The 57,671-nt window shown below is 45.3% G+C and carries 56 protein-coding genes, 6 tRNA genes, 1 other RNA gene, 2 pseudogenes and 1 riboswitch (1 of these 66 running past the window's edge); of the genes and pseudogenes, 60 read left to right on the top strand and 5 right to left on the bottom strand.

The genetic code is table 11. The annotated features are described in order from the left end of the window. The 20 genes and pseudogenes from tadA to recR form a co-directional block, all read left to right on the top strand. Positions 1-274: the 3' portion of a tRNA adenosine(34) deaminase TadA gene (tadA, locus tag BUB66_RS08700; RefSeq protein ID WP_073257624.1), read on the top strand. Its footprint begins 182 nt before the window's first position; only the last 274 of its 456 coding nucleotides appear in the window; its start codon lies off the left edge, out of view; it ends in the stop codon at positions 272-274. Positions 275-281: 7 nt separating this feature from the next. Beyond that, a tRNA-Ser gene (locus BUB66_RS08695) sits at positions 282-372 on the top strand. Between the two features lie 36 nt (positions 373-408). After that, positions 409-503, top strand: a tRNA-Ser gene (locus tag BUB66_RS08690). A 288-nt stretch (positions 504-791) separates the two neighbouring features. Further along, positions 792-1,379, top strand: coding sequence for a thioredoxin-dependent peroxiredoxin (gene prxU / locus BUB66_RS08685; protein WP_084098940.1), 588 nt, complete (start codon positions 792-794; stop codon positions 1,377-1,379). Positions 1,380-1,444: 65 nt separating this feature from the next. Next, positions 1,445-1,582 (top strand): annotated as a pseudogene (locus tag BUB66_RS12155) (site-specific DNA-methyltransferase); the annotation flags it as partial. A gap of 305 nt (positions 1,583-1,887) precedes the next feature. Further along, positions 1,888-2,316 (top strand): hypothetical protein, encoded by a 429-nt coding sequence (locus BUB66_RS08675; protein WP_073257620.1) that lies wholly within the window; start codon positions 1,888-1,890, stop codon positions 2,314-2,316. A 36-nt stretch (positions 2,317-2,352) separates the two neighbouring features. Next, on the top strand, positions 2,353-2,646 hold the full coding sequence (locus tag BUB66_RS08670; protein ID WP_073257618.1) for a hypothetical protein: 294 nt from the start codon (positions 2,353-2,355) through the stop codon (positions 2,644-2,646). Next, the gene (locus BUB66_RS08665) at positions 2,646-3,995 is read left to right on the top strand and encodes an AAA family ATPase (protein ID WP_073257616.1); all 1,350 of its coding nucleotides are present in this window, start codon (positions 2,646-2,648) and stop codon (positions 3,993-3,995) included. The genes BUB66_RS08670 and BUB66_RS08665 overlap by 1 nt, the downstream gene beginning before the upstream one ends. A gap of 33 nt (positions 3,996-4,028) precedes the next feature. After that, on the top strand, positions 4,029-4,403 hold the full coding sequence (locus BUB66_RS08660; protein ID WP_073257614.1) for a hypothetical protein: 375 nt from the start codon (positions 4,029-4,031) through the stop codon (positions 4,401-4,403). Between the two features lie 59 nt (positions 4,404-4,462). After that, positions 4,463-5,065 (top strand): DedA family protein, encoded by a 603-nt coding sequence (locus BUB66_RS08655; RefSeq protein WP_073257612.1) that lies wholly within the window; start codon positions 4,463-4,465, stop codon positions 5,063-5,065. A gap of 167 nt (positions 5,066-5,232) precedes the next feature. Continuing rightward, on the top strand, positions 5,233-7,938 hold the full coding sequence (locus BUB66_RS08650; RefSeq protein WP_073257610.1) for a sigma-54-dependent transcriptional regulator: 2,706 nt from the start codon (positions 5,233-5,235) through the stop codon (positions 7,936-7,938). Positions 7,939-8,099: 161 nt separating this feature from the next. Beyond that, complete coding sequence (locus BUB66_RS08645) at positions 8,100-8,408, top strand: PTS sugar transporter subunit IIB (RefSeq protein ID WP_073257608.1); 309 nt, start codon at positions 8,100-8,102, stop codon at positions 8,406-8,408. A 32-nt stretch (positions 8,409-8,440) separates the two neighbouring features. Next, a complete protein-coding gene (locus BUB66_RS08640) occupies positions 8,441-9,733 on the top strand; it encodes a PTS sugar transporter subunit IIC (protein WP_073257604.1) in 1,293 nt (430 codons plus the stop codon). 15 nt (positions 9,734-9,748) lie between these two features. Further along, positions 9,749-11,149 carry a glycoside hydrolase family 1 protein gene (locus BUB66_RS08635; RefSeq protein WP_073257602.1) on the top strand — a complete coding sequence of 467 codons (1,401 nt, stop codon included), beginning with the start codon at positions 9,749-9,751 and terminating at the stop codon, positions 11,147-11,149. An 82-nt stretch (positions 11,150-11,231) separates the two neighbouring features. Further along, on the top strand, positions 11,232-11,558 hold the full coding sequence (locus BUB66_RS08630; protein ID WP_073257600.1) for a PTS lactose/cellobiose transporter subunit IIA: 327 nt from the start codon (positions 11,232-11,234) through the stop codon (positions 11,556-11,558). A gap of 236 nt (positions 11,559-11,794) precedes the next feature. Continuing rightward, complete coding sequence (locus BUB66_RS08625) at positions 11,795-12,205, top strand: arsenate reductase ArsC (protein WP_073257598.1); 411 nt, start codon at positions 11,795-11,797, stop codon at positions 12,203-12,205. Between the two features lie 72 nt (positions 12,206-12,277). After that, positions 12,278-12,542, top strand: an RNA gene (gene ffs / locus BUB66_RS08620) — signal recognition particle sRNA large type. Between the two features lie 55 nt (positions 12,543-12,597). After that, entirely contained in the window at positions 12,598-14,397 is a 1,800-nt protein-coding gene (gene dnaX, locus BUB66_RS08615) for a DNA polymerase III subunit gamma/tau (protein WP_244269809.1), read from the top strand. Between the two features lie 25 nt (positions 14,398-14,422). Next, complete coding sequence (locus BUB66_RS08610) at positions 14,423-14,752, top strand: YbaB/EbfC family nucleoid-associated protein (protein WP_073257594.1); 330 nt, start codon at positions 14,423-14,425, stop codon at positions 14,750-14,752. Positions 14,753-14,764: 12 nt separating this feature from the next. Beyond that, positions 14,765-15,361: a recombination mediator RecR gene (gene recR / locus BUB66_RS08605; protein ID WP_073257592.1), complete on the top strand. Its 597-nt coding sequence runs from the start codon at positions 14,765-14,767 to the stop codon at positions 15,359-15,361. An 85-nt stretch (positions 15,362-15,446) separates the two neighbouring features. Here recR and BUB66_RS08600 read toward each other — a convergent pair whose 3' ends face one another. Further along, entirely contained in the window at positions 15,447-16,154 is a 708-nt protein-coding gene (locus BUB66_RS08600; protein WP_244269808.1) for a LysE family transporter, read from the bottom strand. Between the two features lie 54 nt (positions 16,155-16,208). Here BUB66_RS08600 and BUB66_RS08595 point away from each other — a divergent pair, with 54 nt between their 5' ends. The 12 genes from BUB66_RS08595 to BUB66_RS08540 all read left to right on the top strand — a co-directional run bounded on the left by BUB66_RS08595 (position 16,209) and on the right by BUB66_RS08540 (position 30,058). Beyond that, positions 16,209-16,481, top strand: coding sequence for a DUF2508 family protein (locus tag BUB66_RS08595; RefSeq protein ID WP_143156257.1), 273 nt, complete (start codon positions 16,209-16,211; stop codon positions 16,479-16,481). A gap of 36 nt (positions 16,482-16,517) precedes the next feature. Continuing rightward, positions 16,518-16,787, top strand: coding sequence for a pro-sigmaK processing inhibitor BofA family protein (locus BUB66_RS08590; RefSeq protein ID WP_073257590.1), 270 nt, complete (start codon positions 16,518-16,520; stop codon positions 16,785-16,787). Positions 16,788-16,954: 167 nt separating this feature from the next. Next, positions 16,955-18,787 (top strand): acetyl-CoA carboxylase biotin carboxyl carrier protein, encoded by a 1,833-nt coding sequence (gene accB / locus BUB66_RS08585; RefSeq protein WP_084098938.1) that lies wholly within the window; start codon positions 16,955-16,957, stop codon positions 18,785-18,787. Positions 18,788-18,793: 6 nt separating this feature from the next. Beyond that, positions 18,794-20,137, top strand: a complete 1,344-nt coding sequence (gene accC, locus BUB66_RS08580) for an acetyl-CoA carboxylase biotin carboxylase subunit (RefSeq protein WP_073257586.1) — start codon at positions 18,794-18,796, stop codon at positions 20,135-20,137. Positions 20,138-20,503: 366 nt separating this feature from the next. Then, positions 20,504-21,082 (top strand): 2-oxoacid:acceptor oxidoreductase subunit gamma family protein, encoded by a 579-nt coding sequence (locus tag BUB66_RS08575; protein WP_073257584.1) that lies wholly within the window; start codon positions 20,504-20,506, stop codon positions 21,080-21,082. Beyond that, entirely contained in the window at positions 21,079-21,456 is a 378-nt protein-coding gene (locus BUB66_RS08570; protein WP_084098936.1) for a 4Fe-4S binding protein, read from the top strand. Before BUB66_RS08575 ends, BUB66_RS08570 begins: the two co-directional genes overlap by 4 nt. Next, positions 21,446-22,627 (top strand): pyruvate ferredoxin oxidoreductase, encoded by a 1,182-nt coding sequence (porA, locus tag BUB66_RS08565; RefSeq protein ID WP_073257582.1) that lies wholly within the window; start codon positions 21,446-21,448, stop codon positions 22,625-22,627. Before BUB66_RS08570 ends, porA begins: the two co-directional genes overlap by 11 nt. Before the next feature lie 8 nt (positions 22,628-22,635). Beyond that, the gene (locus BUB66_RS08560; RefSeq protein WP_143156256.1) at positions 22,636-23,583 is read left to right on the top strand and encodes a thiamine pyrophosphate-dependent enzyme; all 948 of its coding nucleotides are present in this window, start codon (positions 22,636-22,638) and stop codon (positions 23,581-23,583) included. A 135-nt stretch (positions 23,584-23,718) separates the two neighbouring features. Continuing rightward, positions 23,719-24,618 carry a patatin-like phospholipase family protein gene (locus tag BUB66_RS08555; RefSeq protein ID WP_073257574.1) on the top strand — a complete coding sequence of 300 codons (900 nt, stop codon included), beginning with the start codon at positions 23,719-23,721 and terminating at the stop codon, positions 24,616-24,618. Between the two features lie 314 nt (positions 24,619-24,932). Continuing rightward, positions 24,933-25,058: an RCKP-type rubredoxin-like domain-containing protein gene (locus tag BUB66_RS08550; protein WP_073257572.1), complete on the top strand. Its 126-nt coding sequence runs from the start codon at positions 24,933-24,935 to the stop codon at positions 25,056-25,058. A 6-nt stretch (positions 25,059-25,064) separates the two neighbouring features. Next, positions 25,065-25,478: a Fur family transcriptional regulator gene (locus BUB66_RS08545; protein ID WP_073257570.1), complete on the top strand. Its 414-nt coding sequence runs from the start codon at positions 25,065-25,067 to the stop codon at positions 25,476-25,478. 209 nt (positions 25,479-25,687) lie between these two features. Further along, on the top strand, positions 25,688-30,058 hold the full coding sequence (locus BUB66_RS08540; protein ID WP_084098948.1) for an LAGLIDADG family homing endonuclease: 4,371 nt from the start codon (positions 25,688-25,690) through the stop codon (positions 30,056-30,058). Positions 30,059-30,097: 39 nt separating this feature from the next. Here the strand turns inward: BUB66_RS08540 and BUB66_RS08535 are convergent, their stop codons facing one another. Continuing rightward, positions 30,098-30,400, bottom strand: coding sequence for a TMEM165/GDT1 family protein (locus tag BUB66_RS08535; protein WP_073257568.1), 303 nt, complete (start codon positions 30,398-30,400; stop codon positions 30,098-30,100). Positions 30,401-30,664: 264 nt separating this feature from the next. Here BUB66_RS08535 and BUB66_RS08530 point away from each other — a divergent pair, with 264 nt between their 5' ends. The 9 genes from BUB66_RS08530 to radA all read left to right on the top strand — a co-directional run bounded on the left by BUB66_RS08530 (position 30,665) and on the right by radA (position 41,273). After that, entirely contained in the window at positions 30,665-30,952 is a 288-nt protein-coding gene (locus tag BUB66_RS08530) for a DUF503 domain-containing protein (RefSeq protein ID WP_073257566.1), read from the top strand. 76 nt (positions 30,953-31,028) lie between these two features. Next, the gene (gene guaB, locus BUB66_RS08525; protein ID WP_073257564.1) at positions 31,029-32,489 is read left to right on the top strand and encodes an IMP dehydrogenase; all 1,461 of its coding nucleotides are present in this window, start codon (positions 31,029-31,031) and stop codon (positions 32,487-32,489) included. Between the two features lie 170 nt (positions 32,490-32,659). Then, positions 32,660-34,741 carry an elongation factor G gene (fusA, locus tag BUB66_RS08520; RefSeq protein WP_073257562.1) on the top strand — a complete coding sequence of 694 codons (2,082 nt, stop codon included), beginning with the start codon at positions 32,660-32,662 and terminating at the stop codon, positions 34,739-34,741. A gap of 87 nt (positions 34,742-34,828) precedes the next feature. Beyond that, positions 34,829-35,059: a hypothetical protein gene (locus BUB66_RS08515; RefSeq protein WP_073257560.1), complete on the top strand. Its 231-nt coding sequence runs from the start codon at positions 34,829-34,831 to the stop codon at positions 35,057-35,059. Positions 35,060-35,197: 138 nt separating this feature from the next. After that, a complete protein-coding gene (locus BUB66_RS08510) occupies positions 35,198-35,671 on the top strand; it encodes a CtsR family transcriptional regulator (protein WP_073257558.1) in 474 nt (157 codons plus the stop codon). A 5-nt stretch (positions 35,672-35,676) separates the two neighbouring features. Continuing rightward, positions 35,677-36,195: a UvrB/UvrC motif-containing protein gene (locus BUB66_RS08505; RefSeq protein ID WP_073257556.1), complete on the top strand. Its 519-nt coding sequence runs from the start codon at positions 35,677-35,679 to the stop codon at positions 36,193-36,195. Between the two features lie 14 nt (positions 36,196-36,209). Next, on the top strand, positions 36,210-37,262 hold the full coding sequence (locus tag BUB66_RS08500; protein WP_084098934.1) for a protein arginine kinase: 1,053 nt from the start codon (positions 36,210-36,212) through the stop codon (positions 37,260-37,262). A 14-nt stretch (positions 37,263-37,276) separates the two neighbouring features. Further along, entirely contained in the window at positions 37,277-39,724 is a 2,448-nt protein-coding gene (locus tag BUB66_RS08495; protein WP_073257552.1) for an ATP-dependent Clp protease ATP-binding subunit, read from the top strand. 202 nt (positions 39,725-39,926) lie between these two features. Continuing rightward, the gene (gene radA / locus BUB66_RS08490) at positions 39,927-41,273 is read left to right on the top strand and encodes a DNA repair protein RadA (RefSeq protein ID WP_198409415.1); all 1,347 of its coding nucleotides are present in this window, start codon (positions 39,927-39,929) and stop codon (positions 41,271-41,273) included. A gap of 5 nt (positions 41,274-41,278) precedes the next feature. Here the strand turns inward: radA and BUB66_RS08485 are convergent, their stop codons facing one another. Further along, on the bottom strand, positions 41,279-41,674 hold the full coding sequence (locus BUB66_RS08485) for a nucleoside triphosphate pyrophosphohydrolase family protein (RefSeq protein ID WP_073257548.1): 396 nt from the start codon (positions 41,672-41,674) through the stop codon (positions 41,279-41,281). A gap of 246 nt (positions 41,675-41,920) precedes the next feature. Between BUB66_RS08485 and BUB66_RS08480 the strand changes: the two genes are divergently transcribed. The 10 genes from BUB66_RS08480 to BUB66_RS08430 all read left to right on the top strand — a co-directional run bounded on the left by BUB66_RS08480 (position 41,921) and on the right by BUB66_RS08430 (position 52,791). Beyond that, complete coding sequence (locus BUB66_RS08480) at positions 41,921-42,397, top strand: CarD family transcriptional regulator (protein WP_073257543.1); 477 nt, start codon at positions 41,921-41,923, stop codon at positions 42,395-42,397. Positions 42,398-42,531: 134 nt separating this feature from the next. Further along, positions 42,532-43,629, top strand: a complete 1,098-nt coding sequence (locus BUB66_RS08475) for a PIN/TRAM domain-containing protein (RefSeq protein ID WP_073257541.1) — start codon at positions 42,532-42,534, stop codon at positions 43,627-43,629. Positions 43,630-43,643: 14 nt separating this feature from the next. Continuing rightward, a complete protein-coding gene (gene ispD, locus BUB66_RS08470; protein ID WP_073257539.1) occupies positions 43,644-44,342 on the top strand; it encodes a 2-C-methyl-D-erythritol 4-phosphate cytidylyltransferase in 699 nt (232 codons plus the stop codon). 4 nt (positions 44,343-44,346) lie between these two features. Beyond that, on the top strand, positions 44,347-44,820 hold the full coding sequence (gene ispF / locus BUB66_RS08465; protein WP_073257537.1) for a 2-C-methyl-D-erythritol 2,4-cyclodiphosphate synthase: 474 nt from the start codon (positions 44,347-44,349) through the stop codon (positions 44,818-44,820). 285 nt (positions 44,821-45,105) lie between these two features. Continuing rightward, positions 45,106-46,746 carry a glutamate synthase-related protein gene (locus tag BUB66_RS08460; protein WP_073257535.1) on the top strand — a complete coding sequence of 547 codons (1,641 nt, stop codon included), beginning with the start codon at positions 45,106-45,108 and terminating at the stop codon, positions 46,744-46,746. Positions 46,747-46,810: 64 nt separating this feature from the next. Continuing rightward, positions 46,811-46,896, top strand: a riboswitch (ZMP/ZTP riboswitch). A gap of 54 nt (positions 46,897-46,950) precedes the next feature. Further along, positions 46,951-49,182 (top strand): formate C-acetyltransferase, encoded by a 2,232-nt coding sequence (gene pflB / locus BUB66_RS08455; RefSeq protein WP_073257532.1) that lies wholly within the window; start codon positions 46,951-46,953, stop codon positions 49,180-49,182. A 4-nt stretch (positions 49,183-49,186) separates the two neighbouring features. Next, the gene (gene pflA, locus BUB66_RS08450) at positions 49,187-49,918 is read left to right on the top strand and encodes a pyruvate formate-lyase-activating protein (RefSeq protein ID WP_206744210.1); all 732 of its coding nucleotides are present in this window, start codon (positions 49,187-49,189) and stop codon (positions 49,916-49,918) included. 380 nt (positions 49,919-50,298) lie between these two features. Next, positions 50,299-51,018 (top strand): serine O-acetyltransferase EpsC, encoded by a 720-nt coding sequence (gene epsC, locus BUB66_RS08440; protein ID WP_073257528.1) that lies wholly within the window; start codon positions 50,299-50,301, stop codon positions 51,016-51,018. After that, the gene (gene cysS / locus BUB66_RS08435; RefSeq protein ID WP_073257526.1) at positions 50,966-52,363 is read left to right on the top strand and encodes a cysteine--tRNA ligase; all 1,398 of its coding nucleotides are present in this window, start codon (positions 50,966-50,968) and stop codon (positions 52,361-52,363) included. Before epsC ends, cysS begins: the two co-directional genes overlap by 53 nt. Before the next feature lie 14 nt (positions 52,364-52,377). Next, a complete protein-coding gene (locus tag BUB66_RS08430) occupies positions 52,378-52,791 on the top strand; it encodes a Mini-ribonuclease 3 (protein ID WP_073257525.1) in 414 nt (137 codons plus the stop codon). Here the strand turns inward: BUB66_RS08430 and thyX (BUB66_RS08425) are convergent. Beyond that, on the bottom strand, positions 52,760-53,527 hold the full coding sequence (thyX, locus tag BUB66_RS08425; protein ID WP_425291877.1) for an FAD-dependent thymidylate synthase: 768 nt from the start codon (positions 53,525-53,527) through the stop codon (positions 52,760-52,762). The genes BUB66_RS08430 and thyX (BUB66_RS08425) overlap by 32 nt on opposite strands. Positions 53,528-53,635: 108 nt before the next feature. Beyond that, a pseudogene (thyX, locus tag BUB66_RS12735) lies at positions 53,636-53,911 on the bottom strand (FAD-dependent thymidylate synthase); the annotation flags it as partial. A gap of 40 nt (positions 53,912-53,951) precedes the next feature. Here thyX (BUB66_RS12735) and BUB66_RS12525 point away from each other — a divergent pair. The 9 genes from BUB66_RS12525 to tuf all read left to right on the top strand — a co-directional run. Next, positions 53,952-54,116 carry a hypothetical protein gene (locus BUB66_RS12525; RefSeq protein ID WP_244269807.1) on the top strand — a complete coding sequence of 55 codons (165 nt, stop codon included), beginning with the start codon at positions 53,952-53,954 and terminating at the stop codon, positions 54,114-54,116. Continuing rightward, entirely contained in the window at positions 54,079-54,789 is a 711-nt protein-coding gene (gene rlmB / locus BUB66_RS08420; protein ID WP_425291876.1) for a 23S rRNA (guanosine(2251)-2'-O)-methyltransferase RlmB, read from the top strand. Before BUB66_RS12525 ends, rlmB begins: the two co-directional genes overlap by 38 nt. Further along, on the top strand, positions 54,782-55,312 hold the full coding sequence (locus BUB66_RS08415; protein ID WP_073257520.1) for an NYN domain-containing protein: 531 nt from the start codon (positions 54,782-54,784) through the stop codon (positions 55,310-55,312). Before rlmB ends, BUB66_RS08415 begins: the two co-directional genes overlap by 8 nt. Before the next feature lie 58 nt (positions 55,313-55,370). Then, positions 55,371-56,015: an RNA polymerase sporulation sigma factor SigH gene (gene sigH, locus BUB66_RS08410; protein WP_073257518.1), complete on the top strand. Its 645-nt coding sequence runs from the start codon at positions 55,371-55,373 to the stop codon at positions 56,013-56,015. Positions 56,016-56,078: 63 nt separating this feature from the next. Then, positions 56,079-56,165 (top strand) — tRNA-Tyr (locus BUB66_RS08405). A 4-nt stretch (positions 56,166-56,169) separates the two neighbouring features. Next, positions 56,170-56,245 (top strand) — tRNA-Gly (locus BUB66_RS08400). Between the two features lie 11 nt (positions 56,246-56,256). Continuing rightward, positions 56,257-56,333: transfer RNA gene (locus tag BUB66_RS08395), tRNA-Met, on the top strand. Between the two features lie 7 nt (positions 56,334-56,340). Next, a tRNA-Thr gene (locus BUB66_RS08390) sits at positions 56,341-56,416 on the top strand. Positions 56,417-56,527: 111 nt separating this feature from the next. Continuing rightward, the coding region (gene tuf, locus BUB66_RS08385) for an elongation factor Tu (RefSeq protein WP_073254191.1) at positions 56,528-57,671 on the top strand (1,144 nt) is incomplete at its 3' end.

Here is a 57,671-nt window from a genome sequence, read left to right as displayed (position 1 = left end):
AAAAAAGGCCTGCGAGGCGATGGGTTCGTGGAGGCTCATTGGGTGTACCTTGTATGTAACTTTAGAACCATGCCCTATGTGTGCAGGGGCAATAATACTAGCAAGGCTCGACAGGGTGGTCTTTGGCGCTTGGGACCCGAAAGCTGGTGCTGCAGGGAGTGTGGTAAACCTTTTCGAAGTGGAAAGGTTCAACCACCACCCTGAAGTGATATCGGGGGTCCTGGCGGAGGAATGTGGAGCTTTGCTGAAGGAATTTTTCAGGCAAAAAAGATAATCTTGGTGGAGAGATGGCCGAGAGGTCGAAGGCGCTCGCCTCGAAAGCGAGTAGGCGGCAACCCCGCCTCGTGAGTTCGAATCTCACTCTCTCCGCCATTTAAAATAGAATATTTAACTTTAGGTAGACCGTGCGGAGAGATGGCTGAGTGGTCGAAGGCGCTCGACTGGAAATCGAGTAGACGGGTGTTAAGCCCGTCTCGCGGGTTCGAATCCCGCTCTCTCCGCCATTTTTATTGGGTTTGCAAGGATTAAGGGACAAGGAGTAAGGGATATAGTTTTTAGCATATTTTTAAGAGAATCATATATACAAAAGAATATTGGTTTTTAGTCCACATGACCGCATTCCATGTTCACTGCTGCGTAAGAGATGGAGTGTGGTCTTTTTATTTTATAGTTTTTAAGGGTGTACATAAATAAAGAAAAATGTATGAAGAATTTTAAATTTAAGGCAGGATTTTGGTTTTTTTTTTGTCGAATTTGTAATCTAATTTATATTTAGGAAAGGAGATGCAGATATGCTGGTAGGGAAAAAGGCCCCGAATTTCAAAGCTAAAGCCTTCCACCAGGGGAAGATAAAGGAAGTTTCCCTAGAAGATTACATAGGCAAATGGGTGGTGCTCTGTTTTTATCCGGGAGATTTTACCTTCGTTTGACCTACCGAGCTTTCGCACATAGCAGTTAGCTATGAGACTCTGAAAAAGCTCGATGTCGAGATACTTTCCGTAAGCGTCGACAGCGTGTATTCCCACAAGATATGGAATGATACTGAGCTGTCGAAAATGGTAGAAGGCGGAATTCCATTCCCGATGGTTTCAGACCAAAATGGCAGCATAGGAAGGCTATATGGAGTTTACGATGAGGAGGCGGGAGTGAACATCCGCGGGAGATTCTTGATAGATCCTGATGGCATAATTCAAGCTGCGGAAATATTGACTCCTCCGGTGGGAAGAAATCCAAACGAGCTGATCAGGCAGATTAAAGCCTTTCAGCATCACAAGAAAACCGGTGAAGTGATGCCTTCGGGCTGGCAAGAGGGTGAAAAGACGCTAAAACCCTCAACCGCATTGATAGGCAACGTGTGGAAGGAATGGCAACCGAAGTAGAACGCGATTGTATTGTGCAGGATTGTTGATAACGCAGATGCGAAGGGAGCATGAAATTTGATAAAGAACGAAAGATAAGGGTAAAAGACGCGGTTAATACTGTTTGGTGGTTGTCAAAATCGGATTTTCCTAAAGCCGATGTGCGAAAGGTGTTAGTACCTTATTCTGACCGAATGAGGAAGCTTTTGGAAAATCCGGAACAATGTAGTTTATTTGAATTAAAATTAACTTGAATAGAAGAATGAATATTACGAAAAGTAAGCCTAATTCTAGAAGAAGCTCAAGACTTGACCCATGCTGATTTATTGACCACACTCCGGTTTTAGTGAAGAAGGGAGTGTGTTTTTTTTATTTAAATAAGCATTGCAGATGTACAATGAAGACAAGATAAAAAAATACATGATAACAAGAAATATATATTGACAAATTAACAAATACAAACTATAATTAATCTATAAATTAAACTATGGTAAAGATGGCAAAAATTAAACGGAAAGGAGCGATCATAATGAATGTGAAAAAAAGAAACGTAAAAGCTTCTATAGTTCTGGAAGTGGAATTTTTGTTCAATATAGACCTTGAAAATGAAGACCTGAGTATTGATTCAGTTAAGTTAAAGAGCGTAAGAATGCAAGGGAAAAAGGAAGATGAAACTACAATCCATACACTGACGGAAACACAGGTAAAATTTGGGATATTGACCCTTGGGGCAAAAAGTAGCGTGGGTAAGGTGATGCCATTGGGCGAGGAGATAATTATAGATTACTATGGAGAGAAGATAACCGCAAAAACTCACAGGACTGTAAAAGGTAGAATTGATGGTCTAACTCGCTTTTATTTGAGTCACCCTGAATTAAAACCGGATACTAAGATAACAGCTTTGTTTGATAGCGAGGGGAAAGTGTTGAAAATTAAAAGATATGAAGGTCAAGATTGAAATAAAAATTAAATTTAGCAGGGGGAGGGTTTAGCAATGAATATATCATCTTTTGATTTTAGAGTAATTTATTATTATCTTACCTGCGGAAAAAATTTAAAGTATCATGAGGCGATAAACATAATGAAGAGACTTGGAGCGCAAAAAAAGAAAGGCAGGTATTACTTAGATCTTTCCGCTGCAGCCGTATATTATTACCGCAAATATAAGAGCGTGATAGAGCATAGGAGGATAAAAACCCCCATTCAACTTTATTATAAAGCTTATGAGTATTATGATAAATATAACCCCGACTCCCTGTCGGAATATTATAATGGAGGGTTGAATTGATGAAGATGGTAAATAAAAAAAGGAGATATTCTCTTGATCGGGATAGTAAGGCTGCTTGCATAAGGGTAGCGATTAAAACCGGACTGCCGATTTCTAAGATAGAGGAAGATGTAAAATTTATATACGAAATTTTTGGTCTTGAAAGGAAAAAGCAAAAATACAGGAGATTTCTTGAGATGATTAAAGACGTCTCGGCAATTGAAAGACTTTGTTCAGCGATAATCGAGCGTCCGGATTCGGAAGAGTTGAGGATGATCACAATTGCCTTTATAAGCGGGGAAGGTTATAAAGTCGATTTGGAAGATAAAGTAGAAGAGGATCTCGATGTGATATTTGAAAAACTACTAGAAGGAATTGAAATAGGCGACGGAGAAATATTGGAGGTAGAAACTACGGATTATTGCAGTATTGGGCTTGACGGAAATCCTAGAGAAAGCTCTGGGCAAAGAAAAAAATCTGCTTACGATAGGTTAAACCAAGAGATTTACGGACTCGATGGACAAAAACAAATAATTCTTCAGGCTGTGAAATTGCTGAAGTTAAGGAAGGTAAGACGAAAGTTTGGCCTGTCTCCCATTGAGTTTGCTCCAATATTCCTTTTTTACGGACCACCAGGTACGGGAAAGACCCGCCTGGCGGAAATTATGGGAGAGATATTTTGCGAAGAAGGACTTTTGCCGGGAAATCGTATGATTTCCGGCAGCGCTGTAACGCTTTGCAAAGGACAGTTTGTAGGTCATAGTGCGCCTATGACGAAAAAATTGTTTGAGGAACACGATGTGATATTTTTGGATGAGATTTACTCTGTATCTGCGACGGATGGAATTGGTTTGGATACATTTTCGCAAGAGATACTTGCAGAATTATGCGTTCAGCTTGAAAATGTTTCAAAGAACTGCAATAAGTTGGTGATTTTCGCTGGCTACGGTGGAGGTGTCGCCGAAGAACATAATTTGGTTAGAGGTTGGCTAAAGAGCAATCCGGGGATAGCGTCGCGCATCACTTTCTTTATTGAATTTTACCCCTACTCACCGGAAAAAGAGATGCCGATGATATTCCACACTCTTGCAAAAAATTTAGATATAGAGCTGGAAGAGGGGTGGGAAGAAGTAGCCGTACAATTTTTTAAAGAAAGGGCTAAAAGCGATGATTACGGTAACGGACGGGAGGCAAGGCGGCTTCTTCAAAATTGTCTGTTAATGCAGGCCGAGCGCATTGACCTTGATAATGCCGACATAAAAGCTTTGAGGCTTATTACCTGTGAAGACATAAGAAGAGCCTCGGGAAAGATACTGAAGGGCAATTCGGGAATAAAAAAGGTCCAAAAAATACATCTAGGGTTTTTATAAAAAAATTAAAATTTATTAGGAGGAATGATAAAAATGGCAAGTAAAAAAATAGAGACATGTCTTGATTTGATATCACATTACTATAAAAAATACATTGAGGACAACAACTGGAGAGATAAGGAAGAAATCTTTTATCTTATTGAAATCGGCAATGCTATCGAAAAAGTTGCACATAAGCATGGAGTCACAAAACCAACGATAATAAGTCAGATTGAAGATGTGGTTAGGGCTACTAATTCTCAAGGAGATTATAAAACATTAGTGTATTATATTCAAGATTGGCTTAGGACAGGTAATCCCGTGCAAATTAAGGATGTATTATTGAAAGGTGCATCAAAAACTAATAAAGGGTTCGATGAGGATTTATCGGCGATAAATTTATTTTTCGAGAGGCGTCCGGTTTCTTAAAAAGGGAAGGAAAAATAACTTGGCTAAAATAATGGAAAGCCGGAGGAAAATAAAATACAATGCAGGAATTTATCATAGAAATTATCAACAATTACGGCTATGCCGGCATCTTCTTTCTCATTGCAATAGAAAATATTTTTCCGCCCATACCTTCCGAGGTAATTCTTATTTTTGGCGGTTTTGTAACCGTCTATACGAATATGAAGGTATGGGGGGTCGTCGTATCTGCCACTTTAGGAGCAGTTGCGGGTGCAATTTTTTTGTATGAGATAGGGCGAAAGTTCACTACTGAGAAGGTAGAAAGAATTTTTAGCAGAGGGATTTTTAAGGTGTTCCGCTTAAAAAAAGAGGATTTAAGCAATGCAAGGCGCTGGTTTGATAAATATGGTAGCAAGGCCGTTTTGATATGCAGATTTATACCCTTCATGCGGAGCATAATCTCGGTCCCTGCGGGTATGGCAAGGATGAAAATGAATATCTTTTTACTTCTAACTGTAATAGGGACGTTTATCTGGAATACAGTTCTGGTTTTCCTGGGAAGATTAGCCGGGAATGCTTGGGATAAGGTTGTGCTTTATATGGATTACTATTCGATGACTGTAGGGTCGTTGATTTTTTTGATTTTGGGACTCATTTTGGTTAAGAAAAAATTAAAAATTTGAATGGAAGTCAAACCCAAAAACGATGGGGCGACTACAGCTAGAAAATTAAGCCTTATTAGTGGTATGATGCCGCTTCTGTTTTTATAAAAAGCGGTGTTTTATTTTTGTGTATGAATGTGTATTACCATCGTTTCTTGTGATAAAATAGCATTGAAGGGGGGGATACGGTGAAGAGGATTGATAAGGTTTACAGATGCCTTAAGGAACTTTGTCAAAGGCAGTTTGCCGAAAGGGGAGAGGTAATCGGAGTTTCAGCAACGGAAATCGCTCAAGCCCTCGGTATACAGCGGACCAATGCATCCAGCGATTTGAATGCCCTTTACAGGGAGGGAAAGGTGGAAAAGGTTGAGGGAAAGCCTGTTTTGTATAAAGTGAAAGAGATCGACCTTGTAGTTAGTGGTTCAATCGGGATAGAAAGGGATTCCTTTGATGCGATAATTGGGGCTAATCTTAGCCTGAAAAATGCAGTACAGCAGGCAAAAGCAGCTATCATCTATCCGCCTTCCGGGCTTCATACGCTATTGCTCGGCGAGACGGGGACCGGCAAATCCATGTTCGCGGAAGTCATGTACAATTTCGCAAAAGAAGTTGGCAGGATAAAAAGTAGCGCCCCTTTCATCGTTTTTAACTGTGCCGATTACGCCAACAACCCCCAGCTTTTGATGGCGCAGCTTTTCGGGGTGAAAAAAGGCGCTTATACCGGTGCTGATAGGGACAGAGCGGGTCTTGTGGAAAAAGCGGACGGAGGCATTCTTTTTCTCGATGAAGTTCACAGGCTTCCACCTGAGGGTCAGGAGATGCTGTTTTACCTGATGGACAAGGGACTTTACCGTAGGCTCGGTGAAACCGAAAGCCAGCACAAAGCGCAGGTTCTGATTATCTGCGCTACGACCGAATCGATAGAATCGGCTTTATTAAAGACATTTATAAGGCGAATTCCGATGATTATAAAGCTGCCGAACCTTTCGGAAAGGACGGTAGAGGAAAGGTTTGAGCTCGTAAAAAGTTTTTTTAAAGCGGAGGCGGCGGTTGTAAAGGCCGATATAAGCATAACTTCTAACGCGCTGAAGGCCTTGCTGCTTTATGAATGCCCTGGCAACATAGGGCAACTTAAAAGCGATATAAAACTTTCCATTGCAAAGGCGTATCTGGGATATATGATGAAGCGGGACGATAAGTTATGCGTGCACACCGAAGACTTGCCGGATTACGTGAGAAAGGGGCTTTTGAAATACAGGGAGTTAAAGGATGAAATAGACAAATTTGTGACGGGGGAAATCGTCAAATTTTCTTCCTTAGCTTTTTCGCCCGTTGTCCAGCAAGAAAAGCAGATCTTCAATTTATACGAGGCTTTGGAAGAAAAGAGGAGGGCTCTTGAGGAAAAGGGTTTGAGTGAAAGCGATATAAAGCTGATAATGAGCATCGATATAGAAACTTATCTTAAAAAATTCATGAAAAATTTAGCTAATGACGATTTAGAAGAACTCTACAAAGTTGTGGACAAGAGGGTAGTCGATATCGTGAGGGAGTTTTTGGATTATGCAAGCAGGGAGCTTGGGAGGTTTTTCGCTGATAAGACTTTGTACGGCCTTTCGATGCATGTGGCAAGTTCCATAGAAAGGATAAAAAGCGGGAAGGAGATAGTGAACCATCAACTGGAAAATATAAGGAAGGTATACGAAAAGGAGTACGAAGTGGCGAATTTTTTAAGGGAAAAAATTGAGGAAGAATTCGCAATAAAAGTTCCGGAAGATGAGGTAGGATTTGTGGCAATGTTCTTGTGCCTCGAAGAAGAGGAAGCGGAAAAGGACGAGAGGGTCGGCGTCGTCGTGGCCATGCACGGAGAGGCGGCTGCAACCTCCATAGCGGATGTTTCAAACAGGCTCCTGGACGAAGATATCGTAGTCGGTTACAATATGCCCCTTGACCAAAAACCGGAAGTAGCCCTTGACAACCTGACGAATATAGTGCGGAAGGTGAATCGGGGAAGGGGAGTTCTCCTTTTGGTCGACATGGGTTCCCTTGTCCTTTTCGGCGATATGATATATGAGAGGACGGGAATACCGGTAAAGACTGTAGAGATGGTATCTACTCCTATGGTCCTCGAAGCTGCGAGGAAGGCCATAATGAGGGCTTCCCTGGAAGAGGTATACGATGCGGTAGTCAACCTTAGCCCCTATGTTGGGAGAATCTATAGGGATAGCGTGGATTATGGTAGGGATATAGGGAAGAACGTCATTGTCACTGCCTGTATAACAGGTGAAGGAACGGCTGTGAAGTTGAAGACAATATTAGAAAAGGAATTTGGGCTGAAAGAAAAAGGTATCGATGTGATTCCGTTAAAAATAGAAAATAAAAAAGATTTTAAGAACAAGCTAGACCGGATTAAAAATGAAAGAAACATTCTTGCAGTTGTAAGTGCTCTAGATCCGGAAGATGGTTCTTTGGTTTATATCTCAACCTCACAAATATTTGACAAAAATTTTAAAAATAAATTACAACAAAAACTTGAGATATTGGATTACTTTGAAGCAATTGATAATATGGCGCAAGTAGTTGATGAAAACCTGGATATAAATTCGAAGGTTTATATAAGTTCTTTTAGAAAGTTCTTCATGAGGTTGATAAGCGCTGGTGCTTTATTAAACAAAGATGTGATGATAGGATTAGTAATTCATATTGCGTGTGTTATTGAAAGGATATTGAAAGGAAAAGAATTGCCATTAATTATGAATTTTGACGAGATTATAAATTGTAACAGAGAAAAATTCGATTTGGTCAAAAAGTCGATTGCTGCTTTTGAAAAAGATTTTAATATTAAAATTCCAGATCAAGAGTGTGTTATGATAATGAAGTTGGTATTTTCACTTTAGTTAATACACTTTTTAGTATCCAAACAAAGAACTAATAATACACTTTAATACGGTTTTATAGAGACCTGGCATTTTAGGCCTAAAATGGGCCTTTTTTAATTTGGCACGAGATTTGCTCAAAATATATTTACAAAGAAGAGAGAAAAAAGGGGGAGGATTTTATGAAAAAGATACTGCTGGTATGCGGCGCTGGTATGTCTACTAGTTTGCTGGTAACAAAAATGCAGAAAGCTGCTAAAGAAAGGGGGGTAGAAGTTGAGATAACGGCTACTTCAGGAGAAAGCTTGGACAAAGAAATAGAAAACGTTAGCGTACTACTGCTTGGGCCTCAAATCCGATTTAAAAAGGATGAATTTAAGAAAAAATATGGAGACAGATTTCCGATAGAAGTTATTGATACTATGGACTATGGCATGATGAACGGAGAAAAAGTGCTTGAGTTTGCTTTGAAAATAATGGGCGAAAAGTAGATTTTTAAAATAAAAGGAAGGAGGAATTTTTAATGAAATTTAACTTAGAAGAACTTCAAAAAAAGATTATGCCTGTTGCTACTAGTTTCTCGAACAATAAATATTTGGGTTCAGTTATGGAAGGACTAACATCATTAATGCCTATTATATTGGTTGGTGCTATAGCCACCCTTTTGAAGAACTTGCCCTTTGCTCCTTATCAAACTTTTGTTACATCAACAGGAATATCACAGTATCTTTCAATATTAATAAATTTCACAACGGATATAATCTCGCTGCTTGGAGTATTTTTAATAGCGTGGGGGGCTGCGAAAAAATTTGACGTAGACAGCCCGGCAGCAGGGCTTTTTGGAGTAGTTGCGTTTTTAGTCCTTACGCCTTTAGCGGTTATTGAAAAAGATGGAAATACTGCTAATTATATTTCGTTCGAATGGTTGGGAGCTACGGGACTTTTTGTTTCGATAATACTCGGAATTTTTGTAGGAAGACTCTATGCATATTTGGTACAAAAGGGGCTTGTAATAAAAATGCCTGAAGGAGTGCCACCTACTATTACGAAGTCTTTTGCAGGCCTGATTCCCGGTTTTATTATAAGCGCCGTTGTTCTAGCAATAAAGGTTATTTTTGAAAATACTTCTTACGGAAGCATCCATAGTTTTATCTATTCATTTATTCAAACACCTTTACAAGGGTTAGGCGGAACAATATGGGCTTTTGTTCTAGTGATGTTTGTTGCACACCTTTTGTGGCTAGTAGGGCTTCATGGAATGTTAGTTGCTATATCAGTGATGATGCCGATATGGATGGCTTTAGATCTTAAAAACTTAGAAGCTTTTAATGCCGGACTCCCAATGCAAAATATTCCGGGATTTGCCTTTCTTATGTGCTATACTCTTCTAGGCGGTTCCGGTGCGACATTAGGACTTAATTTGTTGATGTTGTTTAAAGCAAAAAGCCAAAGATATAAGACATTGGGGAAACTTGCTATTGCAGCTGGCATCTGCGGGATAAACGAACCAATAATATTCGGCACACCAGTTATATTAAATCCGTTGATGGCCATTCCTTTTATACTAACACCTATAATTCTTTCAGTAGTAGCATATATTGCAACTGCAATTGGCGTTGTGCCTCCGTTGATGGGAGCAATGATGCCATTAGGAACGCCTATAATTGTTAGTGGTCTTTTACAGGGGAGCTGGAGAATTGCTGTATTGCAGATTGTGTTAGTAATATTATCTGCTGTTATATACTATCCTTTTTTCAAAATAGCAGATGAAAATGCTTATGAGGAGGAAGTGAAACCTGCGATTAAAGAAAGTTGAGGAGGATTTTAAATTATGGAAAATAAAAGATGCTTTCCGGAGGGCTTTCTTTGGGGTGCCTCTACTTCTGCATATCAGGTAGAAGGCGCGTGGAATGAAGATGGCAAGGGACTTTCTGTTATTGATGTAGGGAAAACTCATGAAGGAGTTACCGATTTTAAAGTGGCTAGCGACCATTATCACAGATATAAGGAAGATATAGCTTTATTTGCTGAAATGGGACTCAGAGCGTACCGGTTTTCTATATCCTGGACTAGAATATTTCCTGAAGGTAGTGGAAAGTTGAACGGGAAAGGAATTGAATTTTATGATAAACTTATAGATGAATTGAAAGCATACGATATAGAACCTATTGTGACGATATACCATTTTGATTTGCCATACGAGTTACAAAAAAAAGGTGGATGGGCAAACCGCAACACAATACGGGCTTATGAAAATTATGCGGAAACGCTATTTAAATATTTCGGAGATAGAGTTAAATATTGGCTTACTATTAATGAACAAAATATGATAGTAATGTTCGGAGCGTTTCTAGGGATGATTGAGGCTAAATCCGATAACCTCAAAAAAGAGCTTTATCAGCAAAATCACCACATGTTTTTAGCTCAAGCAAAGGCTATTAAGCTGTGTCATGAAATGTGTCCGGGGGCGAAAATCGGACCCGCCCCGAACATAGCTTACGTCTATCCCGCTTCTTCAAGGCCGGAAGATGTCCTAGCAGCCCAGACTTTTTCATCTATAAGAAATTGGTTATATCTTGATGTGCCGGTATTCGGGCGTTATAACAGCGTTGCATGGAGCTATATGGAAAGTGAAAATTGCGTACCTGAAATCAAAGAAGGCGATATGGACATAATTAAAGAAGCAAAACCCGATTTTATAGCTTTCAATTATTATTCCACGGCAACAGTCGAATTCGACGAAGGTAAAGGATTTAAGAATTCCACGGGAGACCAGCAGATAGTTATTGGCGAACCCGGCTATTATAAAGGGGTTTTAAATCCGTATCTTGAAAAAACCCAATTCGGATGGGAAATAGATCCCCTGGGATTTAGGATTACGTTGAGAGAATTGCACGACAGATATAATCTGCCGCTTTTAGTTACGGAAAACGGCCTGGGTGCTTACGATGCGCTTGAAGAAGGCGATGTTGTTAACGACGACTACCGTATAGATTACCTGCGAAAGCACATAGAGCAGGCGAAAATTGCTATATCGGAAGGAGTAAATCTGATAGGGTATTGCCCCTGGTCGGCCATAGACCTTGTCAGCACCCATCAGGGGATAAGCAAAAGATATGGCTTTATATATGTGAACAGGGATGAGTTTGATTTGAAAGACTTGAGAAGGATTAAAAAGAAGAGTTTTCACTGGTATAAAAACGTCATAGCAACTAACGGTGAAGAGTTGTGATATTTGAAAAATAAAAAAGCAGCCGGTCGAATCAAAAGACCGGCTGCCTAAAATATTTAGCTGGGAAATAGGAGGATGAGTGATGAGCCCTGAACAAATAGTCTTTACCATAATATCTCGTGCAGGTAATGCACGAAGTTTCTGTTTTGAGGCCTTGAAACATGCAAGGAACGGGGATTTTGATGAGGCTAAAAATTGCATTAATAAGGCAGGAGAAGAAATCATCGAAGCCCATCACGTCCAGACAGAGTTGATACAAAAAGAAGTGCAGGGAGAAAGGCAAGAGATTTCCCTACTTTTGATACATGCTCAAGACCATTTAATGAATGCTATGTTGGCGAAAGACTTAGTAGAAGAGATGATAGGTTTGTACGAAATAGTTTTTAAAAATGGCAGAATAGGAGAATAAAGATTATTTGTACCAATTCGGGAAATACGGCAGATGGATTTCATCTGCCTTGTTTAGTTTGTTGGAAATAAAGAGCGAAAGGTGTATAATAAAATTAAGTTTTAAAGTTCCAGGGAGGAGTATTAATTAAGCCAAGCCCTGAAACGAAGGGAAGGCCTCCACTTATGAAGATTGTCTGAACTACTATGATTGTAAAGGATGGAAATGCTTAAATTGATTGACGAAAGGGTGGAGAAATGAAACCCAAAGTGGCCTTTGTCTGCGTCCATAATTCGTGCAGGTCCCAGATGGCGGAAGCTATAGCTAGGCTTTATGCATCGGATGTTTTCGAAGCTTATTCCGCTGGAACGGAAATTAAATCGCAGATTAATCCGGATGCTGTAAAAATCATTAAAAAACTTTATGGGGTTGATATGGAAAAAGACCAGTACCCGAAATTATTGAACGAACTTCCTAAAATTGATATAGCGATAAAAATGGGTTGCAACGTGAACTGTCCTTACCTTCCGGCAAAGCACGTGGAGGACTGGGGCCTGGAAGACCCGACGGGAAAAGGGGAAGAGGAATTCGAAAAAACCGCAAGGATAATCGAAGAGAAAGTGAAAGATTTGGCAAGAAGGATTAAAAATGGCGAAATTTCACTGTAAAAAACGTTGCCTTGCTATTTTTCGATAAAGGTAGTATAATAGACTTTGCAGAATATCTGCAGAAGAATTTGGCCGTGCTAGACGGGGAGGTAGCGGTGCCCTGCACCCACAATCCGCTGTAGTGGGGTCGAATTCCCTCCCGAGGTTTCTTCCCTGTGGGGTCCGGCTGGGATAAGTGGCGAGGACGACCGGGTCCCGCGCAATGGAAACTTCCGAACCCCGCCAGGTCCGGAAGGAAGCAACGGTAAGGAAGCCCTTCCATGTGCCGCGGGGTTGCCTAGTCGGAGCTAACTGTCTCAGTATCGCCCGGAGGGAAAAATCGACGGAGGGTGCACGGCCAAAATTTTAAGCCGCCGGATAGCTTCGGCGGCTTTTGAAATATCCGGAAATTATTGTCGAGGGGATTTTCCATGGCTTATGTAGCCCTTTACAGGAAGTACAGGCCAAAGGATTTCGATGAAATCGTGGGGCAGGAAGCCATTGTCAAGACTTTAAAAAACCAGCTGAAGTCAGGGAAAATAGGACATGCCTACCTTTTTTGTGGCATGAGGGGTACGGGGAAAACGAGCACAGCCAGGGTTTTGGCAAAAGCCTTGAATTGCGAGCAAGGCCCTACAGACACACCCTGCAACCGATGCAAGAATTGCACCGCCATAAATGAAGGGGCCATGATGGATGTCATCGAAATGGACGCCGCGTCTAACAGGGGAATAGATGACATCAGGGTCCTGAGAGAACGGGTGAATTTTCCGCCTTCTGAAGGGCGCTACAGGGTTTATATAATCGACGAGGTGCACATGCTTACTACTGAGGCTTTCAATGCTCTTTTGAAGACTCTAGAAGAACCGCCTCGTCACGTGGTCTTCATTCTGGCAACCACAGAGCCAAACAAGCTTCCCGCTACGATTTTGTCGCGGTGCATGAGATTTGATTTTAAGAGAGTTCAGGGACGGGAAATGCTTCCTCATCTGAAGAGGATTGCAAAGGAAAACGGCATTGAGGCCGACGAGAGAGCTCTTGCCTTTATTGCGAGAAATTCCCAAGGGTCCATGCGGGATGCCCTGAGCTTGCTCGACAAAGCCCTTTCTTATGGCGGAAACAGACTTACATTTGAAGATGCGCTTTCTCTTTTCGGTGCGGTGGGCGATGACCTTTTGATAGATATAGCGAAAGCTGCAAAGGAAAGGAATCCTGGCAGGATTTTAGATGTAATTGAAGAAGTAGTAGAAAGCGGCAAAGACCTCATGCGCTTTGTGGACGATCTGATGACTCTTTACAGGAATATGCTGATGGTGGAGATAGGCGCAAGCCGGGAACTCGTCGACTTGACCGATGAAGATTATGACAGCCTTAAAGCGTTGACAAAGATTTATTCTATAGAAGAAATTCTAAATTCATTGGACCTGTTAAAAAAAGCTGCCGGCGATGTGCGGTGGGCCTCCCAGCCGAGGATCTTGTTGGAAGCAGCCATGGTAAAACTTGCCATGCCGGAGCTTTGGACGGGGAATACAGGAGAAATTGCGAGACTTGCAGTTTTGGAAGAAAGGATTGAAGATCTGGAAAGAAGATTGAAAGAGCTTATAGAAAACCCAGCACGCTTGGAACAGGAAAAAGAAAATGAAGCATCTGAAACGTTGAATGATGATGCTGAGGAAGAATGCATAATAAAGGGGAAAGATGCAAAAAAAGCAGAAGAAGATGCGGCAGGGAAAAATATTGAAGCGGCCAAGATAAGCGCGAAAGGAGAATTTTCTAAAAGCATACCAATTGAGATGGGAAATTCGCCGGGGGAGAAAGCCGCGGAAAACCCGGAGAGGCAGGGGCAAGGAGATGACATGGCTTTAGAGAAATTAAAGGCAATGTGGCAGGACGTGTTGAAAGAATTAGAAAAGTCCGGAAAGATGGCCTTGGTAAACGTCATGAGGGAATGCAGGGTTGAACCTATCGATATGAAAAATGGAATGCTTGTGCTTTCGTTTGGAGGCTACGACGGGCATAAGACCCTTATCGAGATGCAGAAAAAATTGATAGAAGAAGGGATTAGAAGCGTTACTGGATTGGAAGCTATAATAAAAGGATTAAAAAAAAATGAAGAGGTAGCCGCATCGAAGGATGAAGATGTGTCCGATGAGGAATTTATAAGAAGCGCCGTCGAGCTTTTCGGCGAGGACCTGGTGGAACTGGAAGATTAATAATTAATAATGGAGGTATGCGCTTATGAAAAATTTCGGCGGTATGGGAAATGTAAATAAGTTGATGAAGCAAGTCCAAAAGATGCAAGAAGAGATGGCAAAGCTCCAGGAGGAACTCAAAGAAAGGACCGTAGAAGCGACAGCAGGCGGTGGCGCAGTAAAGGTGGTGGCCAATGGCAGAAAAGAACTTGTGGAAGTAAAGATTAAGCCGGAGGTAGTGGACCCGGAGGATGTGGAGATGTTGGAAGATTTGATCCTTGCTGCTGTCAACGAAGCCCTGCAGAAAGCTGAAGAAATGGTGACGAGCGAAATGGCAAAACTCACCGGAGGCCTCAATATACCGGGGCTCTTTTAGGGAAGGATTTATATGGCGTATTACGCACAGCCTATAGCCCGGCTTATAGATGAACTCTCGCGACTGCCAGGCATAGGGCCTAAGACGGCTCAGAGGCTTACTTTTTACATACTGAAGATGTCGAAAGAAAGGGTGGCAAACCTCGTCCAGGCTATAACCAACGCAAAAGAATCCATAGTATACTGTTCTGTCTGTGGGAATTTTACCGATGTAGACCCATGCAGTATATGCAGCGCCTCGCACAGGGATAAGACTACAATAATGGTGGTGGAAGAGCCCAAGGACGTGGTGGCGGTGGAAAAAACGAGGGACTACAAAGGGCTGTATCACGTGTTGCACGGCGTCATATCACCCCTTGAGGGTATAGGTCCTGATGATATAAGGATAAAGGAGCTTCTTGCCAGGGTTCCCTCCGGTGTAAAGGAGGTAATAATTGCTACCAACCCTGATGTGGAAGGCGAGGCAACGGCGCTTTATATTGCAAGGCTTTTAAAACCCCTGGGGCTCAAAGTTACGCGCATAGCCCACGGCCTGCCGGTGGGCGGGGACCTTGACTATGCAGACGAGATAACCCTTGCGAAAGCGCTGGAAGGTAGAAGGGAAATATAGGGAAAAGATATTCTATTAAATGAGCACAAAGAATAGTGCTCTTTTTCTATAGATATGACATGAAAGTCTGCTGCAAAATTCAGGGCTAAGATTTTAAGATGGAAAAAGCGGTGTAAAGCAGGAGAATTGCCATTAACGCATTAAATGCGGCATGGTGCCTTTTAAGTATTCGTTGGAATGCAGTGCCGAATAAGGCCCAGGAACATGTCGAAAGAAAGCTCAGAAATGCAAGAAAAAGGGAAAACAATATGATCGAAAGATTCGATTTGTAGTAAGGCGTTATGAAACTCGAGGTTACGGTTATACCGTAGAGGATGACTTTGGGGTTGAAAAATTGTAGCAGGAGACCCGCGCCAAAGGAACTGCTTTTTTCCATAAGTGAATTATTTTCATCCGAATTGCTTCTTAATATCTTCACCGCAAGATAAATTATATATATTGCACCGAAAATTTTCATAATTTCCCCCGTAATAGGTACGGCAGAAAAAAGGAAGAGGTTAAAGTAGTTGCAAATTATCATTACCACCGTGAATCCGGCGGCTACTCCCAAAATGAACTTGAAGGTTTTTTTGAACCCCATATTTGTCGCGAAAGTCATCGATAAGATATTGTTCGGCCCCGGAGTAAAGGTGTTTATGAGGGCGTAGGATAAAAAGGCAATGAAATTAGGCATTTTAATGACCTCCTGAAAATAAATAATCAACGTTATAATATTCGCCGGATTTTCCACGTTTCCTTTTTTTATTACAGTTCCGTCATCGGCGATCCTGGGGATAATCCCACTTTTTGCCAACCACCGGAATAAAACCTAAAAAATATGGTTAAAATTTCAAAAGAGGTGGTTGCTTTGAAGATGGAGGATATTGCCAGATTTTTTTCGGAACTCTCATCTTTTTTGCTAGAAGACCAGGATGGCACCGTAAAGCCCCAGGAGTTTTCTCTGAGCGACGAAGTTAAAAAAGCCCATGAGGAGCTTTTGACAGCGGAAAAATATTTCCAGTGTGTGACGGACCCGGACCTGGTGGACCATGCTATTTATACAATGGAGGCGGCAAGGAGAAAATTCATTTACCTTTTAAAAAAAGCACGGGAACAGGGCATAACCTCTGGGAAACAGTAATAAGTATGTACAAAAAAGCCCGGAGAGGTGGAGGCCGTGAATCAAATTGACTTATGGGCGATTCTGGCCTATGCGTTTGGGCTTTTGATGCTCTACGCCATAGGCAGGATGCTTTTAGGGCCAATAAGGCTGGTATTAAAGTTGGTTTACAATGCAGTAGTAGGTGGCCTTGTACTGGTCCTCCTGAACTTTATAGGAAGTTACGTGGGACTTCACATTGCTATAAATCCGATCAACGCGTTAATTGTTGGTTTATTAGGAATTCCCGGGGTGGTGCTTTTGATTGCGCTGAAAAATATCCTATAAAGGCTATAATAGGTCCAGACTGCCCTTCGCTGGTTCGAAGGGTTTTTTATTATTTCCGAATGAAATTTTTAATATAATTGACAATAATTCGGTATTAATGTATAATTACAAAAATAATTTTATGCATTATTCATGAAAATTCAGAATCGATCAGGGGGGATAGGGTTGTGAACAAGGTCAGAATTACTGATGTGACCTTGAGAGACGGGCATCAGAGTTTGTGGGCGACAAGGATGACTTTAAGCGACATGCTTCCCATACTCGAAAAAATAGACAGCGTAGGATACCACTCCTTAGAAGTATGGGGAGGTGCGACTTTCGATGTATGCCTTCGGTATCTAGATGAGGACCCATGGGAGCGCCTGAAGACGATCAAAAAATACGTCAAAAAGACTCCCCTCCAGATGCTGTTAAGGGGCCAGTCACTGGTGGGATACAGGCACTATCCGGACGATGTGGTGGAAGCATTCATTGGAAAGGCTGTAGAAAACGGAATAGACATCATTCGAATCTTTGATGCACTAAACGACTTGAGAAATATGGAATTTCCGATAAAAATCGCAAAAAGAGAAGGAGCCCACGTCCAAGGGACGGTGGTGTACACCATAAGCCCCGTGCATACCATCGACCATTATTTGGAGGTAGCCTTAGAACTGGAGAAAATGGGTGTTGATTCGATATGCATAAAGGACATGGCTGGCCTTCTTTCGCCATTTGTGGCTTATGACCTCATCAAGCTTTTCAAGGAAAGGCTAAGGCTGCCTGTGCAGCTCCACAGCCACTACATCGGAGGGCTTGCTTTGGGCGCTTACCTTGAAGCTGTGAGGGCGGGCGTCGACGTTGTGGATACTGCAACTACTCCTCTTGCCTTTGGTGCTTCGCTGCCGCCGGTGGAGACTTTAGTGAGGTCTCTCTCGGGGACCCAATGGGACACAGGGCTTGACATACATCTTTTGTTTGAGATAGCCGAATATTTTGATGAACTTCGCCGTAAGCTTGGATTTGAACGTGGAGTAACTCGCCTTACCGACATGGGGGTTTTCGAACATCAGGTTCCCGGCGGGATGATTTCAAACCTGGTGAGCCAGCTTAAGGAACAGAAGGCCGAACACCGCCTAAAAGAGGTGTTGGAGGAGATACCTAAGGTCAGGGCCGAACTGGGGTATCCGCCGCTTGTTACTCCTACAAGCCAGATAGTGGGAATCCAGGCTGTGTTAAATGTATTGATAGGTGAAAGATATAAGATAATTCCGGAAGAAGTGAAAAATTATGTGAAGGGTTTTTACGGCAGGCCCCCTGCTGAAATTGATGAAAAGGTCAGGAAAAAGGTTATAGGGGACGAAAAAACTATAACAGGCAGGCCCGCCGATTATTTGGAACCCGGTATGGAAAAAGCAAGGGCTGAGATAGAAGGACTTGCATTGAGCGAAGAGGATGTTATTTCTTATGCCCTCTTTCCTCAGGTGGCTAAGAAATTCATGGAAAAGCGAAAGGAAGGCAAACTCATGCCTGGAGGAGGGCGTCAAAACATAAATGCTGAAAAAAGAGAAAGGGAGGTTGAAGAAGAAGGTATGGACCTCAAAAAAATCACTGAATTAATAAAGACCTTAGAACAGACGGGTATAACGGAACTCAGCATAGAGAGCGAAGGAGTAAAACTAAATATTAAAAGGGGAAATATCACCCAAAGTCAAAGTGTAAAAGAAGTGGCTTTGGAGGAAAAACCTGAGAAAGTGCAGCATTCAGGGAGCCCTGCTAATATAGTAGAAGTAAAATCGCCAATGGTGGGAACCTTTTACCGGGCACCAGCCCCTGATGCGCCGCCTTTCGTGGAAGTTGGGAGCAAGGTAAAGCCGGGACAGACTTTATGCATAATCGAAGCCATGAAGTTAATGAACGAGATAACTTCTGATGTAGCCGGGAGGGTAGTGGAAATACTGGTGGAAAACGGCCACCCGGTGGAATATGGTCAAACACTTTTCAGGCTAGAAAGGGAGTAGGTGTGGATGTTTAAAAAGGTACTCATTGCTAACAGAGGAGAGATTGCGGTAAGAATAATACGGGCATGCAAAGAATTAGGCATCAAAACGGTGGCGGTATATTCGGAGGCAGACAAGGACAGCCTTCATGTTAAACTGGCCGATGAAAGTGTGTGCATAGGGCCTCCTTCTGCTGCACAAAGCTACCTCAATATACAGAATATAATAGCGGCTGCAAAGATAAAAAAAGCCGATGCAATACATCCGGGATATGGTTTTTTGGCTGAAAATGCATATTTTGCAGAAATGTGTGCGACATGCGGGATTGCTTTTATAGGGCCTTCATCCCATTGTATACAGATTATGGGCGACAAAGCTTCGGCTAAAGTGGAAATGGAAAAGGCCGGAATTCCGGTGGTGCCCGGTTCTGGAGGAATCATAGAAGAAGAAGACCATGCACTATCAGTGGCAAGCAAGATAGGGTATCCTGTCATAATAAAGGCCACCGCTGGAGGAGGAGGAAGGGGCATGCGGATTGCTCAAAACCCGGAAGAGCTTAGGAAGTCCGTTGCCCTTGCCAGGCAGGAAGCGGAAGCGGCCTTTGGTAACCCGCAGATTTACCTGGAGAAGTACATCGAGGAGCCAAGACACATTGAAATCCAGATTTTGGGTGATATGCACGGCAATGTTATTCACCTTTATGAGAGGGACTGTTCCATACAAAGGCGGCACCAGAAAGTACTAGAAGAAGCGCCGTCACCGGCCCTTTCTCCTGAATTAAGAGAAAAAATCGGGAATGATGCCGTAAAAGCCGCAAAACTTATGGGTTATTACAGTGCCGGCACCATTGAGTTTCTTCTGGATAAAAACGGAAATTACTATTTCATAGAGATGAATACCAGGATTCAGGTAGAACACGGAGTAACGGAGATGGTTACAGGAATAGACCTCGTAAAACAGCAGATACTAATAGCAGCGGGGGAAAAATTAAAAATAAAACAGGAAGATGTAAAGTTAAACGGCCACGCTATTGAATGCCGCATAAATGCTGAAGACCCTATGAGAAATTTTGTTCCAACGCCGGGCAAGGTCCAGTTTTACCATGCTCCGGGTGGGTTTGGTATTAGGGTTGACACGGCCGTATATACCGGCTATGTCGTCCCTCCTTTTTACGACTCTATGATAGCTAAGATTATAGCCTGGGCGCCTTCGCGCGATGAAGCGATCTTGCGAATGAAGAGGGCTCTAGAAGAGTTGAAAATAGAAGGTATATCCACCAATATTTCTTTCCACCTTAAAATAATGGACAACGCCTTTTTCCGGCGGGGCGAAGTATATACGAATTTTATTCAGAGGAGGCTCTTTATATAGAATCGGAAAAACTAAGCGCTTAAGGAGTTCCACGGTATTAGCTTTCTTTTTTTTTTGTACTGTTTTGCGATCAGGTTTTTTTATTAATAAATTATGCTTTAAAACTTTTATCCATAATTGCTTTTGTTTGCCAATTAAGCAAATCTCAAAGGAAGCACTTATAGTTATCATAGTTAAGAAAATTCACTTGACTGTGAAGTTCCTCTCTGTTATACTTTAATAGAGTTTGCTGTATCATATTATGATGAGCAGCAATATCAAGGCTTAAAGGTTCTGTTATAACCTAAATCTACATTTGTACTATTACAGCACTTATATACAATTATTGTTTTATAACAGGAAAAAATTCCGAAAGGAGGAAATTTCATGGCTAAGGTGCTGGAGATCCGCTGGCATGCCAGGGGCGGCCAGGGGGCAAAGACGGCGGCTCTGATGCTGGCCGAGTCGGTGGCCGAGATGGGGAAGTACGTCCAGGGCTTTCCCGAGTATGGGCCGGAGAGGATGGGTGCTCCAATCCAGGCTTTTAACAGGATAAGCGATGAGCCGATTTACATCCACTCCAATGTGGTGAACCCCGATATTGTTATAGTGCTCGACCCGACGCTGATAGGTAAGGCCAATATAATCGACGGGGTGCCAGAAGACGGAATTTACATCATAAACACCACGAAGGCGCCATCGGAAGTGCGGGAGATGTTAGGTATCAAGGGAGGCCGGATATATACCGTAGATGCCAACCAGATATCGCTTGAGACGATAGGAAGGCCGATTCCCAATACTCCGATGATGGGGGCTTTTATCAGGGCAACGGGTGTAATACCCTTCGACGAATTTATGGCTCGCATGAGGGAGCAGTTGGCAAAGAAGTTTAAATCAAAGCCCGAAGTTATCGAGGGCAACTTAAAGGCTATCGAGAGGGCTCACCAGGAGGTGAAGGGCGAATGACTCAATACGGTCCGTTGAACAGGAATCTAGGTTCTGGCACGAGGACAAAAGCGGTGCGCTCCGATATGAAATGGCACGAACTCACCAGGGCGGGCAACATATATGAACCGGGTAATGCCAATAGTTACGAGACCGGCGACTGGAGGTCGATAAGGCCCGTATGGAATAAGGAGCGCTGCATACACTGCCTCTTCTGCTGGAGATACTGCCCCGATGCTTCCGTCATTGCAAAGGACGGCAAGTTCGAGACCTTCGACTATAAACACTGCAAGGGTTGCGGTATATGTGCAAAAGTTTGCCCAGTCAATGCGATAGATATGGTCTCCGAGGATGAGATAGAAAAGGTAAAGGAGGCGAACAAGGATGAAAACTAAGGTGGCTCTTACCGGAAACGAAGCGGTAGCACAGGCGATGAAACAAATAAACCCAGACGTTGTGGCTGCGTATCCGATCACACCTCAGACCGAAATCGTGCAGATCTTTTCATCCTTTGTAGCCAACGGCGAAGTTGACACCGAGTTCGTGGCTGTCGAAAGCGAACACAGCGCAATGAGTGCCGCTATAGGTGCGGCAGCCGGCGGAGCAAGGGCCATGACCGCCACTTCCAGCCAGGGCCTTGCGCTTATGTTCGAAGTGGTTTATATCGCCGCTTCCATGAGGCTTCCCATCGTGTTCCCGGTGGTAAACCGAGCGTTGAGCGGTCCCATAAACATCCACTGCGACCACAGCGACGCTATGGGACTCAGGGATTCTGGGGTAATACAGCTCTTTTCCGAGAACGCCCAGGAAGCTTACGACAACATGATTCAGGCCGTGCGCATAGCGGAGCACCCGGATGTGCGCCTGCCTGTAATGGTAAATATGGACGGCTTTATCACCAGCCACGCCATGGACGTGCTGGAGGTATTAGATGACGAGACCGTGAAAAATTTCGTGGGAACTTATGTCCCGGACGATTACCTGCTGGATGCGCAAAACCCCATTTCGATGGGCAACTTTGACATGTACGACTTTTACTTCGAACACAAACGTCAGCAGGTTGAAGCCATGAAGGCGGCAAAGGAAGTAATAAAAGAAGTAGGCAAAGAATTTGCGAAAATTTCCGGAAGGGAATACGGTCTCATCGAGTCGTATAAATTAGACGATGCCGATGTGGCGGTAGTTGTGCTCAATTCCGCGGCAGGAACTGCAAAGGGAGTGGCAGACGAGCTAAGGGCCAAAGGTATTAAAGCTGGAGTCTTGAAGCCAAGAGTCTACAGGCCGTTCCCCCAGGAAGAGATCCGCGAAGCCTTAAAAGCAGTCAAGGCCGTAGCCGTTATGGACAGAGCCGAAACCTTTTCGACCTGTGGAGGTCCCATGTTTGCCGATATCCGCAATACTCTATATGATCTGAAGAACGATATAAAGGTGGTAAACTACGTATACGGACTGGGCGGCAGGGATCTGAGACTCGAGCATGTTCAGCAGGTTTTCGAGGACCTTGAGAACATCAGGAAGACCGGCAGGGTCGACGAGACCGTAAAATACCTGGGTCTGAGAGAATAGGAGGTGTCGTGATGGCGACTTTGAAGGAACTTTCCAAGGTTGAAGAAAGATTCGTTGGAGGCCACAGGCTATGCGCCGGTTGCGGCCACGGCATAACGGTCAGGATGATATTAAATGCGGCGGAAGGCTCCAACGTGGTAGTGGGATGCGCGACGGGCTGCCTGGAGGTAGCCAGCACCATTTATCCCTATACCGCTTGGAAATGCTCCTTTATCCACAATGCCTTTGAGAACGCAGGTGCGACCGTCAGCGGAGTGGAAGCTGCATACAGGGCTTTGAAGAAAAAGGGCAAGGTGAAGGAAGATTTTAAATTCATAGCGTTCGGCGGCGACGGCGGAACTTACGACATAGGGCTTCAATCCCTCTCAGGTGCCATGGAAAGAGGCCACAATATAGTTTACGTTTGTTTGGACAACGAAGCTTACATGAATACCGGTATCCAGCGCTCCAGCGCTACGCCAATAGGAGCCGATACCACCACGAGCCCGGCGGGCAAAGTGATCCCCGGCAAACAACAGCCAAGGAAGGACCTGACGGCTATAATGGCGGCCCACAACATCCCCTATGTCGCCCAGACGGCGATAAACAACTGGCAGGATGTCCACAAGAAGGCCAAAAAAGCACTGGAAGTGGAAGGTCCGGCTTTCATAAACGTGCTTTCACCGTGCCCGCGCGGATGGCGCTATAACACCCCAGACATTGTGGAAATAACGAAACTTGCTGTAGAAACCAGGTTCTGGCCGCTTTTCGAAGTTGAAAACGGCAAGTGGAAGCTGAATTACAAGCCCAAAAAATACGTGCCGATAGAGGAGTTCCTAAAACCCCAGGGCAGGTTCAGGCACCTTTTCAAGCCCGGCAACGAACACCTCATCAAGGCTATCCAGGAAGAAGTGGACAGCAGATGGCTGGCGCTCCTCGAGCGCTGCGGCGAGACTCCTGAACTTCCTCCGAGGTAAAAAAAACCCCCGCGGTTTAAACCGCGGGGGTTTTTATTTGAGCTAAGGTAAACACAATTATCGGGTTTTTATCATTAAATATATTTTAGGAAGCTGTTTCGGTTTTGGTAGAAAATTTTAATGGAGGTTAGGAAGATGGAAAAAACTAAGAAGTACCGGTTCGGCTTAGTTCTAAGTGGAGGGGGATTCAGGGGGGCGGTGCACCTTGGGGTATTAAAAGCACTCCAAGAAAGCGGGATATATCCTGAAATTGTTGCCGGGACCAGCGCGGGCAGTATAGCGGCGGCGTTTTACGCCTGCGGAGTGAATATAGATTGGTTTGCGAAGGAAGTAAAATGCTTAAAACCCTGGAAAGTCTTGGACCCGGCTTTTCCGCTGGCTACGATACTGGCCTTTTTATACCGTTTTTGGCTGAGCAAGCCGACCGCTTTATCGAAATGGCCCGATGGGTTGTTTAAGGGAGACAAAATCGAGCATTGGCTGGACGACCTTTTTACTGGGAAAACTTTTGATGAACTTAAGATTCCGCTTTCTGTGGTCAGCGTGGATGTGGAAAGCTCAGAGACGGTGGTGTTTTGCCCGCAAAAAAATATCCCTCGAGAGGGATTGAGAAATACCGTTTTTATAAGCGACGTTCCGGTATCAAGTGCCGTAAGGGCTAGCATATCTCTTCCCGGGATTTTTGTCCCTAAAAGGATAAAAAGCAGGAAGCTTGTAGATGGTGGCGTTAAAAATAACGTACCGGTTGACGTGGCCTTTCACCAGGGGGCTGCGAAAGTCGTGGCCGTGGATTTAGCAAAAAGCAAAGGAAAGCGAAAGATAAATTCCATAATAGATGTGCTTATGGCTTCTGTTGACATTATGGGCGCCGAAATCGATTATTGCATCCACAAAGATTACCCTGCCCTTTACCTTTATCCAGAAGTGCAGGGTATAGGTTACGATGACTTTTACATGATTCCAGAGCTGATAAAATTGGGGGAAGAATTCGCAAAACGAAAAATGAAAAAGATAGAAGAGTATCTTAACAGTTAAAAAATCAATATTCCATGTATGCCGAATCAAAGAGCAAGTCTTCCAGGAATTCCTCCATTATCTTTTCCGCATCTTCTATGTTGTCGGCAAACATCATCATTTTTTTGCAGGGTTTCATTGGATACACCCCCAAATGAATAATTGTATACAAGTATTGTTGTAATCTATTATACAACGATAATTTCGTTACGTCAACTGGGAAAAATAAAAATGGCGATAAAATATTCGATTATTGACTTTCTTTAGGAGTTGTTATATAGTTTTGCTGTAACGGAAATAATAATAGTTACTAGTTTATTGAGGAGGTGTGAAATATGGCCGTTTGGAAATGCAGCATTTGCGGGTGCGAAAAAGAAGGCCGCTGCAAACCGAAAAAATGCCCGCAGTGCGAAGCAAAGGATACTTTTGTAAAGGTTGAAGATCCCAAGGAGGAAAAATGAAATAAAATGCAGGGCAAAGAGCAAAAAAGGCCATTGAGAAATAGCAAGCAAAGGGCGATTATCCTGGAAGTTCTTAAAAGCACGAAGACTCATCCCACAGCCGATTGGATATACGAGAAGGTCAGAAAAAAAATACCAAACATCAGCCTAGGGACAGTGTACAGGAACCTGTCGGTGCTCAAAGAAATGGGGAAGATAATGGAATTAAATTGCGGCGAAAAGTGCAGCAGGTATGACGGAAATCCTGAAAATCACTATCATTTTGTATGCTTGAGATGCGGTCGGGTTTTCGATGTGGAAGGTATTGATGTGAACCGAAAAATAGACGAGGAAGTGTCTGCGAAAAACGGATGGGAGGTTTTCTACCATAGGACGGAGTTTTACGGATTATGCGGGGAATGCAGCAAAAAGAACAATTAGAAGTTTTCGAGCGGTCAAAAGCCGCTTTTTTTATTGCCCCGCAGATAAAAGTCAGCAATTGATAGATTGGACTCGTAACGAATTAAAATGGAAGAGCAATTTATCAAAAACCTGTCTCAATTTGTTTTTGAAAAAAAGTCACCATTATGCCTATAATGGACTTGTACATGGTTTTCATAAAGCGAGGTGAAAAGGTGAAGCAAAAGAAAATAAATCTTTCCGAAAACGCCAAAGTGGTGCTTAAAAAACGGTATCTTGCAAAGAACGAAGAAGGGAATATAACGGAAACTCCCGAGGACATGATAGAAAGGGTAGCGAGGGCGGTAGCGGAAGCCGAGAAAAACTACGGGGGCGACCCTGAATACTGGGCCGAAAAATTTTACGATTTAATGGCTGAGCTAAAATTTCTTCCCAATTCTCCGACCCTCATGAATGCGGGAAGGGAGCTGGGACAGCTTTCGGCGTGTTTTGTGCTGCCTGTGGAAGATTCCATGGAGGGCATCTTCGATGCCATTAAAAATGCGGCTCTCATCCATAAAAGCGGTGGGGGAACAGGAATGTCTTTTTCCAGGCTTAGGCCCAAAGGTGCCTTGGTTCGTTCGACGGGCGGGGAAGCATCGGGGCCGGTATCCTTCATGAAGGTGTTCAATGCGGCTACGGAAGCGGTAAAGCAGGGAGGCCGTCGCAGAGGAGCTAACATGGGGATCCTCAGGGTGGACCACCCTGATATTCTGGAGTTCATCCGCTGTAAGGAAGACGACAGGGAACTTACCAATTTTAACATAAGTGTTGCTGTTACCGATAAGTTCATGGAGGCCTTAAAAAACGACGACACTTACGAGCTGGTGGACCCCAACACCGGAAAGGTCACGGGCAAGCTGAAGGCAAGGGAAGTCTTCGACCTCATAGTAGAGATGGCGTGGAAAAACGGCGAGCCGGGTGTGGTTTTTATAGACCGGATAAACGCCGCAAATCCAACTCCTCACGTGGGCCAGATAGAAAGCACGAACCCGTGCGTGACCGGTGATACGCTGGTGGCTACCGAATGCGGCCTTGTTCCGGCTTCCGAACTCAAAGTAGGTGACAGAATAGTAACTCCTCAAGGACTCAAGCCCATTACGGCAGTTTATAATAACGGAATCCAGGATATTTTCGAGGTTGTTACTAAAGGAGGATATTGCTTAAAGGCGACTAAAGACCACAAACTCCAGACTTCAGATGGTAAGTGGGTGTCCATAGGAGAGCTGAAGCCAGGAGATAGGGTTAGGTTACAGAGCGGCTTTGCTTTCCCCGAGAACAGGTTATTACCGAGGGCATTCGAAGTAATTAATCTCAGACAGCGGACCGGCTGGCTGTTGCCTCTTGAGTTTAATGAGGAGTACGGGTTCCTCCTTGGTATGTTAGTGGGCAGCGGATACTACAGCAGTACGAGCGCCCTGTATTTCGGTCAGAACGAGGCAGAACTTTTACAGCGAACCAGGGATATTCTTGATTCGTGGCATGTACAATATCGACTAAGAATGCGGGGTAAAACTACGATTCTTGAACTGCCGAAGAGCATCAGGCGGGTTTGGAAAGCCTTTGGGGCTATACCCGGCCGTTCCCGATATCGTAGGGTGCCGAAAGCCATTTTTCGGGCTCAAAAATCCGTTGTCGCCGCTTTTCTGTCTGCCTTCTTTTCTTGCTCCGGTTCAATAGATGCTGACGGGGGTATAAGGGCCTCTTCAGCCTCCAAGGAACTACTGCGGGAAATCCAGCTTTTACTTCAGGGTTTCGGGATAATGGCCAAGATAAGGCAGCAGGTCCGAGAAAGGGCGGTGGGGTTCGGTACTTATTGCGACAGCTCCGGTAACGAGCGTGCCTATGCGTTTGGAGAATACTACGAAATTCGCATTCCACCTTCTCTCAGCAGCCGCTTCATGAGTGAGATAGGGTTTTGTTCGACTGAAAAAACATTGAAATTTTTTGAAATGCGCTCCGGTAAGCTTTGTAAAATCGATGATGTCGAACTTCCGGCAGTATTTGAGGATGAAATTGAGTCAATAAAATTCATAGGGCGGGAAGAGGTTTTTGATGTTACTGAACCCGAGACGTTAACGTGGATCACTAACGGCTTCATCTCGTTGGATTGTGGCGAGCAACCTCTTCTGCCGTACGAATCGTGTTTCGCGGCAGATACCCGAATTATGACGGATAAAGGTTGGGAGACTGTTGAAGAGGCCTATATGAGACAGAGCCGGGGTGAACAGGTTTGGGTCTATACTGACGGGCTCTTTACGAACGAAACTGGAATTATCCTCCGACCTGCCACCGTCATTCCTATAGGTGAGAGGGATATAGTAACTGTCGAGCTTCACAACGGACAGCGGTTGCGGGTTACGCCGGACCATAAAATACTGACCCAGCGCGGATGGGTCCCAGCCGGCTTGCTAACCGAAAATGATTATGTATATCTCCCGGATGGGGCGTTTCCCGAAAAAGAAATCGATTTACAGGCAAGAAAATTTTATAATCAGGAACTCTGTGCTCGTTTGATTAACTCCATATCGAACGGAAGAATTCCGGCAGGAAGCCGAGCCGCCAATGGTACGCTGACAGTGGCATGTACCAACGCGGGAGTTCGTAAATTCCTTACAGGATGTGGTTTAGAATTTGCCTTGTCGAAAAATAAGCGGGTTCCCAATTCAGTGATGATGGCTTGTAGAGAAGTTCAGATTGAGTTCTTGAAAGGGCTATTTGGAGCTGAAGGTTCTGTTAACCCCTCTCGCGCTGAAGTTTTTCTTACAACGGCATCCAGGGAGCTTGCCGGCGATGTTCAACTGTTGCTGCTCGGACTGGGTGTTAAGTCCTGCGTCAAGACTTACCATTGTAAAGACGGGCGCGAATGGAGCTGTGTTATAATTACTGATGAAAGTCTGACGCGTTTTGCCGGGCTCATCGGATTCCATTTAAATCCTGCCAAACAGGAGAGATTACTTAAGTGGATAGAAAATCAGAAGAGAAAATATAGAGATTCTAGACGAAGTCGGGTAAAGTCAGTGACCCCGGCAGGTCGAGCATACGTTTATGATGTTTCGGAACCCGTAACTCATTCACTCATCGCGGAGGGGATGATAGTTCACAATTGCAATTTGGGTTCTATAAACCTAAAGGAGTTTGTCAAAGATAAAGAAATAGACTACGAAAGGCTGAAACAGGCCGTCCATACGGCCGTCCGCTTCCTGGACGACGTGATTGACGTAAACAAGTATCCGCTCCCGGAAATAGAAAGAATGACCAAGGCCAACCGCAAGATAGGCCTCGGAGTGATGGGATTTGCCGACATGCTTATAAAGCTTGGCATCCCTTACGATTCCGAAGAAGCCTTGAAAATTGCAGAAGATATAATGGGCTTCATACAGCAGGAGGCAAGAAAAGCCTCACGGGAGCTTGCAAAAACAAGGGGAGCCTTCCCGAATTTTGCAGGAAGCGTGTATGACGTTCCCGGGGCAAATCCAATAAGGAATGCGACGGTGACCACCATTGCCCCTACCGGCTCTATCAGCATTATAGCAGGGTGCTCCAGCGGCATAGAGCCGGTGTTTGCCCTGGCTTTCGAGCGGAACGTCCTCGACAGGCAGCGTCTTATCGAAGTTTATCCGCTTTTCGAAGAGGAGATGAAAAAGAGAGGACTTTACAGCAAGGAACTTATGGAAGAGGTTCTCGAGAAAGGTTCGCTTAAAGGTATCCCGGGGATACCGGAAGACATTAAACGCGTTTTTGTAACGGCTCACGAAGTATCGCCGGAATGGCACGTGAGGATACAGGCAGCTTTCCAAAAATACACCGACAATGCGGTGTCAAAGACGGTAAACTTCCCAAACAGCGCCACCCGCGAAGATGTCAAAAAGGTATATCTTCTCGCCTACGAGCTGGGCTGCAAGGGAGTAACGGTTTACAGAGACGGGAGCCGCGAGGAACAGGTGCTCAAAAAGGGCACCGGGCAAAGCGAGGATCTCACTGAAAGTACCTGTTCCTGCGAAGCGGTGCCGCAAAGGATAAAACCAAGGCCGAGGCCCAGCATAACCTACGGCAGCACCGAAAAGGTCAAGATAGGGTGCGGCAACCTTTATATAACGGTAAATTCCGATGAACATGGAATATGCGAGGTATTCACAAACCTGGGAAGAGCCGGCGGATGTCCGTCCCAGTCGGAAGCCACGAGTCGCCTTATATCGCTGGCGCTTCGTTCCGGCATAGATGTAAAGTCCATTGTGGAACAGCTGAAAGGAATACGCTGTCACTCGACACTGAGGCAGATGGCAAACAATAAGGACATCAAGGTGCTGTCTTGTCCGGATGCCATAGCGAGGGCAATAGAGAGGCATATCGGCGAAGGTTGCGAAGAAAGCAGTAATGGCGTGGAATACTTAAAGAAAATATACGAGTCTTCCGATACGGCGATGACTCTGGACTCTTCATCAAGCGAAAAGGGCATGGAGAAAGGAAGTAAGGCTGTTTGTCCCGAGTGCAAAAGCTTGCTCGAGCACGAGGGTGGGTGTGTGGTCTGCAGGTCCTGCGGCTATTCAAAATGCAATTAGGGAATGTAAAAGTCCCGGGTCAATCCCGGGACTTTGTTTTCATCCCCTTCCTAGTTGCTGCAACAATTGGGGGAGTCCTTCCACCAATAGAAATACTCCTATGCCTGCGAAAAGCACCCCGGCTATTACCTTCATGTATACTGCAGGTATGTAACGAGTTGCCGCATGGCCGAATACTGCGCCTAAAAAGGTTACCAAGACCAATGCTAAAGACGCCCCCAAAAATATAGGTAGGGGTTTGTTGTACTGGGTTGCGAGTGTGAAAACGGTAAGCTGGGTTTTGTCGCCGAGCTCCGCTAAGAAAAGCAGCCAAAAGGCCGTGAAGAAAAGTTTCAGGTCCATATCTACATTACCTCCCGGATTATATATTCCAAAAAATTAAGACCTCTATTCCGCAAAATGCCGGAATAAAGGTCTCGTTCCCGCAAACGGCGAAAGCCCAGGCGCTTTGCGCCAGCATGTTGAGCTTTCGAAGGCTTGATGCCCGAACTACTCCCCTTTATTTGCCAATAAAATTATAGCAGAAAGGTTCTTAAAAGACAATAAGTTTTCCACAAACTGTGGAAAAATGATGTGAATAATGTGGATAAGTAGGAGTGGTGCAAAATGGTAGTGGGGATTATGACGGTGGAAATTTTTCTCGGAGATGCTTTCAGTTTGAAAGAAAAGAGGCAAGTCGTAAAGAGCGTTATAGAGAGATTGAAAACCAGGTTCAACGTGTCAGTGGCGGAGGTTGGGAAGCAAAACGACCTTCAGTGGGCTGTAATAGGTATGGCTTGCGTTTCAAATAGCACAGAGCACGTAGAAAGCCAGATGGACCATATCCTTAACTTTATGAACGGCGACGGGAGATTTTCGGTGGAAGAAATAGAAAGGGAAGTGCAGCACTTTTGAAAACCGAACTGTTGACACCTGTGGCGAATTTTGATAAACTTTCACATAAAAATAAACACGTACAGGGGGCGGTTTTTTGGATAAATTAGAGGATAAGTTCGGAAAGGAAGGCCTTAGTTTTGATGACGTTCTTGTGCTTCCTGCTAAGTCTCAAGTGCTGCCTAAAGATGTAGATGTAAGTACACGGCTTACTAATAACATAAAGATAAACATCCCCATCGTAAGCGCCGCGATGGATACTGTGACGGAGGCGAGGCTAGCCATTGCCCTCGCAAGAGAAGGCGGCATAGGGATCATTCATAAAAATATGCCCATAGAAAAGCAAGCTCTCGAAGTGGACAAGGTGAAGAGGTCCGAGCACGGCGTAATAGTAGATCCATTTTCTCTATCGCCGGACAACACCATAGGAGAAGCCATGGAGCTTATGGCAAGATACCGAATATCCGGCGTTCCCATTACGGAAAACGGAAAACTGGTTGGCATCATCACCAACAGGGATATCCGCTTTGAAGACGACATGACGAAAAAGATAAGGGAAGTAATGACAAAAGAAAATCTTGTCACGGCTCCGGTGGGCACTACCCTCGAAGAGGCGAAGCTGATTTTGAAAAGGCACAAAATAGAGAAACTGCCTCTGGTCGATGAACATTTCAATTTAAAAGGCCTCATAACAATAAAAGACATCGAAAAAGCGATAAAATATCCAAATGCTGCTAAAGATAAGAACGGAAGGCTGCTGGTAGGGGCTGCTGTGGGAGTCGGCAAGGATATGATGGACAGGGTTAAGGCATTGGTCGAAGCAAAAGTCGACGTCGTGGTAGTTGATACGGCTCACGGCCATTCGGAGAACGTGATCAACGCTGTGGAAGTAATAAAAGAGAAGTTCCCCGATCTAGATGTTATTGCGGGAAATGTAGCTACGGCCGAAGCCACGCGCGACCTTATTAAAGCCGGAGCAGATGCAGTCAAGGTCGGCATGGGGCCGGGCTCTATATGCACCACAAGGGTAGTGGCGGGGATAGGTGTGCCGCAGATTACCGCAATCTATGACTGCGCAAGGGAAGCACAGAAGTACGGCGTGCCGATAATAGCCGACGGCGGCATCAAGTATTCGGGTGACATCGTAAAGGCCATTGCGGCCGGAGCCGACTCGGTAATGATCGGAGGACTTTTCGCAGGAACGGAAGAAAGCCCCGGAGAGATAGAGATATACAAAGGGCGCAGCTTTAAAGTTTACAGGGGAATGGGTTCCCTCGGCGCTATGGAAGAGGGAAGCAAAGACAGGTACTTCCAGGAAGATGCGAAAAAGTTTGTGCCCGAAGGAGTGGAAGGACGCGTGCCGTACCGCGGGCCGCTTTCGGAAATTGTCTTCCAACTGGTCGGTGGACTGAGAGCGGGAATGGGTTACTGCGGCGCGAGGAACATCGAAGAGCTTAAAGAAGCCAAGTTCATAAAGATTACTTCGGCAGGGCTACGAGAAAGCCATCCCCATGACGTTTACATTACAAAAGAAGCTCCGAATTATACCCAGTTTTAGGGACCGGTTAAAACCGGTTCTTTTTTTTAGTCGATGTGATATTCGAAATATTTAAGTATAAGATAAAGAAAAGAAAATATGAAATTTAGCAGGAAAAAAGTAAATTAAGGTAGAATAACAATAATTAATAATAAAATTATTTGTACAAGTCGAAAAAGGAGGAGATCGGGTTGAAAAATTATAGCAGCGACAGAATAAAGAACATAGGCCTTTTTTCGCACAGCGGAGCAGGGAAGACTTCACTTGCTGAGGCAATGTTGTTTACGGCGGGAGCTATAGATCGCATGGGCAAGATAGATGACGGCAATACCGCATTAGATTATGATCCGGAAGAAATAAAAAGGAAGATTTCAATTTCGCTGGCTTTAGCACCGTTTGAGTGGAAAGACTTTAAGATAAATATCCTGGATACCCCGGGTTTTTTTGACTTTGTGGGAGAGGTAAAAAGCGTCCTCAGGGTGGTGGATGGAGCGGTTTTGGTCGTATGTGCCGTATCGGGGGTGGAAGTAGGCACTGAGCAGATGTTTAAACTTATTGATGAACGGGGCTTACCCCGGATGTTTTTCGTGAACAAGATAGACCGAGAAAACGCCAATTTTTCTAAAGTGGTTGAAAAAATTCAGGAGGTATTTGGTCAGAAAGCCGTGCCCATCCAATTGCCCATAGGACAGGAGGCGAGTTTCAGGGGACTGGTGGATGTAGTCCGCAAAAAAGCCTATGAATTTGACGGAAAAGGTGCGAAAGAAATTCCGGTGCCCGAGGAGCTTGAAGACGATGTGGAAAACTACCGCCTGATGGTCATTGAAGCTGCCGCGGAATCTGACGACGACCTGCTTGCCAAGTACTTAGATGGAGAAGAGTTGACCGATGAGGAAATAGAGCGCGGACTAAGGGTTGGCGCAAAGGCGGGTAATATATATCCGATTCTTTGCGGTTCATCGCTCACAAATAAGGGGATAAATTTCTTGTTGAATGCAATATGCGATTACCTCCCTTCGGCGGCAGAAGGAATGCCAGAACATGGCAAAAATCCGAAAAGTGGAGAAGAAGAAAAGCGAAGGTGCGATAGCACGGAGCCTTTCAGCGCCATTGTGTTTAAAACCATGGCTGATCCGTTCGTGGGTAGGCTGAGCCTTTTTAAAGTTTGCTCAGGCACGATAAAGCCCGACACTGTAGTTTACAATGCGAAGCGGGGTGTCACTGAAAAAATCGGCCACTTATACTTTATGAAGGGGAAGAAACAGGAAAGCGTCCAGATTGCGGCAGCGGGCGATATTGTAGCCGTGGCGAAGTTACAGAACACCTATACCAACGATACTTTGTGCGATAAAGACCACCCGATCCTCCTCAAAGAAATAGATTTTCCAAAGCCCGTGATTTCCTTCGCGGTAGAGCCGAAGTCAAAGGGAGACGAAGAAAGGATTTCTTCGGGCCTGGCAAGGCTGACCGAAGAGGATCTGACTTTTAAGGTAGAAAAAAACAACGAGACAGGTCAGCTTCTCATCTCGGGGATGGGAGAAATCCACCTGGAGGTCCTGGCGGCAAAACTTGCCACCAAATTCGGTTCGGAAGTGGTGCTCAGCGTGCCGAAGGTCCCCTATAGGGAGACTATAAGGGGTACAGCAAAGGTAGAAGGGAAGTACAAAAAACAGACGGGCGGAAGAGGGCAGTATGGCCATGTCTGGATAGAATTTTTGCCCATAAATTCCGAAGATGGGTTTGAGTTTGAAGAAAGAATTTTCGGCGGCGTGGTGCCGAAGCAGTATATCCCTGCAGTCGAAAAGGGCATAAGGGAGGCTATGAAAGAAGGCGTTTTAGCAGGTTACCCGGTGGTGGGTTTCAAAGCGGTGCTGTACGACGGGTCCTTCCATCCGGTAGATTCCTCGGAACTTGCCTTTAAAATAGCAGCATCAATGGCTTTCAAAAAAGGGATTACTCAGGCAAAACCGGTGCTCCTAGAGCCCATCTACGAGATAGAAGTAGTGGTGCCGGAAAACTACATGGGAGATATAATGGGAGACCTCAATAAACGTCGGGGTCGCATAATGGGCATGGAAATGAAGGATGGAATGCAGCACATAAAGGCTCAGGTACCCCTTGCCGAGATTTTCCGTTATGCCACGGATTTGAGGTCAATGACCCAAGGCAGGGGATGGTTCTCTGCTGCCTTTAGCCACTATGAAGAGGTGCCAGGGCCAATAGCCGAAAAGGTCATTGCCGAATCGGATAAAAAACATGCAGAAGAAGAGTAGTTAAAGGAAAGGTCCCTCCATTTGTTTGAATTTTGGGAAGCTGAGGGGGAAAACTTAAAATAAAACAGTAAAAAGGGAGGGGCCAAAGTGGAAAAAAAGTCGAATAAGCGTCTTGGCCATACAGAAGGAAAATTAGACGCGTTGTACAAAAAGAAAACGGATGATATCATCGAAGATGAGCTGGCAGATGACACGATGTATGGCGAGGTAATACCTAGTTTAATGGGGTGGACTTCGTCTGAAGAACAGGAGGAGCGTATGAATACGCTGCTTGAAATTTCTGAGGAACTTAGCAAAAAAAAGAGAAAAAAGGAATAAAATTTATAAGGAGGGAGTTTATCCCTCCGATTTTGTCTCTTGAAAAAATTTCTAATGTGGGTTATAATATTTACAGCAAAAGTCAAAGATAGTCAAAGTCAATATTAATTAGTTGGAGTCAGTCGGAGGGAATCGCTTATGCCCAATCTGGCAGACGTCATAGAAAATTTTATAAAAGAAATGTTTCAGGAAGGGAAGAATATCCTGGAAATTCAGAGAAACGAACTTGCCAGCAAGTTCAGATGTGCACCTTCGCAGATCAATTACGTGCTAACTACAAGGTTTACAGTCGAAAGGGGATACATCGTGGAAAGCCGCAGAGGGGGCGGCGGATATATAAGGATAAAAAAGTTAAAAATAAGAAATGATGAATTTTTGCGGGAATTGATAGAGCTGGTGGGCGATTCTATCTCCAGTTCTAAAGCCGGTGGACTTGTGCAGTTTATGCTGGAAGAAGGCATTATTTCAAAAAGGGAGGCAGAGCTATTCTGGGCGGCCATTAATCGAAAGAATCTAGAGATACCGCTCCCCGAGCGGGATAGGTTGCGGGCCCGACTTTTAAAAGCCATGATTGCTGCTTTGCTGGGTCACGAAGAGGAAAAGGGGGATTGATAATTATGATGTGCGATGAATGCAAAAAAAGACCGGCCACCGTGCATATAACGAAAATAGTAAATGGAGAAAAAACTTTGCTTCACCTTTGCGAACAGTGTGCCAGAGAAAAAAGTATATTCGATGTTTCTTTCAACTTAGAGGGAGAGCCGTTTTCGATGCAGAAATTTTTGGCCGGCTTTTTCGAACCCTTCATGAGAGAATTTCCGGAAAAGTCCCAGCCGCTTTCCTGCGACCGGTGCGGATTAACCTTTCCGCGGTTTTCCCAGATAGGAAGGTTCGGCTGCAGCCATTGTTACGAAGCTTTTAAAGGGCAACTTGATCCGATGCTCCGGCGCCTGCACGGAAAGACGTATCACGTAGGCAAGGTTCCAAAAAGGCGAGGCGGAAAGATTCGCATAAAGAGCGAAATAGAAAGGCTAAAAAGGGAGCTACAGGAAGCGGTTAACGCTGAAGAATATGAAAGGGCCGCCGTGCTCAGGGACAAAATCAGAGAACTTGAGCAAAAACTGGGCCGGGGTTGATGGGGGTGCGGGATGTGTCGGTTGAGGAACTACTGGATACGACAAAAATAGAATGGATTAATTCCACGGGCCCCGAAAGCGATGTAGTGATAACGAGCAGGGTAAGACTTGCCCGGAATCTAAAAGATGTGCCGTTTCCGCACCTCCTGAGCAGGACCCAGGCGGAGGAAGTAATTGACTCGGTGTACAGGGCTTTTTTAAAAAATCCGGTTCTTTCTAAAGATGCCAGGCTGTTCCTTATGAAGAACTTATCGGATACCGAGAAAAATCTGCTGGTGGAGATGCACTTCATAAGCCCGGATCTGGCGAAAGACGACAGGGGTGCGGTTATAATAAGCGGAGACCGCCGCATAAGCATAATGATCAACGAAGAGGACCACCTCAGAATTCAGTGCATCTTTTCAGGCCTAGACCCGCAGGGAGCCTATGAGCTCGCAAGCCGCGTTGATGACGTGCTCGAGGAACAACTCGACTTTGCTTTTGACGAACGCCTGGGGTATTTAACAGCCTGTCCCACCAATGTTGGTACAGGAATCCGAGTCTCTGTGATGATGCACCTACCCGTGCTCACCATGTTGAAACAGGTAGACCGTTTGTTTTCCGCGATGGCCCAGTTAGGATTGGTGGTGCGGGGACTTTACGGAGAGGGTACCGAATCTTGGGGCAACCTTTATCAGATATCGAATCAAATAACCCTTGGGAAATCGGAAGAGGATATAATACAAAATCTCCTGAGCGTTGCGAGTCAGATAATATCGAGCGAAAGACAGGCCAGGAGAAACTTGAAGGGAGAAGAGCGCCTTCGCCTCGAAGACCGCATATCGAGGTCCTACGGAATACTTACAAATTCAAAGCTCCTGTCCACCCAGGAGGCCATGGGTTATATATCCGACGTGAGGCTGGGGGTGGACATGGGATTTATTAAAAATTTAAAACCCGAGGAAATCAACAACCTGTTTATAACAGCAGGACCGTCGTATATCCAGGAAGTGTTTAAAAAGACCATGACTCCTTTGGAGAGGGACTTAAACAGGGCAAATTTGCTAAGACAAAAATTATTGAGGTGAGGTGAGGTGAGAATATGAACGGGAAATTTACGGAAAGGGCACAAAAAGTAATAGCTTTTGCCCAGGAAGAAGCAAGGCGGCTGAACCACAACGTCGTGGGGACGGAGCACATTCTTTTGGGATTGATAAGGGAAGGAGAAGGAGTGGCTGCAAAAGCCCTTCAGAATTTGGGAGTGGAGCTTTCTAAAGTAAGAGAACAGGTGGAAAGAATGATAGGTGTAGGTCCATTTGCGGTTCAGGGTCCGATAGGGTATACACCCAGGGCAAAGAGGGTGCTGGAGCTAGCTCTCGATGAATCTCGGAGGCTCAAGCACAATTATGTAGGGACAGAGCATATTCTCCTTGGGCTCATCAGGGAAGGAGAGGGCGTGGCGGCGCAGGTGCTGGCCAATTTAGGAGTGAGCCTTGAAAGGGCCCGGAACGAAGTGTTGACGCTTCTCGGCACCGATGTAAAAGGACAGGCGAACTTCAGGAGAGCCAACAATACGCCTACCCTGAATCAATTCGGGAGGGACCTGACGGAATTGGCGGCAGAAGGGAAGCTGGACCCGGTTATAGGCAGGCAAAAAGAAATAGAGCGGGTCATTCAGGTTTTGACCCGGAGGACCAAAAACAACCCATGTCTCATAGGCGAACCTGGTGTAGGAAAGACCGCCATCGTAGAAGGACTCGCACAGCGGATAGTGGAGGGCGAAGTGCCCGAGATTTTGAAAGAAAAGAGGATAGTAAGCCTGGATTTGGCTTCCCTGGTGGCGGGAACCAAGTTCAGGGGAGAATTTGAAGAAAGGTTAAAGAAGGTTATAAATGAAGTTAGGCAGGCGGGCAACGTTATCCTGTTTATCGACGAAATGCACACCATTATCGGAGCCGGAGCGGCCGAAGGCGCCATCGATGCTTCCAACATATTAAAACCGTCGCTGGCGCGCGGAGAACTTCAGACCATAGGCGCAACTACACTTGATGAATATAGGAAGCACATAGAAAAGGACCCGGCTTTGGAAAGGAGATTCCAGCCCATAATCGTAGAAGAACCGACGGTGGAGGACACCATAAAGATTCTGGAAGGCTTAAGGGATAAGTACGAGGCGCATCACAGGGTTAAAATTTCTGATGAGGCCCTGGTTGCTGCCGCAAAACTTTCGGCCAGATACATTACAGACCGGTTCCTGCCGGACAAGGCTGTTGACCTGATAGATGAAGCTGCTTCCAGGGTGAGGTTAAACAGCCTTACGGCTCCTCCGGAGCTGAAAGAACTTGAGGACGAGCTGGAAGCAGTGAGAAAAGAAAAAGACGCTGCGATTAAAGCTCAGGAATTTGAAAAGGCGGCAAGACTTAGAGATAAGGAGCAGGAAATAAAGGCTAAGGTCGACAGTTTGAAAGCCCGGTGGCAGCAGGAGCAAAAGCTGGACAGTGCAACGGTTACCGAAGAAGATATTGCAAAAATAGTCTCCAGTTGGACCGGCATACCCGTGGAGCGTCTGACCGAAGAAGAATCCGAAAGACTGCTTAAGATGGAGGAGATTCTGCACCAGAGGGTTATAGGTCAGGACGAAGCGGTGAGGGCCGTCGCGAGGGCTATAAGGAGGGCCCGCGCCGGGCTTAAAGACCCGAAGCGCCCCGTAGGTTCGTTTATCTTCCTCGGACCTACCGGTGTGGGCAAAACGGAGCTGGCAAGAGCTCTGGCCGAGGCCATGTTCGGCGATGAGAATGCCATGATAAGGCTCGATATGTCCGAATACATGGAGAAATTTGCAGTTTCCCGGATGATTGGTGCTCCTCCGGGATATGTGGGATATGAAGAAGGAGGAGAGCTTACCGAAAAAGTGCGCCGCAAACCTTATTCGGTTGTGTTGTTCGACGAAATAGAAAAGGCCCACCCCGATGTGTTCAACATCCTCCTCCAGATACTGGAAGATGGAAGGCTAACCGACGCCCAGGGCAGGACCGTTGACTTCAAAAATACGGTGATAATAATGACTTCCAACGTTGGCGCAAATCTCATACAAAAGACCAGGGCTTTAGGCTTTACACCTAAAGAAGATGATGCAAGAAACTACGAAGAAATGAAAGAAAGAGTGATGGAGGAACTAAGACGCACGTTCAGACCGGAATTTTTAAACCGCGTGGACGAGATTATAGTTTTCCATCCTCTCAATGAAGAACATATGAAGAAGATTGTGGACCTGATGCTAAAACAAGTCAACGATAGGTTGAAGGAAAACAACCTGACCGTAGAAGTTTCGGAAAAGGCAAAAGAATGGCTAGTCAAGAAAGGTTTCGATCCGATGTACGGTGCAAGGCCTTTGAGAAGGGTCATTCAAAAAGAAGTGGAGGACAGCCTTTCCGAGGAGATCTTAAAAGGAAGCGTGTCGCCGGGCGATGTGGTGCTGGTAGATGTAGAGGATGACAAGCTGACATTTAAGAAAAAAGAGCTGTCTTTGACAACAAATAGCGGCGAATGATGAGGATACCCGGCTGCAGATCGGTTTTCAGGATTGCCCAAATTCGGTTCGCAGCCGGGTTTATCCGTCATTTTAAGGGAAAAAAGAAGGGGTGCTTAAACACCGCCTGCTGGGACTAAGCACTCTATGAAAGGGCGGACTATAAATAGCCCAGCTATCTAAACTGTCAAGTTACTACAGTTTAGATAAAAAGTGAGGGAGTTTGTTGAAAACCAAAAAAAAATACGTTTGCCAGCAATGCGGATTTGAATCGGTGAAGTGGATGGGAAAGTGCCCCGAATGTGAAAGCTGGAATAGCCTTGTGGAAGAGCTTTTTTTCGAAGAAAAAAGAATCTCAACTTTAAACAATAAGCCCAGACTTTTGAGTGAGATACAATATTCGGAAGAGGAACGGATAAAGACGAAGTTAGAAGAGCTCGACAGGGTCCTGGGGGGCGGCATAGTCCCGGGAAGTCTGGTGCTTTTGGGAGGTGACCCCGGAATAGGGAAATCCACCCTGATGCTCCAGATGGCCGGAAAACTCAGCGCCATAGAGAAGGTTGTGCTCTACGTTACTGGCGAAGAATCGGAAAAACAGGTCAAATTGAGAGCGGAAAGGCTCGGGATAGTAGAGAGCAGGCTTTACTTGGCGGCGGAAAACAACATAGAGGTTGTAGAAAGCTATGTGAGGGAACTTTTGCCTCATGTAGTAATCCTGGACTCGGTACAGACCGTCTATCTTCCTGCTTTAGAGTCGCCTCCTGGAAGCATCAGCCAGGTGAGGGAAGTTACCCACAGACTGCTCAAGATTTCAAAAGAGACTGGCACGGCTGTGTTTATAGTCGGGCACGTTACTAAAGATGGGAGCCTTGCGGGTCCCCGGACTTTGGAGCACATGGTGGATTGCGTGCTCTATTTTGAAGGTGAAAGATATCAATCGTACCGCGTGGTAAGGGCTGTAAAGAATAGATTCGGCTCGACTAACGAAATTGGAATATTTGAAATGAAGGAGGCGGGGCTCATAGAAGTAAAAACTCCCTCCAAATTTTTGCTAATGGGAAGAAAGAAAGCCGCACCTGGTTCTGCCGTGGTTTGCACCATGGAAGGCACGAGACCTCTTTTGGTAGAAGTCCAGGCGCTTACCTGCCCTACCGGCTTCAACCTGCCCCGGCGACAGACTTCAGGGATTGACTACAATAGGGCAGTTTTGTTAATTGCGGTTTTGGAAAAGAAGTTGGGGCTTAACCTTACCCACGAAGACGTGTACATTAATGTGGCCGGCGGAATCAAACTCTCCGAACCGGCCGTGGATTTGGCTGTAGCAACTGCTATAGTTTCAAGCTTTAAAAATAGGCCTGCAAGGGAAGCGGTAATAATAGGGGAAGTGGGCCTTGGAGGAGAAATACGTTCAGTCAGTTACGTGGAAAAGCGGGTCAATGAAGCGGCAAAACTTGGCTTTAAGGAAGTTATAATACCTTTCGATAATATTAAGGATTTGAAGACCGGCGGTTCTATTGAGGTCGTAGGGGTGAGAGAGTTGAAGGAGGCGATAGATTTAGCTCTGGATTGAGGAATTCAAGAAAGATTATAAATACCTAGAGTTGTAAGTTTTTCGTTTTCTTCTAAAAGGACGTCTTCCAGGCTTACGTTCAGCAAGTTGCATAAAGCGGCAAGATAAAAAAGATGATTGCCTAGCTCCTCCTTTAGGATCTCCCTGCAGTTGGGGCACAAATTGCCCTTCAGGTGGGTTTCCATGTATGAACTCAGGTCCTGAAGGCTGATGTTGCTGGGGATTTGCTGTTTTCTTGCGTTGATTTCCAGACATCCGCATACGGTGACCGATTTTGCTATGGCACGGTTGATGCGGCTTACGGTTTCTTGAAGTTTTGTGAGCACGTCTATGATGCTCTTGTGCCTTACGAGGCACTGGGAGACCGTGGCTTGGAATTCCTCATAGGTCAGGTCCTTCATTGTGATTCCCCCTATATTTTCTTACAAGTCTTATTATATCCATGACTTCGGGCGTTTGTCAAACTTAAGTTAGAATATAGAGAAAAATGTGAAGTATATTTTTCACCCATAATGAAAGGGGCTCATAAAAAATTCTGATTGACATAATTCTGTTATGTATAGTATAATTAAAATTTAACTTGACATTTCAGGAATTTTATGTTATTTAATAATAAAATAAAGTTATATTTTTTAGGGGGCTTCGGAATGTTCAACATTGGGGACAAGGTTGTCTATCCGATGCACGGAGCTGGGATTATTGAAGCCATAGAAGAGAAGGAAATTCTGGGGGAAAAACAGAAGTACTACGTCATGAGAATGCATTTCAAGAACATGAAGGTTATGATTCCCATAAAAAGCGTCAAAGCGATAGGCGTTCGTCAAGTCGTGAGTGATGAAGAGATAGAACAGGTATTCAAAATACTTCGCGGGGAAAAGAGCAAAATGCCGGCTAACTGGAATCACAGATACAGGGCCAATATGGAAAAAATTAAAAGCGGAAATATATTTCAGGTAGCGGAAGTTGTAAGAAATTTAGGGCTGAGGGAAAAGGAAAAGGGGCTTTCCACTGGCGAAAGGAGGATGTTTGAAAACGCAAAACAAATCCTTGCAAGCGAAATCGCCCTTTCGAAAAATATAGATGAGATAAGCGCCCACAGGATGATAGAAAGAGCGTTAGGGTAAGGGCGTTTTTTTTGTATCACCGCATTTTACCTTCCAAATGTGGATTGGAAGGAGATTTTATTATATAATGGGATTAGACGTAAGGAAAAAAAGTGCTAAAAATCGGCAATACTTTATATAGGAGGTGATAAAGAGTGATATACAGAATCATTCAAGCTGCTCTATCGCTTTTGGGACTTGTTATTGGGTACGAAATTTCTTTAATGGTATTTAAGGTAAACGAACTTTTGAACCTTTTATCCCTGAGCGAAACCAGTATAGGGGCTGGCAAGATAGTGAGCTCTATAATTTTCGCAATGATATTTTATTTACTAACTCCGAAGCTATTTTTGTGGGGGACCAGAACCAAGGAGTGGATGGAAAACAGGCTTCAGAAAACTCCTATGAGGGATATACTTTACGGATTTATAGGACTTTTTATGGGGCTTGTTATCGCGAATCTTTTTTCTAGAGCGCTTTTGGGCATTCCGTGGATGGGACCGTATTTGCTTATAGCAGCGAATCTAGTATTGGGGTACATCGGAGCGAGTGTTGCAATAAAAAAAGGGGAAGAATTGTCTGCCTTGATTCCCGTTCAAGTATGGCCCAAGAAACAGCAAACTGCACCGGCAATTTCCAACACAAATTCCAACAAGATAAAACCGAAGATTTTGGATACCAGTGTGATAATAGATGGACGAATCGCCGATATATGCCAGACTGGATTTATCGAAGGACCTATAATAGTTCCGAGCTTTGTGCTGGAAGAACTGAGGCACATAGCCGATTCGTCGGATGTCCTGAAAAGGAATCGCGGCCGCAGAGGGCTTGACATTTTGAACAGAATGCAAAAGGAAATGAATATCGAGGTACAGATTTGCGAAAAGGATTTCGAAGACATTGCAGAGGTTGACAGCAAATTGGTAAAACTTGCCCAGATGCTCGACGGAAAGATAATAACCAACGATTTTAACCTGAATAAAGTGGCGGAGCTGCATAAAGTTCCTGTCTTGAACATAAACGAACTTGCCAATGCGGTAAAACCGATAGTTCTCCCGGGTGAGGAAATGGTTGTGCAGGTTATAAAAGACGGCAAAGAGGCGGGGCAGGGGGTCGCATACCTGGACGATGGTACAATGATAGTGGTGGATGGTGGCAAAAAGCACATAGGTGAGACAATAGGTGTAATGGTGACCAGCGTGTTGCAGACTGCTGCCGGGAGGATGATTTTCGCAAAGCCTAAATCGATGTAGCCGGGGTGAAACAAATGAAAGTTGCGGCGGTGATAGCGGCCGGCGGCAGGGGTAGGAGGATGAATTCCACTTTGAGCAAGCAGTTTTTGATGCTGAAGGGGCGTCCCATCCTTTATTACACATTGAACACCTTTGAAAACTTGAAGGAAATCGATGAAATAATACTGGTAGTGGGGTCTTCGGATATTGTTTACGCACAAAAAGAAATTCTCTTGCCCTACCGATTTAGAAAGGTAAAGCTCGCAGAAGGCGGAAAGGAACGCCAGGATTCTGTTTACAACGGTTTGAGGAGCTGCTCTCCTCAAACCGATATTGTTGTTATACACGATGGAGTGCGACCGTTCGTCACGAGAAAGATAATTTTAGACAGCATTGAAGCTGCCAAAAAATACAAGGCCGTTGGTGTGGGAGTACCTGTGAAGGATACCATAAAAGTTGTGGACAAGGGATTTATTCTGAACACCCCCGACAGAAAAACCCTGTGGGCCATCCAGACGCCACAAACCTTTGAGTATTCACTGATACTCAAAGCTCACGAAGAGGCGAGAAAGAGTGGATTTTACGGCACGGATGATACAGTCCTTGTGGAAAGGCTTGGATTTCCCGTAGTAATGATAGAAGGGGCTTATGAGAACATCAAAATTACGACTCCGGAAGACATGATAGTTGCAGAGGCCTTTCTAAATATGGGATACGGAGATTTCAAGAGGTGAGAAAATGAGAGTAGGTATCGGATACGACGCCCACCGGCTGGTAAAGGGAAGAAAGCTGGTATTGGGCGGGGTTGAGATTCCTTACGAAAAAGGTCTGCTGGGCCATTCCGATGCGGATGTCGTGGTCCATGCAATAAATGACGCGCTTTTAGGGGCAGCGGCTCTGGGCGATATAGGCGTCCATTTTCCAGATACTGACCCGGAATACAAGGACATACGAAGCATTCTCCTTTTGAAGAGGGTAGGAGAGATGCTAAAACGCGAGGGTTTTGGGGTGGTCAACATAGATTCGGTAATTTGCGCCGAAAGGCCAAAGCTTTCCCCGTACATAGATAAGATGAGGGAAAACATAGCGCAGGCGTTGAACATATCTAAGGATAAGATAAGCATAAAAGCTACTACCACTGAGGGAATGGGGTTTGAGGGAAGAGGCGAGGGGATTTCAGCACAGGCCGTGTGCCTAATTAAAAAACTTTAAAGCCAAAAAGCCGGGTTTATCCCGCAAATTTTTTTTTTGCAACTCTTGACATTATTATAAAATGCATTGTATAATCATAAAAAAATTGAGTGCAGGTATACAAGAGCATTTGTAAGGGAGGGTGCCTAGGGTTCCGGTCTTTGAGGCGTCTGGACCGAGCGGCACCAGGCAGGCAAGTCCTGTCACACCGTAGGGATAAAAGCCCTCGGAAGGTCCCTGAAATGGGATTTTCCGAGGGCTTTTACATTATGATAAAAAATTATGCTATGCATGGAGGGATTTTAGATGATTTCATGGCCAAAGTCCAACGACGTGCTAGGAACAGTAAACAGAGGTAACCCTGCAGAATCAGGGCTCTGCACTCTCTGCAGGGCTGATTGCCAAGGCAAGTGTGAGACCTGGCTTTCAAGTCTCATCGGCAGGAAGATGCTTTACCCCAGAGATTTTGGAACAGTTACGGCAGGAAGCGGCAACACCATGCATCTTGGAGTTTCCTATAATTCTTTAAGGATTCTTGGATATAACTACGGCGCCACGGGGCTTAAGGAGAACTTGACAAATTCGGCGGATGACTGCATATTTCCCAACGTCGATGTATCTACGGAGTTTGGCAATAAAGAAAAGATTAAGGCTAGGGTTCCAATAATGACTGGGGCGTTGGGTTCGACTTTTATCGCTGCAAAGTACTGGGATTCCCTTGCAATAGGAGCTGCCCTTGTCGGGATTCCTATCGTAATAGGAGAAAATGTGGTTGGGGTTGACAAAAATTCTGTCATAGAAAATGGCAAGATAAAAGTAGCACCTGAACTTGACAGGAGAATAGAGACCTACCTTAGATACTACGACGGGTATGGAGCTATTTTTGTCCAGTTAAACGTAGAGGATACTCGAAATAAAGTGGCAGAATACGTCATAGAAAAATACGGCGACAAGGTCGTAATAGAGCTAAAGTGGGGGCAAGGAGCTAAATGCATAGGTGGTGAAATTCAGGTAAAGGACATTGAATATGCTACCTTCCTCAAGAAGAGGGGATATGTTGTAGATCCTGACCCCGAAAGGCCGGAAGTCATTGAAGCTTACAAGAACGGAGCAGTAAAGTCCTTTGCAAGGCACAGTAGGCTAGGGTACACAGACCTTTCTTCGCCGGAGGAAGTAAGAGAGCAATTTATGAAGACTGTAGAGTATTTAAGGAAATTGGGGTATAAGTGGATAACGTTAAAAACGGGATCTTACTCTGTTGACGGCCTTGCAATGGCGATTAAGTACGCGACTGAAGCTAAACTGGACCTGCTCACCATAGACGGTTCCGGTGGAGGAACCGGAATGAGCCCGTGGAATATGATGGAGACCTGGGGAATACCGTCTATACTGTTGCATTCGAAAGCTTATGAATATGCAACTATATTGAAAGAAAAAGGATACAAAGTCGTAGATATGGCCTTTGCTGGCGGATTTGCAAGAGAAGACCATATATTCAAAGCCCTTGCTTTGGGAGCACCTTTTGCAAAAGTAGTTTGCATGGGAAGGGCACTGATGATTCCCGCTTTCGTGGGGTCCAACATTGAAGGGGCACTACATCCAGAGAGAAAAGAAAAAGTCAACGGAAATTGGGATACATTACCTTCGACTGTTTCGCAGATAGGATTGAAGGCGGAAGAAATCTTTGCAGGGTACCACGAAGTCAAAAAGAAAGTCGGCGAAGACGAGATGAAAAACATACCTTACGGTGCCATTGCATTTTGGACTTTGGCCGATAAGCTTTCGGCAGGCTTACAACAGCTTATGGCAGGAGCGAGGAAGTTTACGGTTGGAGCTATTTCTAGGGACGACATTGCTTCTTGCAACAGGGAAACTGAAAAGGAGACGAAGATTCCTTTTATAACGGAAGTAAGAGAAGAAATTGCGATGAAAATCCTGAATTCGTAAAAGTTAGTTATTTTTTCGGTATTGACTTGCTATTGTGTTTTGGTGTATTATATTTTACAAAAGTAGGGGGTCCCATTACTGGCGGCAAGATGTGGAATCGACCACAGGGGAGTGGGGCCAATAGGGATGCCGGCCGCCTGGGCAAATTGTTGGATTTGCTCAGGCGGCTTTTGATTTTAAATAGAAAAGAGAGGAGGCCGAAAGATGCAAGAAGCTTGGGAAGGTTTTGTCCCGGGACGGTGGGTGGAGGAAATCGATGTGAGGGATTTCATAAAGAAGAATTATACTCCGTACTACGGAGGTGGCGAATTTTTAAAGGGGCCTTCGGAGAAAACCAGAAGGCTCTGGGAAAGGTGCAAGGCTTTGCTTGCGGAAGAAATAAAAAAAGGGGGCGTATTAGATATAGACACGAATACAGTATCCACAATAACAAGCCACGGTCCCGGATACATCAAAAGGGAAGATGAGGTAATAGTAGGCCTTCAAACCGATGAACCTCTGAAAAGGGCTGTCAATCCCTTCGGCGGTATAAGGATGGTTGAGCAGGCGTGCTCGGCTTATGGTTACAAGTTGAGCGATTCTATAAAGGAGATATTCACCAAATACCGCACTACACATAACGATGGCGTTTACAGGGCCTATACCGAGGAAATGCGCATGGCGAGAAAGCTGGGCATAATTACCGGGCTGCCGGACAGCTATGGGCGGGGAAGGATAATAGGTGATTACCGCAGGGTAGCGCTTTACGGCGTGGACAGGCTCATTGAAGTAAAGAAAAAAGACCTAAAAAATCTAATAGGCCCGATGACTCCGGAGCTGGTTCAGCTCAGGGAAGAAGTGGCATATCAGATAGAGGCTTTGATGGACCTGAAGCGTATGGCCGAAAGTTACGGGGTTGATATATCGCTTCCGGCGAAAAACGCGCGCGAGGCGGTACAATGGGTGTATTTTGCATACCTGGGTGCTATTAAAGAACAAAATGGTGCGGCCATGTCATTAGGCAGGGTTAGTACGTTTCTCGATATATATATCGAAAGGGACCTTAAAAAAAGCATTATCACCGAAGAGGAAGCTCAGGAGCTGATAGACCAGTTCGTTATAAAGCTTCGGATGGCGAGGCAGCTCAGGACGCAGGAGTACAACGAACTTTTTGCGGGAGATCCCATGTGGATAACGGAAGCTTTAGGAGGCGTGGGGCTTGACGGACGTCCTCTAGTCACCAAGACTACCTTTCGCTTTTTGAACACCCTTTTAAACCTGGGGCCGGCGCCTGAACCCAATCTTACTGTGCTTTGGTCGAAGGATTTGCCGGATAATTTCAAGCGCTTTTGTGCCGAAGTTTCCATAAAGACCAGCTCTATACAATACGAAAACGATGATCTGATGAGGCCGATTTTCGGGGATGATTACGGCATAGCCTGCTGCGTTTCTGCTATGAAACTCGGAAAGCAGATGCAGTTCTTCGGTGCCAGGGTAAATCTGGCAAAAGCGCTGCTTCTAGCCATAAACGGTGGAAGGGATGAAATTACCGGTGTGGAGATCGGCCCAAGGCTTGAGCCCTTGCCGGAAGGGCCACTGAACTTTGACGGAGTGTGGGAAAGGTACATTAAAGTCCTAGAGTGGCTCGCGAATCTTTACATCGATACCATGAATCTCATACATTACATGCACGACAAGTACGATTACGAAAAACTTCAAATGGCCCTTCACGATACGGATGTGGAAAGGCTTATGGCTTTTGGAATTGCTGGATTTTCAGTGACGGTAGATTCGCTCAGTGCCATAAAGTATGCAAAAGTTACGCCGATAAGAGATGACAGAGGGATTTGCGTAGATTTTAAGGTAGAGGGTGATTACCCGAAATACGGGAATGACGATGAAAGGGTTGATTCGATTGCCGTTTCCCTTGTTAAAACTTTTTACGGATTTTTGAGCAGGAAACCCCTCTACAGGGGTGCTAAACCTACCATGTCCATACTCACAATCACATCGAATGTGGTTTACGGGAAAAAGACCGGTGCTACTCCCGACGGCAGAAAGGCAGGAGAGCCTTTCGCGCCCGGAGCAAATCCCATGCACGGGCGAGATGAAAATGGACCGCTGGCTGCCTTTAATTCGGTCTGCAAAATTCCTTACGAGTACTGCAGGGACGGCATATCCTATACATTTTCGATCGTGCCGAAGGCTCTGGGGAGAACGGAGGAAGCGAGGATAAAAAACCTTGTGAGCCTTTTGGACGGGTATTTTGCAAAAGGCGGGCATCATATAAACGTAAATGTTATGGACAAGGAACTTCTCATAGATGCCATGAAAAACCCTCACAAGTACCCGCAACTCACGATAAGGGTGTCCGGTTACGCCGTCCATTTCGTAAAGCTTTCCAGGGAGCAACAGCTAGAAGTGATTTCCCGGACATTTTTCGAAAGCATGAGGTGATAAGGTGGGGCAAAAGGGCAGGGTGCATTCTGTCGAAAGTATGGGGACATTAGATGGGCCGGGGATACGTTTCGTGGTATTTTTGCAGGGATGCTCCTTGAGGTGCGTTTACTGCCATAATCCGGACACCTGGCCGCTTTCAGGCGGGAGGGTAGAAGACGCAGATATTCTGGTGGAAAGAATAGTTTCATTTAAGCCATATATGGATGCATCGGGAGGGGGAGTAACCCTTTCTGGGGGTGAGCCCACCCTCCAGCCGGATTTTGCGGCGCACATCATGAAAAAGTGCAAAGATGCAGGCATAAATACGGCCCTCGATACAGCGGGGTATTGCAAAAAGGATGCTTTTGAAAAAATCCTACCTTATACCGACCTCGTCCTGTTTGATATAAAGCATTTAGACCCGAAAGTACACGTCAAGCTTACCGGTAGGGATAACCGATTAATCCTAGAAAATCTTCGCTATATAGATTCTCTTGGCAAGAGGATTTGGATAAGACATGTGCTACTACCTGGGATAACAGATGACGTAACGCACCTTAAAAAACTGGGCGAATTTTTGAAAAGCCTAAATTCGCTGGAGCTGGTGGAACTTTTGCCCTATCACAAATTGGGAATCCACAAGTGGGAGGCTCTCGGACTAAAGTATCCATTGAAGGACGTAAAACCGCCGTGCCGAAAAATTCTGGAAAGGGCAAAGGCGATTTTGGGAGAAATGGGGTTAAACGTTATTTAGGATGCTAGTTTCTAAATAAACAGCTTAGAAAATGGTTTTTGATAAATTCTGATAAAATCGCTTGACTTAAATACTAAATTCTATTATCATAAAAAGCAAAACAGAATAAAAAGATAAGCGATGACGGGGTTATGTAGGCCCGATACCCTTACAGAGAGAAACCGCCGGCGGCTGAGAGCGGTTTCAAGGAAAGGCGGGAACGAAGTTGCGCCCCTGAGTTCAGGCCTTGAAATCAAAAGTAGAGGCCTGCGGCTTAGGCCGTTAAGGAAAAGAGCGAAAAATCAGAGTGGGACCGCGGGCCTTTCGCCTCTGCAGAGGTGAAAGGCCTTTATTATTAAGCAAAAATAATACAATAATAATAGAATTTGAGGAGGGGAAATATGTCCTTTTTAAAAACCATAAGGGAAGACATAAAAGTCGTATTCGAGCGCGATCCAGCGGCAAAAAGCATCCTGGAAGTAATCCTTTGCTATCCTGGGTTTCATGCCATTTTGATGCATAGAATAGCTCATTTCTTTTACCAGAAAAAGTTATTTCTGATAGCTAGGATTATATCCCAGATATCCAGGTTTTTAACGGGCATAGAAATACACCCGGGGGCCAAAATAGGTAAGGGCTTTTTCATAGACCACGGAATGGGAGTGGTGATTGGCGAGACCACCGAAATTGGAGATAACGTCACCCTGTATCAGGGAGTGACTTTAGGAGGCACGGGCAAGGAAAAGGGGAAAAGGCATCCGACTCTCGGCAACAATATAGTCGTAGGGGCTGGCGCTAAAATCCTCGGACCGATAAAGATTGGCGACAACTGCAAAATAGGAGCTGGTGCGGTGGTTTTGAAGGACGTGCCGCCTAACTGCACGGTGGTGGGTGTGCCTGGTAAGGCTGTTGTGAGAAAGAAGATAGACTTTGCAAAGGCTGACTTTACAAAAGTTGACCTGGACCATCACCTTCTGCCCGACCCGGTGGCAGATATGATGAAGAGTTTGCAAAGGAAAATAGAGGAGTTAGAGCAAAGGATAAAGCAACTTGAAAGGAGGCAAGAAGGTGAAGATATACAATACCCTGACAAAAAAGAAAGAGGAGTTCATACCGCTTAACGGAAACAAGGTTACCATATACGCCTGCGGTCCCACGGTTTACGACTATTTTCACGTGGGCAACGCGAGGGTTTTCATAACCTTTGATGTGGTGAGAAATTACCTGAAATACAAGGGTTATGATGTAAAATTCGTTCAAAATTTCACCGACGTTGATGATAAGATGATAAAGAGAGCAAACGAAGAAGGGATTACCGTCAAGGAATTAGGTGACAGGTTCATCGAGGAGTACTTCAAAGACGCAGATGCCCTCAACATAAAAAGGGCCGACGTTCACCCGAGGGCTACGGAACACATACAAGATATCATAGAATTCATAAAGGTGCTGATAGAAAAGGGCTATGCTTACGTTGTGGAGGGTGACGTTTATTTTTCGGCAAAGAGCTTTCCCGGTTACGGTAAGCTCTCTGGGCAGAATTTGGAGGAACTCGAGGCTGGGGCGAGAGTAGAGCCCGGAGAAAAAAAGAGGGATCCGATGGACTTCGCCCTATGGAAAGCGAAAAAACCCGGCGAGCCTGCCTGGCTCAGTCCTTGGGGAGAGGGAAGGCCTGGCTGGCACATAGAATGTTCGGTTATGGCGATAAAACACCTGGGAGAGACCATAGACATCCACGGCGGGGGACCGGACCTAATCTTTCCCCACCACGAAAACGAAATCGCCCAGAGCGAAGCCGTCACCGGAAAGCCCTTTGCCAGATTCTTCATGCACGTAGGTTACCTAAATATCAACAATGAAAAAATGTCGAAGTCCTTGGGAAATTTCTTTACAGTAAGGGAAATTCTTAAGGAATACGAAGCGGAAGTGCTGAGGCTTTTGATGCTGTCGTCCCATTACAGGAGCCCTATTAACTTCAGCAAGGAGTTAATGGAACAATCAAAGAGTGCATTGGAGCGACTTTATACGGCGCTTTATGCCATGGAGCATCTGGAAAAAGTAGCGCCGGAAAGACAAATGAGCAATATGGAAGAGGAATATATAAAAAGGCAGTTGGAAAACAAGGAAAAATTTATCGAAAGCATGGACGATGATTTTAACACCGCAAGCGCCATAGCCGCTTTATTCGATATCGTAAGGGAGTTTAACGTGAGCTTAAGCGAGAATTCCTCAAAGGAAGCAGTAAAAAAGACAAAAGAGCTGGTGCTGGAATTAGGAGGAGTCCTTGGGCTTTTTTCAAAATTCCAGCCGGCGCTGCTTGATGAAGAGATCGAGCGAATGATAAAAGAAAGAGAGGAAGCGAGAAAAGCGAAAAATTACGCGCTCGCCGATAAGATCAGGGATGAGCTCAAAGCTCGGGGAATAATAATTGAAGATACGCCGACCGGCACCAGGTGGCGGCGGGCTTAACGGAGTGGTGAGTAGTGGAAAACGAAAAGAATAAAAGCGTATCGGAGCTTTCTTCCTTGGCATTGGCTTTTGTGGGAGACGCCGTGTTCAACCTGTTTGTCAGGACAATGGTGGTGGGAAGCGGGAAAAAAGTGAAGGACCTTCATCAGGAGACGGTAAAGTATGTCAGGGCTTCGGCACAAGCCGAAGTCCTGAAAAAAATAGAAGAGTACCTGACGCCTGAAGAGAGGGATGTGGTGCGAAAGGCCCGAAACGCAAAAGTAAATTCGGTGCCCAAGAACGCGGATATAATGGACTACCATTACAGCACCGGTTTTGAGGCGCTCTTGGGCTACCTTTACCTTTCGGGGAAAAACGATAGACTCAACAAAATCCTCATGGCTTCCTTTGCATTGGTCAATTCCGGACAGGATACTTCCCGCAGCTGAAGGCTCCTTCCGGGCAGTACCCCGTGGCCTCGCAGGGAGCTCCGGCCTTTTTGAAAAGGTTCGGGGCTATTTTTCTTACTTCGTCCAGCATCATCCGGGCTAACTTTCGGATTTCCGACTGGGCCCTTTCGCAGCAGCGGAGGTTAAAGAAATTATAAAGGCTCCTCGCGTTCATGGTGACAACGAGGTTTGTGCAGGTCCCCATCGGCAGTATGTAGCGGGCGTCCTCCTTGTCGACTCCCATTTTCACCATGTCAAGGTAAGCCTTTTTGCAATTTTCCAGGGCGGCTATATACGTCAAAATCGCATCAAGATTTTTTTCTATTTCCGCCGGAAGTACGCAGTAATAGCGCTGCGCGATATAATCTCTCGCCTGTGTTTTAATTTTGCTGAAAAATTCCGGAGCCATTTTGCAAAGATTCGCCAGTTTTTCCCTGGAATATAGTGAACGGACAAAATCAAGTCCATCATAAATAAAAAGACAAAAATCCACCGCTTTCTTTCCGGATAAAAAGAGGCTTTCGCCCTTTTGCTCAAACTCAAAAGGGGTTTGAGAGAGAATCGAATAAAATTTTTCTGGGAAAGATAAGGAAAAACCGTCATCGGTTATTTTGCCGTCGGCGTCGAATAGCCCCCTTAAATAGTGGCCGGGGTATTCGCGGTTGATTTTGTCCGGTAGATTTTTTCTTATTTCTTCCAGTTCGGCTTCTTTTATGTCTCCTCCTACGAGAGCCATGTATTTTCCGCTTGAGGCAACACCCTGCAGGTATGCCCTGTTTTGGGCTTTCAAACAGGTGGTTTGTGCTTCATCCTGACTACTCAGTTCTTCTTCGAAAGGATTGTTATACCTCAAACTTTGAACCGAGTATGAGGCTATCCGGTGGCGGGTGAGCTGGGCGAGTAATGTTCGGCTGACTCCTTCTACGGCGAAGGTAAAGCTTACATGCTCCAAAGGCGACATGTGGCCCGAATTTATCAGTTTTTGTATGAAAGAAGCCACCTTTTCGTCGGTTAAGTTTTCCATAATTTCCATTGGGCCGATTCTGGAATAACAAAGGCGGGCCGCTGCAGCCACTGTTTTTTCGGGTTCGGGGGTATGGGTCAAAACGGTTACCCTCATGTTATTCGCCTCCTTGACTTTTAAAGCAAATTGAAATATCATGATTACAAACTTCGTTTACACCATTATATCATTAAGAGCATTTACCGAAAACAGCGATTGGCAAAATCCATCATGGGGAGTGGTGGGACATAGAAAAGGAGTTTCAAATAGAAGGGAAAAATGCGGTGCTGGAAGCTTTGAAAGCAGGCCGGCCTTTGAATAAAATTTATATAAAAAAAGGAAAGCAGCAGGGCGACATAAAAAAGATAATAGAGCTTGCAAAAAGCGCTGGCATACCCGTCGTGGAGCTTCCCTGCGAAAGTTTTGTAAAGATGGCCCAGACTAGGAATCCTCAAGGGATAATTGCCGTTACTTCGCCAAAGGAATACGTTTCAGTTGAGGACCTTTTGGAAGCGGCTGAAGAAATGAACGAGGAGCCATTCATTTTTGTGCTGAATGAAATAAGCGACCCCCAGAACCTGGGAAGCATTATAAGAACCGCCGACTGTTTGGGTGTCCACGGTATAGTAATTCCGAAACGAAGGGCCTGTGCAGTTACGCCTGCTGTGGTCAAGGTGTCGGAGGGAACTTCCGAGCATGTAAACGTGGCGCGGGTTGTCAACATAGCTTCGACCCTGGAATACTTTAAGGAAAGGGGAATATGGGTGGTAGGCGCCGACCCGGAGGGTAAACCTTACTACGAGGCGGATTTAACAGGACCCATTGCCCTGGTGGTGGGGGGCGAGGATAAAGGGTTAGGGAAACTGGTAAAGGAAAAATGTGACTTTCTGGTTAGCCTTCCCATGCGGGGGCACGTGACGTCACTTAACGCTGCAGTTGCCGCGGCGGTCCTAGGATATGAAATTTTGAGGCAAAGGGAAGGAAGGCATGGTTGAAAAACAGGAAGAATATTTATTTGTAGACGGATATAATGTTATAAATGCATGGCCGGAGCTTATAGAGGCAAAAAGCGTAAGCCTTGAGACAGCAAGGGACAAGCTAGTGGATATCATGAGCGACTACGCAGCTCAAACAGGGACGAAAATTATCGTGGTCTTCGATGCCCATCATGTCGAAGGGAGTTGTGGGGCTCATTACTTCATAAATGGGGTAGAGGTAGTATTCACAAGAGAAGGGGAGACTGCTGATGCATACATAGAAAGATCGGTAGACTCTATGGGAAAGAAAGATAAAGTAAGAGTAGCTACTTCCGACTGGATAGAGCAGCAAATTGTAATGGGTCGCGGAGCTATACGGGTGTCAGCAAGGGAATTAAGGAATGAAATACTGGCTTTGGCGGAAAAAAGGAGAAGGCAGGAAGAAATACAGAAGTTAGAAAGAAATACATTGGCGGAAAGGGTAGATAAAAGCATATTAAGACTCATTCTCGAGCGCTTTAAAGGCGGCAAGGGAGCTTGACTACTCGAATTACTATGAGCTATAATGGAATAGGTCTATTTCTGCAGGGGGCGATAATGTGAAGGCGGGGCTTCATAAAAAAGAGTTTGCCTGTTACGAGGACATGCAGGACGAGGAGGTAGTGTACGAGGCAAGAAGCGGAAGCCGCGAAGCGTTGGAGTACCTTATAAACAAATACAAGAATTTTGTGAAATCAAAGGCGAGGTCCTATTTCTTAATAGGGGCAGATCGGGAAGACATAATTCAAGAAGGCATGATAGGCCTTTATAAGGCAATAAGGGATTTTAACCCGGATAAACTATCGTCCTTCAGGGCTTTCGCGGAGCTATGCATTACAAGGCAGATAATCACAGCTATTAAAACGGCTACCCGCCAAAAGCATATACCGCTCAATTCTTACGTTTCTTTAAATAAGCCTATTTACGATGAAGATTCGGAACGCACGCTGATGGATGTGTTATCCGAGGTAAAGATTACCGACCCGGAGGAACTCATAATCAGCCGGGAAGAAGTGGCAGATATAGAGTGCAAGATGGGAGAAATATTAAGCAAGTTAGAATGGGAAGTGCTGATATCCTACTTAAACGGGAAGTCCTACCAGGAGATAGCAAAAGAACTTAAGCGACACGTAAAATCTATCGACAACGCCCTGCAGAGGGTAAAAAGAAAACTGGAAAAATATTTGGAAGTAAGGGATATTTAAGTAATAAAATAGCTATTGACCAAAACATTTTTTGCTTTTATAATATAAAGAGCACGGCAGTGTGGAGAGATGCCCGAGTTGGCCAAAGGGGGCAGACTGTAAATCTGCTGGCGCACGCCTTCGGTGGTTCGAATCCACCTCTCTCCACCATGATGCGGGAATAGCTCAGATGGCAGAGCACCAGCCTTCCAAGCTGGGTGTCGCGGGTTCGAATCCCGTTTCCCGCTCCAAAAGTTGACGTCGCGGGGTGGAGCAGTCTGGAAGCTCGTCGGGCTCATAACCCGAAGGTCGCTGGTTCAAATCCAGCCCCCGCCACCATAGATATGCCCACGTAGCTCAGTCGGCAGAGCGTCGCCTTGGTAAGGCGGAGGTCGCCGGTTCGATCCCGGTCGTGGGCTCCATTTTTATGTTGAAACTATTTGAAAATTGACTTTTATTTGGTTATAATATAGGAGGACGAGCATTTTTTTATTATTTTAATTTTTATTCTACATAATTAAGGAGGAAAAGCGATGGCAAAGCAAAAATTTGAGAGGAAGAAGCCTCACGTAAACGTAGGCACGATAGGTCACGTAGACCACGGGAAGACCACATTGACAGCGGCGATAACGAGGGTTTTGTCGACCGCTGGATTTGCGAACTTTGTAGCTTACGACCAAATAGACAAGGCGCCCGAGGAGAGGGAGCGCGGAATAACGATAGCGACGGCGCACGTGGAATACGAGACTGAAAAGAGGCACTACGCCCACGTGGATTGTCCGGGGCATGCCGACTACGTAAAGAACATGATAACAGGGGCGGCGCAGATGGACGGTGCGATACTGGTGGTATCGGCGGCTGACGGGCCGATGCCCCAGACGAGGGAGCACATCCTGCTGGCGAGGCAGGTAGGGGTGCCGTATATAGTGGTATTCATGAACAAGGTGGACATGGTGGACGATCCGGAGCTTTTGGAACTTGTGGAGATGGAAGTGAGGGAGCTACTTTCCACGTATGAATTTCCTGGGGATGAAGTGCCGGTGATAGCAGGTTCAGCGTTGAAGGCGTTAGAGTGCGGGTGCGGCAAGAGGGAGTGCGAATGGTGCGGCAAGATATGGGCTTTGATGGACGCGGTAGACGAATATATACCGACGCCGCAGCGGGATGCTGACAAGCCGTTCCTGATGCCGATAGAGGACGTATTTTCCATAACAGGCCGTGGGACGGTAGTGACGGGGAGAGTAGAGAGAGGGACATTGAAAGTAGGAGACGAAGTAGAGATAGTGGGACTTTCACCGGAGAAGAAGAAGACGGTAGTGACAGGAGTAGAGATGTTCCGGAAGGTATTGGACCAGGCGGTAGCAGGGGACAACATAGGAGCGCTGCTTCGCGGCATAGACAAGAACGAAGTAGAGAGGGGCATGGTAATAGCGAAACCTGGGAGTGTGCATCCGCACACGAAGTTTAAGGGACAGGTATACGTTTTGAAGAAGGAAGAAGGGGGAAGGCACACGCCGTTTTTCAACGGATACAGGCCGCAGTTTTACTTTAGGACGACGGACGTGACAGGGGTAATAAAGTTACCGGAAGGCACGGAGATGGTAATGCCCGGGGACAACATTGTAATGGAGATAGAGCTGATAGCGCCGATAGCGATGGAAGAAGGCCTTCGTTTTG

Source organism: Caldanaerovirga acetigignens, assembly GCF_900142995.1.
Classification (GTDB): domain Bacteria; phylum Bacillota; class Thermosediminibacteria; order Thermosediminibacterales; family Thermosediminibacteraceae; genus Fervidicola; species Fervidicola acetigignens.
The sequence above is the reverse complement of the archived record's forward strand: the minus strand, read 5'-3'. Positions and strand labels throughout refer to the sequence as shown.

Coding starts and splice junctions, on each gene's coding strand:
- BUB66_RS08675 (WP_073257620.1), top strand. CDS start 1,888: ATGAATGTGAAAAAAAGAAACGTAAAAGCTTCTATAGTTCTGGAAGTG.
- BUB66_RS08670 (WP_073257618.1), top strand. CDS start 2,353: ATGAATATATCATCTTTTGATTTTAGAGTAATTTATTATTATCTTACC.
- BUB66_RS08665 (WP_073257616.1), top strand. CDS start 2,646: ATGAAGATGGTAAATAAAAAAAGGAGATATTCTCTTGATCGGGATAGT.
- BUB66_RS08660 (WP_073257614.1), top strand. CDS start 4,029: ATGGCAAGTAAAAAAATAGAGACATGTCTTGATTTGATATCACATTAC.
- BUB66_RS08655 (WP_073257612.1), top strand. CDS start 4,463: ATGCAGGAATTTATCATAGAAATTATCAACAATTACGGCTATGCCGGC.
- BUB66_RS08645 (WP_073257608.1), top strand. CDS start 8,100: ATGAAAAAGATACTGCTGGTATGCGGCGCTGGTATGTCTACTAGTTTG.
- BUB66_RS08640 (WP_073257604.1), top strand. CDS start 8,441: ATGAAATTTAACTTAGAAGAACTTCAAAAAAAGATTATGCCTGTTGCT.
- BUB66_RS08635 (WP_073257602.1), top strand. CDS start 9,749: ATGGAAAATAAAAGATGCTTTCCGGAGGGCTTTCTTTGGGGTGCCTCT.
- BUB66_RS08630 (WP_073257600.1), top strand. CDS start 11,232: ATGAGCCCTGAACAAATAGTCTTTACCATAATATCTCGTGCAGGTAAT.
- BUB66_RS08625 (WP_073257598.1), top strand. CDS start 11,795: ATGAAACCCAAAGTGGCCTTTGTCTGCGTCCATAATTCGTGCAGGTCC.
- BUB66_RS08610 (WP_073257594.1), top strand. CDS start 14,423: ATGAAAAATTTCGGCGGTATGGGAAATGTAAATAAGTTGATGAAGCAA.
- recR (WP_073257592.1), top strand. CDS start 14,765: ATGGCGTATTACGCACAGCCTATAGCCCGGCTTATAGATGAACTCTCG.
- accC (WP_073257586.1), top strand. CDS start 18,794: ATGTTTAAAAAGGTACTCATTGCTAACAGAGGAGAGATTGCGGTAAGA.
- BUB66_RS08575 (WP_073257584.1), top strand. CDS start 20,504: ATGGCTAAGGTGCTGGAGATCCGCTGGCATGCCAGGGGCGGCCAGGGG.
- BUB66_RS08570 (WP_084098936.1), top strand. CDS start 21,079: ATGACTCAATACGGTCCGTTGAACAGGAATCTAGGTTCTGGCACGAGG.
- porA (WP_073257582.1), top strand. CDS start 21,446: ATGAAAACTAAGGTGGCTCTTACCGGAAACGAAGCGGTAGCACAGGCG.
- BUB66_RS08555 (WP_073257574.1), top strand. CDS start 23,719: ATGGAAAAAACTAAGAAGTACCGGTTCGGCTTAGTTCTAAGTGGAGGG.
- BUB66_RS08550 (WP_073257572.1), top strand. CDS start 24,933: ATGGCCGTTTGGAAATGCAGCATTTGCGGGTGCGAAAAAGAAGGCCGC.
- BUB66_RS08545 (WP_073257570.1), top strand. CDS start 25,065: ATGCAGGGCAAAGAGCAAAAAAGGCCATTGAGAAATAGCAAGCAAAGG.
- BUB66_RS08535 (WP_073257568.1), bottom strand. CDS start 30,400: ATGGACCTGAAACTTTTCTTCACGGCCTTTTGGCTGCTTTTCTTAGCG.
- BUB66_RS08530 (WP_073257566.1), top strand. CDS start 30,665: ATGGTAGTGGGGATTATGACGGTGGAAATTTTTCTCGGAGATGCTTTC.
- BUB66_RS08510 (WP_073257558.1), top strand. CDS start 35,198: ATGCCCAATCTGGCAGACGTCATAGAAAATTTTATAAAAGAAATGTTT.
- BUB66_RS08505 (WP_073257556.1), top strand. CDS start 35,677: ATGATGTGCGATGAATGCAAAAAAAGACCGGCCACCGTGCATATAACG.
- BUB66_RS08495 (WP_073257552.1), top strand. CDS start 37,277: ATGAACGGGAAATTTACGGAAAGGGCACAAAAAGTAATAGCTTTTGCC.
- BUB66_RS08485 (WP_073257548.1), bottom strand. CDS start 41,674: ATGAAGGACCTGACCTATGAGGAATTCCAAGCCACGGTCTCCCAGTGC.
- BUB66_RS08480 (WP_073257543.1), top strand. CDS start 41,921: ATGTTCAACATTGGGGACAAGGTTGTCTATCCGATGCACGGAGCTGGG.
- ispD (WP_073257539.1), top strand. CDS start 43,644: ATGAAAGTTGCGGCGGTGATAGCGGCCGGCGGCAGGGGTAGGAGGATG.
- ispF (WP_073257537.1), top strand. CDS start 44,347: ATGAGAGTAGGTATCGGATACGACGCCCACCGGCTGGTAAAGGGAAGA.
- BUB66_RS08460 (WP_073257535.1), top strand. CDS start 45,106: ATGATTTCATGGCCAAAGTCCAACGACGTGCTAGGAACAGTAAACAGA.
- pflB (WP_073257532.1), top strand. CDS start 46,951: ATGCAAGAAGCTTGGGAAGGTTTTGTCCCGGGACGGTGGGTGGAGGAA.
- epsC (WP_073257528.1), top strand. CDS start 50,299: ATGTCCTTTTTAAAAACCATAAGGGAAGACATAAAAGTCGTATTCGAG.
- thyX (WP_425291877.1), bottom strand. CDS start 53,527: ATGGCTCTCGTAGGAGGAGACATAAAAGAAGCCGAACTGGAAGAAATA.
- BUB66_RS12525 (WP_244269807.1), top strand. CDS start 53,952: ATGATTACAAACTTCGTTTACACCATTATATCATTAAGAGCATTTACC.
- BUB66_RS08415 (WP_073257520.1), top strand. CDS start 54,782: ATGGTTGAAAAACAGGAAGAATATTTATTTGTAGACGGATATAATGTT.